48 protein-coding genes, 1 tRNA gene and 2 pseudogenes (1 of these 51 running past the window's edge) are annotated in these 57,671 nt (G+C 61.1%); 15 read left to right on the top strand and 36 right to left on the bottom strand.

The window, feature by feature from the left end; genetic code table 11:
• Window positions 1–68 carry the end of a dihydrodipicolinate synthase family protein gene (locus tag AB4Y85_RS00255; RefSeq protein WP_441982845.1) on the top strand. The gene continues 871 nt to the left of window position 1, outside the view, so the window shows 68 of its 939 coding nt (coding positions 872–939); the start codon falls outside the window, past its left edge; its stop codon occupies window positions 66–68.
• Between the two features lie 101 nt (window positions 69–169).
• On the opposite strand, the gene AB4Y85_RS00250 is transcribed toward AB4Y85_RS00255, so the two are convergent.
• From AB4Y85_RS00250 to AB4Y85_RS00240, 3 genes are read right to left on the bottom strand one after another with little or no spacing between them, the layout of a single operon-like run.
• The gene (locus AB4Y85_RS00250; RefSeq protein WP_441982844.1) at window positions 170–2,416 is read right to left on the bottom strand and encodes a xanthine dehydrogenase family protein molybdopterin-binding subunit; all 2,247 of its coding nucleotides are present in this window, start codon (window positions 2,414–2,416) and stop codon (window positions 170–172) included.
• Between the two features lie 9 nt (window positions 2,417–2,425).
• Window positions 2,426–3,451, bottom strand: a complete 1,026-nt coding sequence (locus AB4Y85_RS00245) for an FAD binding domain-containing protein (RefSeq protein ID WP_441982843.1) — start codon at window positions 3,449–3,451, stop codon at window positions 2,426–2,428.
• A complete protein-coding gene (locus AB4Y85_RS00240; RefSeq protein ID WP_441982842.1) occupies window positions 3,448–3,969 on the bottom strand; it encodes a (2Fe-2S)-binding protein in 522 nt (173 codons plus the stop codon). Before AB4Y85_RS00240 ends, AB4Y85_RS00245 begins: the two co-directional genes overlap by 4 nt.
• Before the next feature lie 256 nt (window positions 3,970–4,225).
• Between AB4Y85_RS00240 and AB4Y85_RS00235 the strand changes: the two genes are divergently transcribed.
• Entirely contained in the window at window positions 4,226–4,819 is a 594-nt protein-coding gene (locus tag AB4Y85_RS00235; protein WP_441982841.1) for a nucleotidyltransferase family protein, read from the top strand.
• Here the strand turns inward: AB4Y85_RS00235 and AB4Y85_RS00230 are convergent.
• Complete coding sequence (locus AB4Y85_RS00230; protein WP_441982840.1) at window positions 4,768–5,874, bottom strand: XdhC family protein; 1,107 nt, start codon at window positions 5,872–5,874, stop codon at window positions 4,768–4,770. The genes AB4Y85_RS00235 and AB4Y85_RS00230 overlap by 52 nt on opposite strands.
• A 181-nt stretch (window positions 5,875–6,055) precedes the next feature.
• On the opposite strand from AB4Y85_RS00230, the gene AB4Y85_RS00225 reads away from it, so the two are divergent.
• The 4 genes from AB4Y85_RS00225 to AB4Y85_RS00210 all read left to right on the top strand — a co-directional run bounded on the left by AB4Y85_RS00225 (window position 6,056) and on the right by AB4Y85_RS00210 (window position 10,035).
• Window positions 6,056–7,228, top strand: a complete 1,173-nt coding sequence (locus AB4Y85_RS00225; RefSeq protein ID WP_441982839.1) for an adenylate/guanylate cyclase domain-containing protein — start codon at window positions 6,056–6,058, stop codon at window positions 7,226–7,228.
• A 202-nt stretch (window positions 7,229–7,430) separates the two neighbouring features.
• Window positions 7,431–8,372: an ABC transporter substrate-binding protein gene (locus AB4Y85_RS00220; RefSeq protein ID WP_441982838.1), complete on the top strand. Its 942-nt coding sequence runs from the start codon at window positions 7,431–7,433 to the stop codon at window positions 8,370–8,372.
• A 98-nt stretch (window positions 8,373–8,470) separates the two neighbouring features.
• On the top strand, window positions 8,471–9,247 hold the full coding sequence (locus tag AB4Y85_RS00215) for an ABC transporter permease (RefSeq protein WP_441982837.1): 777 nt from the start codon (window positions 8,471–8,473) through the stop codon (window positions 9,245–9,247).
• Window positions 9,244–10,035 carry an ABC transporter ATP-binding protein gene (locus tag AB4Y85_RS00210; protein ID WP_441982836.1) on the top strand — a complete coding sequence of 264 codons (792 nt, stop codon included), beginning with the start codon at window positions 9,244–9,246 and terminating at the stop codon, window positions 10,033–10,035. The genes AB4Y85_RS00215 and AB4Y85_RS00210 overlap by 4 nt, the downstream gene beginning before the upstream one ends.
• A 3-nt stretch (window positions 10,036–10,038) precedes the next feature.
• On the opposite strand, the gene AB4Y85_RS00205 is transcribed toward AB4Y85_RS00210, so the two are convergent.
• From AB4Y85_RS00205 to AB4Y85_RS00155, 11 genes and pseudogenes are all read right to left on the bottom strand, one after another.
• Window positions 10,039–10,983: a pirin family protein gene (locus tag AB4Y85_RS00205; protein WP_441982835.1), complete on the bottom strand. Its 945-nt coding sequence runs from the start codon at window positions 10,981–10,983 to the stop codon at window positions 10,039–10,041.
• Window positions 10,984–11,100: 117 nt separating this feature from the next.
• On the bottom strand, window positions 11,101–11,721 hold the full coding sequence (locus AB4Y85_RS00200; RefSeq protein WP_441982834.1) for an alpha/beta hydrolase: 621 nt from the start codon (window positions 11,719–11,721) through the stop codon (window positions 11,101–11,103).
• 88 nt (window positions 11,722–11,809) lie between these two features.
• The gene (locus AB4Y85_RS00195) at window positions 11,810–12,742 is read right to left on the bottom strand and encodes a ring-cleaving dioxygenase (RefSeq protein WP_441982833.1); all 933 of its coding nucleotides are present in this window, start codon (window positions 12,740–12,742) and stop codon (window positions 11,810–11,812) included.
• Window positions 12,743–13,034: 292 nt separating this feature from the next.
• The gene (locus tag AB4Y85_RS00190; protein ID WP_441982832.1) at window positions 13,035–17,339 is read right to left on the bottom strand and encodes a translocation/assembly module TamB domain-containing protein; all 4,305 of its coding nucleotides are present in this window, start codon (window positions 17,337–17,339) and stop codon (window positions 13,035–13,037) included.
• Between the two features lie 2 nt (window positions 17,340–17,341).
• Window positions 17,342–19,255: an autotransporter assembly complex protein TamA gene (locus tag AB4Y85_RS00185; protein WP_441982831.1), complete on the bottom strand. Its 1,914-nt coding sequence runs from the start codon at window positions 19,253–19,255 to the stop codon at window positions 17,342–17,344.
• Window positions 19,256–19,667: 412 nt separating this feature from the next.
• Window positions 19,668–20,486 carry a formate dehydrogenase accessory sulfurtransferase FdhD gene (gene fdhD / locus AB4Y85_RS00180; protein ID WP_441982830.1) on the bottom strand — a complete coding sequence of 273 codons (819 nt, stop codon included), beginning with the start codon at window positions 20,484–20,486 and terminating at the stop codon, window positions 19,668–19,670.
• Entirely contained in the window at window positions 20,483–22,795 is a 2,313-nt protein-coding gene (locus tag AB4Y85_RS00175; RefSeq protein WP_441982829.1) for an FdhF/YdeP family oxidoreductase, read from the bottom strand. The genes fdhD and AB4Y85_RS00175 overlap by 4 nt, the downstream gene beginning before the upstream one ends.
• A 90-nt stretch (window positions 22,796–22,885) precedes the next feature.
• Window positions 22,886–23,761, bottom strand: a pseudogene (locus AB4Y85_RS00170) (MBL fold metallo-hydrolase); the annotation flags it as partial.
• A gap of 418 nt (window positions 23,762–24,179) precedes the next feature.
• Window positions 24,180–26,366, bottom strand: a complete 2,187-nt coding sequence (locus AB4Y85_RS00165; protein ID WP_441982828.1) for a CHASE2 domain-containing protein — start codon at window positions 26,364–26,366, stop codon at window positions 24,180–24,182.
• Window positions 26,367–26,372: 6 nt separating this feature from the next.
• Window positions 26,373–29,093, bottom strand: a complete 2,721-nt coding sequence (locus AB4Y85_RS00160) for an Ig-like domain-containing protein (protein ID WP_441982827.1) — start codon at window positions 29,091–29,093, stop codon at window positions 26,373–26,375.
• Between the two features lie 539 nt (window positions 29,094–29,632).
• Entirely contained in the window at window positions 29,633–29,851 is a 219-nt protein-coding gene (locus tag AB4Y85_RS00155; RefSeq protein WP_441982826.1) for a hypothetical protein, read from the bottom strand.
• Window positions 29,852–29,923: 72 nt separating this feature from the next.
• Between AB4Y85_RS00155 and AB4Y85_RS00150 the strand changes: the two genes are divergently transcribed.
• Window positions 29,924–30,196, top strand: coding sequence for a response regulator transcription factor (locus AB4Y85_RS00150; protein ID WP_441982825.1), 273 nt, complete (start codon window positions 29,924–29,926; stop codon window positions 30,194–30,196).
• A gap of 34 nt (window positions 30,197–30,230) precedes the next feature.
• Here the strand turns inward: AB4Y85_RS00150 and AB4Y85_RS00145 are convergent, their stop codons facing one another.
• The 6 genes from AB4Y85_RS00145 to AB4Y85_RS00120 all read right to left on the bottom strand — a co-directional run bounded on the left by AB4Y85_RS00145 (window position 30,231) and on the right by AB4Y85_RS00120 (window position 36,620).
• Entirely contained in the window at window positions 30,231–31,343 is a 1,113-nt protein-coding gene (locus AB4Y85_RS00145) for an ABC transporter permease (protein WP_441982824.1), read from the bottom strand.
• A gap of 1 nt (window position 31,344) precedes the next feature.
• Window positions 31,345–32,469 carry an ABC transporter permease gene (locus AB4Y85_RS00140; RefSeq protein WP_441982823.1) on the bottom strand — a complete coding sequence of 375 codons (1,125 nt, stop codon included), beginning with the start codon at window positions 32,467–32,469 and terminating at the stop codon, window positions 31,345–31,347.
• Window positions 32,466–34,232, bottom strand: a complete 1,767-nt coding sequence (locus AB4Y85_RS00135; RefSeq protein WP_441983218.1) for an ATP-binding cassette domain-containing protein — start codon at window positions 34,230–34,232, stop codon at window positions 32,466–32,468. Before AB4Y85_RS00135 ends, AB4Y85_RS00140 begins: the two co-directional genes overlap by 4 nt.
• Before the next feature lie 45 nt (window positions 34,233–34,277).
• Window positions 34,278–35,303, bottom strand: coding sequence for a secretion protein HlyD (gene hlyD, locus AB4Y85_RS00130; RefSeq protein ID WP_441982822.1), 1,026 nt, complete (start codon window positions 35,301–35,303; stop codon window positions 34,278–34,280).
• Window positions 35,300–35,989, bottom strand: coding sequence for a CerR family C-terminal domain-containing protein (locus AB4Y85_RS00125; protein ID WP_441982821.1), 690 nt, complete (start codon window positions 35,987–35,989; stop codon window positions 35,300–35,302). The genes hlyD and AB4Y85_RS00125 overlap by 4 nt, the downstream gene beginning before the upstream one ends.
• Window positions 35,990–36,281: 292 nt before the next feature.
• Window positions 36,282–36,620, bottom strand: coding sequence for a hypothetical protein (locus AB4Y85_RS00120; protein ID WP_441982820.1), 339 nt, complete (start codon window positions 36,618–36,620; stop codon window positions 36,282–36,284).
• Between the two features lie 374 nt (window positions 36,621–36,994).
• Between AB4Y85_RS00120 and aqpZ the strand changes: the two genes are divergently transcribed.
• The 3 genes from aqpZ to AB4Y85_RS00105 all read left to right on the top strand — a co-directional run bounded on the left by aqpZ (window position 36,995) and on the right by AB4Y85_RS00105 (window position 40,240).
• Complete coding sequence (aqpZ, locus tag AB4Y85_RS00115) at window positions 36,995–37,747, top strand: aquaporin Z (RefSeq protein ID WP_441982819.1); 753 nt, start codon at window positions 36,995–36,997, stop codon at window positions 37,745–37,747.
• 11 nt (window positions 37,748–37,758) lie between these two features.
• Complete coding sequence (locus AB4Y85_RS00110) at window positions 37,759–39,234, top strand: DUF1254 domain-containing protein (protein ID WP_441982818.1); 1,476 nt, start codon at window positions 37,759–37,761, stop codon at window positions 39,232–39,234.
• A 112-nt stretch (window positions 39,235–39,346) separates the two neighbouring features.
• A complete protein-coding gene (locus AB4Y85_RS00105; RefSeq protein ID WP_441982817.1) occupies window positions 39,347–40,240 on the top strand; it encodes a hypothetical protein in 894 nt (297 codons plus the stop codon).
• 37 nt (window positions 40,241–40,277) lie between these two features.
• On the opposite strand, the gene AB4Y85_RS00100 is transcribed toward AB4Y85_RS00105, so the two are convergent.
• From AB4Y85_RS00100 to coaD, 7 genes are all read right to left on the bottom strand, one after another.
• Window positions 40,278–40,352, bottom strand: a tRNA-Lys gene (locus tag AB4Y85_RS00100).
• Window positions 40,353–40,470: 118 nt separating this feature from the next.
• A complete protein-coding gene (gene tgt, locus AB4Y85_RS00095) occupies window positions 40,471–41,652 on the bottom strand; it encodes a tRNA guanosine(34) transglycosylase Tgt (protein WP_441982816.1) in 1,182 nt (393 codons plus the stop codon).
• A 121-nt stretch (window positions 41,653–41,773) separates the two neighbouring features.
• Window positions 41,774–42,850: a tRNA preQ1(34) S-adenosylmethionine ribosyltransferase-isomerase QueA gene (gene queA, locus AB4Y85_RS00090; protein WP_441982815.1), complete on the bottom strand. Its 1,077-nt coding sequence runs from the start codon at window positions 42,848–42,850 to the stop codon at window positions 41,774–41,776.
• Between the two features lie 64 nt (window positions 42,851–42,914).
• Window positions 42,915–43,382, bottom strand: coding sequence for a peptidylprolyl isomerase (locus AB4Y85_RS00085; RefSeq protein WP_441982814.1), 468 nt, complete (start codon window positions 43,380–43,382; stop codon window positions 42,915–42,917).
• Window positions 43,383–43,433: 51 nt separating this feature from the next.
• Window positions 43,434–43,940 (bottom strand): hypothetical protein, encoded by a 507-nt coding sequence (locus tag AB4Y85_RS00080; RefSeq protein ID WP_441982813.1) that lies wholly within the window; start codon window positions 43,938–43,940, stop codon window positions 43,434–43,436.
• Complete coding sequence (locus tag AB4Y85_RS00075; RefSeq protein ID WP_441982812.1) at window positions 43,940–44,488, bottom strand: peptidylprolyl isomerase; 549 nt, start codon at window positions 44,486–44,488, stop codon at window positions 43,940–43,942. The genes AB4Y85_RS00080 and AB4Y85_RS00075 overlap by 1 nt, the downstream gene beginning before the upstream one ends.
• Before the next feature lie 31 nt (window positions 44,489–44,519).
• Entirely contained in the window at window positions 44,520–45,020 is a 501-nt protein-coding gene (coaD, locus tag AB4Y85_RS00070; protein ID WP_441982811.1) for a pantetheine-phosphate adenylyltransferase, read from the bottom strand.
• 172 nt (window positions 45,021–45,192) lie between these two features.
• Here coaD and AB4Y85_RS00065 point away from each other — a divergent pair, with 172 nt between their 5' ends.
• From AB4Y85_RS00065 to AB4Y85_RS00055, 3 genes are all read left to right on the top strand, one after another.
• Window positions 45,193–45,798, top strand: a complete 606-nt coding sequence (locus tag AB4Y85_RS00065; RefSeq protein WP_441982810.1) for an AraC family transcriptional regulator — start codon at window positions 45,193–45,195, stop codon at window positions 45,796–45,798.
• A 2-nt stretch (window positions 45,799–45,800) separates the two neighbouring features.
• The gene (locus AB4Y85_RS00060) at window positions 45,801–46,571 is read left to right on the top strand and encodes an aldo/keto reductase (protein WP_441982809.1); all 771 of its coding nucleotides are present in this window, start codon (window positions 45,801–45,803) and stop codon (window positions 46,569–46,571) included.
• Between the two features lie 460 nt (window positions 46,572–47,031).
• On the top strand, window positions 47,032–47,490 hold the full coding sequence (locus AB4Y85_RS00055; RefSeq protein WP_441982808.1) for a hypothetical protein: 459 nt from the start codon (window positions 47,032–47,034) through the stop codon (window positions 47,488–47,490).
• A gap of 90 nt (window positions 47,491–47,580) precedes the next feature.
• Here AB4Y85_RS00055 and gyrA read toward each other — a convergent pair whose 3' ends face one another.
• The 3 genes from gyrA to AB4Y85_RS00040 form a co-directional block, all read right to left on the bottom strand.
• On the bottom strand, window positions 47,581–50,355 hold the full coding sequence (gene gyrA, locus AB4Y85_RS00050; RefSeq protein ID WP_441982807.1) for a DNA gyrase subunit A: 2,775 nt from the start codon (window positions 50,353–50,355) through the stop codon (window positions 47,581–47,583).
• An 828-nt stretch (window positions 50,356–51,183) separates the two neighbouring features.
• A complete protein-coding gene (locus tag AB4Y85_RS00045; protein WP_441982806.1) occupies window positions 51,184–51,948 on the bottom strand; it encodes an SIMPL domain-containing protein in 765 nt (254 codons plus the stop codon).
• Between the two features lie 114 nt (window positions 51,949–52,062).
• Window positions 52,063–52,917 (bottom strand): protein phosphatase 2C domain-containing protein, encoded by an 855-nt coding sequence (locus AB4Y85_RS00040; protein ID WP_441982805.1) that lies wholly within the window; start codon window positions 52,915–52,917, stop codon window positions 52,063–52,065.
• A gap of 69 nt (window positions 52,918–52,986) precedes the next feature.
• Here AB4Y85_RS00040 and AB4Y85_RS00035 point away from each other — a divergent pair, with 69 nt between their 5' ends.
• A complete protein-coding gene (locus AB4Y85_RS00035; protein ID WP_441982804.1) occupies window positions 52,987–53,610 on the top strand; it encodes a MarC family protein in 624 nt (207 codons plus the stop codon).
• 87 nt (window positions 53,611–53,697) lie between these two features.
• On the opposite strand, the gene AB4Y85_RS00030 is transcribed toward AB4Y85_RS00035, so the two are convergent.
• From AB4Y85_RS00030 to AB4Y85_RS00020, 3 genes are all read right to left on the bottom strand, one after another.
• Window positions 53,698–54,201 (bottom strand): RNA pyrophosphohydrolase, encoded by a 504-nt coding sequence (locus tag AB4Y85_RS00030; RefSeq protein WP_441982803.1) that lies wholly within the window; start codon window positions 54,199–54,201, stop codon window positions 53,698–53,700.
• A complete protein-coding gene (locus AB4Y85_RS00025) occupies window positions 54,194–54,562 on the bottom strand; it encodes a GNAT family N-acetyltransferase (protein ID WP_441982802.1) in 369 nt (122 codons plus the stop codon). The genes AB4Y85_RS00030 and AB4Y85_RS00025 overlap by 8 nt, the downstream gene beginning before the upstream one ends.
• 98 nt (window positions 54,563–54,660) lie before the next feature.
• Window positions 54,661–55,773, bottom strand: a complete 1,113-nt coding sequence (locus tag AB4Y85_RS00020) for a M20 family metallopeptidase (RefSeq protein WP_441982801.1) — start codon at window positions 55,771–55,773, stop codon at window positions 54,661–54,663.
• A 171-nt stretch (window positions 55,774–55,944) separates the two neighbouring features.
• Here AB4Y85_RS00020 and AB4Y85_RS00015 point away from each other — a divergent pair, with 171 nt between their 5' ends.
• The gene (locus AB4Y85_RS00015) at window positions 55,945–56,970 is read left to right on the top strand and encodes a calcium-binding protein (RefSeq protein ID WP_441982800.1); all 1,026 of its coding nucleotides are present in this window, start codon (window positions 55,945–55,947) and stop codon (window positions 56,968–56,970) included.
• Window positions 56,971–57,033: 63 nt separating this feature from the next.
• Here the strand turns inward: AB4Y85_RS00015 and AB4Y85_RS00010 are convergent, their stop codons facing one another.
• Together AB4Y85_RS00010 and AB4Y85_RS00005 are read right to left on the bottom strand one after the other, a co-directional pair.
• On the bottom strand, window positions 57,034–57,249 hold the full coding sequence (locus tag AB4Y85_RS00010) for a hypothetical protein (protein WP_441982799.1): 216 nt from the start codon (window positions 57,247–57,249) through the stop codon (window positions 57,034–57,036).
• Window positions 57,250–57,454: 205 nt separating this feature from the next.
• Window positions 57,455–57,671 (bottom strand): annotated as a pseudogene (locus tag AB4Y85_RS00005) (single-stranded DNA-binding protein); the annotation flags it as partial.

Genomic DNA, 57,671 nt, shown 5'->3' with positions numbered 1-57,671 from the left:
AGACGCGTAAGGGGCTGATCGAGATTGCCCGCCGTCTCGACCCGATAGTGCTGCGCTGGGGGAAGTGACGGTTTGACGACTTGATCGTCCGACTGCAACTACACTCCCCGTCATGGCCAGCCTTGTGCCGGCCATGACGTGAGAGAATGTTGTTCTCGGACCAATTCGATTAGCTGGCCTGATCCAAAACCTTGTCGATGGTGATAGGCAGGTCGCGGATCCGCTTGCCAGTGGCATGATAGACGGCGTTGGCGATGGCGGCCGCCGTGCCGACGATGCCGATTTCGCCAAGTCCCTTGACGCCGATGGGGCTTGCCTTGTCGTCATGTTCTTCCACGAAGATCACATCGATATCGTGGATATCCGCATTCACCGGCACATGATATTCGGCGAAGTTGTGGTTCATGAAGCGACCGAGATTGTGATCGGTGAAGGTCTCTTCATGAAGGGCCATGCCGATGCCCCAGACCACGCCGCCGACGACCTGGCTTCGCGCGGTCTTGGGATTGATGATCCGCCCAGCCGCCACCGCGCTCACGATGCGCGTCACCCTGATGACGCCGAGATCCTCGTCCACCCTCACCTCCGCGAAAACGGCGGCATGGGTATATGCCGAGTAGAGCTGCTGGTTGGTCTTGCTGGGAGCCGCAGTCTCCTCGGCCTGAATCCGGTCAACCCCACCCGAGCGCATGGCATCTTCGAATGTCACGAACCGGGACGGATCATTTGTCATCTGGATTCGGCGGTTGGCGAAAGTCACCTGTTCGATCGCCGCGTCCTTCAGTGGCGAGGAATCCATCTTCTGGGCATGCTTGAACAGTTCCTCGCGAACCAGCTTGCAGGCTGCATCGACAGCTGAACCTGCGGAGGCCGCTGTCCATGAGCCACCCTGGACAGGAGATTTCGGGAGCGTCGTATCGGCGATACGCGCCGTGACATCCTCCATAGGAAGCCCCAACGCATCCGCACCGATCTGGGTCAGGATGGTATAGGTACCGGTCCCGATATCGGCTGTCGCGCTTGCCACCTCGAGCTTGCCGTCAATCGTCAGAATGGCGCGGGCGCTGGTCTTGTTCATCTGCGCTTCCCAGACGCCGCTCGCCATGCCCCAGCCGATGAGCTCACGGCCCTCGTGCATGGAGCGCGGCATCGGATCGCGCTGCGCCCAACCGAAGCGTTCGGCCCCGAGCTGGTAACAGGCCCGCAGCTCCTTCGAGGTGTAAGCCTTGTTCTCGTTCTCGTCCTTCTCGGTATAGTTCTTCAAGCGCAGCTCGACGGGATCGATGTCCAAAGCATAGGACAACTCGTCCATCGCGCTTTCTATCGCGAAAGTCCCAAGCGGCGCGCCGGGTGCACGCATGTCGCCCGGAGTATAGGTATCGACCTGGGCGATCTTGTAAGTCAGCTCGACATTGTCAGCATGGTAAAGCAGGCTCGACCAGTTGACGACGACCTCCTGGTAATCTTCGAAGCGGGATGTGACAGCCACCGCATCATGCTTCATGGCAACCAGGGTGCCATCCGGATTGGCGCCGAGCCCGACCGTGTTGATCGTTTCCGGTCGGTGCACGAAGGTGAACATCTGGTCGCGAGTGAGTTCGACCCGCACCGAGCGTTCAAGGTCGAGCGAGGCCATGACGGCCAGGAAAAGCTGGTATTGTGGCCGAAGGCCAGACCCGAACGCGCCGCCGACAAAGGGCGACACCACATGGATATTTTCTTTCGAGAGGCCGAACACGCCGGCAATATACCCTTGCGTGTTCATCACGCCCTGGATCTTATCGTGAATGGTAATCTTGCCCTCGCCTTCCCACACGACCGTGGTTGCGTGAGGCTCCATCGGGTTGTGATGTTCGGTCGCTATGGAATACTCGCCCCAGATGCGGGCCGGCGCCTCGCTATACGCCTTCATGGCATCGCCGCGCGGCTTGGGCGGCTGCGTGATGCCTGAACGCTTCTTCGGAGGCACATAGGCCTTTGCGCGCACGAGACGCAGGTCCGTCTCGTGCGGCGCGACTTCATATTCCACATCGATCAGGAACGCGGCATAGCGCGCCACTTCAAAGTCATCCGCCACCACAAGCGCAATCGGCTGGCCGCTATAGATGACCTCATCGCTGTAGAGAGGTCGGAACGGCGTGCCGGGCGGTGCAACCTGATCTTTGTAGTTATGACTGAACCATGCCGTATTCGGGCGGTTCTCGTGAGTAAAAATCTTGACCACCCCAGGCACAGACTCTGCGGCCTGTGTATCGATAGAGACGATGCGACCACGAGCAGCCGCACTCGAGACCACATAACCATGAGCGAGATCGGGAGCGTCGAACTCAGCAGAATATGGGGCGCCGCCCGTCACCTTGGCCCGACCATCGACGCGGTTGCGGGGAGAGCCGATATTGGGATCGTTCTTCAACATGACAGCCCCTTAGCGAATGCGCTTGTCGACTTGAGATTGCGGATTTCCGGCAGCAGCCTGTGTCAGGGCACGAATGATCACCTTGCGGGCCAATTCGATTTTGAAGGCGTTGTGCTCATAGCCTTTGGCGCCTTCCAGCAACCGCTCGGCCACGGCAGCGAAAACATCCTGTCCGGCGGGTTTTCCGACAAGGAGATCCTCCGCATCTGGCCGGCGCCAAGGCTTGTGGGCGACACCACCCAATGTGATGCGCGCCTTGCGGACCACGCCGCCATCCATCTCGAGCCCAACAGCAACGGACACGAGCGCGAAGGCATAAGAGAGACGGTCTCGCAGCTTGAGATACGTGTAGTTCGTGGCGAATGCCGCGTTTTCTGCCGGCAGTTCCACAGCCGTAATGATTTCGTCATGGGCCAGGGTGGTGTCGATCTCGGGCCTGTCGCCTGGCAGGCGGTGGTAATCCGCCATCGGAATCGCGCGGGCCCCATTGGGGCCGGTCACATGAACCACGGCTTCGAGAGCAGCTAAAGCCACGCACATGTCGGAAGGATGCGTCGCAATGCAATGCTCGCTTTGGCCGAGAATGGCGTGAATGCGGTTGACGCCTTCGATGGCCGGGCAGCCTGTACCCGGCTTGCGCTTGTTGCAGGGCGTGCCCGGGTCATAAAAATAATAGCAGCGGGTGCGCTGATTGAGGTTTCCGCCTGTAGAGGCTGCATTGCGCAGTTGCGGTGTGGCTCCGGCCAAAATCGCGCTCGACAGAAGCGGATAGCGGCTCGTGACGCGCGGGTCGGAGGCGACATCCGTATTCGGAACAAGCGCCCCTATCCGCAGGTCACCCGCCTCGGTTTCCTCAATCGTCGCAAGATCGGCGATCCTCGTGACGTCGATGAGCTGCGTCGGCCGTTCGACATTGTACTTCATGAGGTCGATCAGGTTCGTCCCGCCGGCGATGATCTTGCCTGTGGGATCGGCCGTGAGCGCCTTCACGGCATCGTCGATCTTCTCAGGGCGAATGTATGAAAACCGGTTCATTCCGCAGCCTCCCGCGTTCTGGCTGGACCCTGCGCAAGCACGTCCTCGATGGCATCGACGATGTTGGGATAGGCACCGCAGCGGCAGATGTTACCGCTCATATATTCCCGGATCTCCTCGCGCGTACGCGCCGTGCCCTCATGAACGAGAGCGACGGCGGACATGATCTGGCCCGGAGTGCAATAGCCGCATTGAAACGCGTCGTGCTCCACGAAACTGGCCTGCATGGGGTGCAGTTGACCGTTCTGGCAAAGCCCTTCGATGGTTGTAATCTCGTGCCCGTCCTGCATCACGGCCAGCTGTAGACAGGAATTGATGCGCCTGCCGTCGATCAGCACGGTGCAGGCGCCGCATTGCCCATGGTCGCACCCCTTCTTCGTGCCGGTCAGGCCAAGGTCGTGGCGCAGCAGGTCGAGCAGGGTCGTCCAAGGTTGAATGTTGAGGTGGCGCGTCTCGCCATTCAGCGTCAGCGTGACGGTAACCTCATCAGGCGCGGTTGAGGTGACACTTGCACTCAAGGGAGTTCTCCAACGCGTGAGAACCCTCGGAGGAGCAGCAGGCGGCGGAGAGGCCCGAGGGCACATACCGGCCAGCGTTCAGCCTCGTTCGGGCACTTGTTTCGTGTAGCGACGACGCTTGACAACGCAGCCAAGCCAATCCCCGTTCCGAAGGCTTTCACCGCTTCCGGAGTTGACCTGAAAAGAGGTCGCGACCACGATAAGGGCATGCGCAACCACTTGTTCACAGCAGTTCCGCCGAGGAGTGCCCTCTTCCATGAATGATGTTGCCGCCATCATCCTCGCGGCAGGCTGCGGAATTCGCTTCGATGTAGGGCCGAAGCTGCTCACCTCATTGAAGGGTCAGCCATTGCTCCGCTACGTCGTCCAGGCCGCCACCGTCTCGATAGCCGATCCGGTCATCGTTGTGACGGGTCACCGATCTGGCGAAGTTGAAACCGCTCTTGCTGGTCTCGACGCTCGGTTTGTATTGAATCCATCCTATGAGAATGGCCTGTCGACATCACTGAAGGCCGGATTTCGCGCGCTGCCGAACCATACGAAGGCCGCGGTCGTCCTTCTCGGCGACATGCCTCTGATCCGCCCTGATCTGATCGACACTCTCGTGAACGCATGGCGAGAAAAGGGCGAGCCGGCGGCGCTGATCCCCACCATGGATGGGCGGCGCGGCAACCCGGTCATCCTTTCGCGCTCGCTCGAACCGGAGATCATGAGGCTGACGGGAGATACCGGCGCCGGGCCGATCCTTCGCGGTCGCTCGGACGTGGTGGAATACGCAGTCGTTGAGCGGGCTGTTTTTCAGGATGTCGATACGGTCGAGGATTTCAAAGACCTGTCCACGGAGGCCTGAACTTCATTGCGCACCTCGGACGGGATGGCCGTTTGCTGTCGGTAGCCCTCGACGACCTGCGCCAGCGCGGAAAGCCCGAGTGTGAAGGGGTCTCGCGCCGACGGGATAAGACCAAGCGGAGCGACAATGCGCGACAGGCTTGCCTCCGGCACACCGCGCTCACGCAGCTTCTCCATCCTCTGAGCATGTGTTCGCCGGCTTCCCATGGCACCGATGAAGAAGGCCGGCTGGGACAGCGCCTGAGCCATCAGGGCAGGCTCCCAGGCGTGATCATGGAACAGAAAGACAACAGCACTCCAGGGATCGGTGGCGAGTGGCTGCGTGGGGCGTGGCATATTAAGAAACTCGACCCGAGCCCCCATATCCGAGGCAAGCGCTCCCACCCGCCCGTCCGGCGTCAGCAAGTGCATGTCGGCGCCGAAAGTACTGCCAAGCTGCACAAGCGCCAAACTCTCGGCTCCTTGCCCAACGACGACGATCTTCAGGGATGGCGCATACCAGGACACGAAGGTATCCCCTTTCCATCCCTCTACGATCCTGGACGCATCGGGAATGACACGCAGACCTCCCGAGACCTCCTGGATCAGTGAGAGCGGACATCGCTGCTCCAGAAGCGAAGATGCCCGACGCAAACTCTCGGGATCGGGATTAGGCTGGAACAGCAGGTCCACTCCGCCGCCACAGGGCAGACGAATATCGAGGTAAGGAGAGCCTGCTCCATAACGCACTTGCCGTGGCTTGCCCGCGCGGATCGCTTCCTGCGCCTCCGCCACCACGGCAGCCTCGATGCAGCCGCCGGAGAAAGAACCGGCAAAGCTGCAATCCTCCGTCACGCCCATAAGTGTGCCGACCGGCCGCGACGACGAACCGCTGAGGCCGGTAATGGTCACGAGGGCATTGCGCTCACCGCGCTCGGCGGCATCTGCCAGGAAGCGAAGCACCTGTAGCGGCATCGCTGCGATTGCAGCCTCTGGCGCAGCAGCTGTGCATGCCGATGCAATCGGAGGAATTGCGAACAACACCCCATCCATCGCGGCACGATCCGATCTCAGCACCACAATGCTCCTTTCATCAAAACAACGATGCGGCAGAGGGTGACCGGGTTGGTGGGCAATGTCATGGCCTCTCCCTTCGGGCGCGATGCACGAACGGTAAAGCCTGCAAAGCCGCGAAGACCCTTGGAGTTCCATCGGGACCACGAATGAGGCACACTTGCGAAAAGTGAAGGCTGAATCAATGGATGCGCCCCAGAGGACTCCCGAAGACATTTCGCGATGGCTGGCCGATGAGGCGCCCCATGCCAGCGTCGAGGTCCTGTTCGCCGCCTTTTGCCGGGATATCGTCCGCCTCATAGCGCCTGTCTGGCGTGCATCGCTCAGCCTGGAAGTGCTGCATCCCGAGGTGAGCGGGTGGCAGCATGTGTGGATCGATGAAAGCCTGTCCATTCAAGTATCGGATAGGGCCAATGCGGCGACCTCGCCGTCATATTTGAATAGCCCCACCCGCGTGGTGGATGACACCGGCCATCCCTTCCGCCGCCGTCTCGATGCGCCCTGCCTGGACATGCCTCTTCTTGAGGAATTGCGGCAAAGTGGGGCGACCGACTACGTGATTTATCCCCTACCCTTCCTTGATCGGACCCGGACTGCAGCACTTTCTTTCGCCACGCAGCACCCTGATGGTTTCAATGAAGAAGCCCTGAAACGGTTGGAGTTGTCATCGAAGCTGCTCGCTCCTTATGCAGAACGACATGTCCTGCAACGCATCGCGGTCGACCTGCTCGATACCTATGTTGGCCCGCGAACGGGACAGCGCATCATCGAAGGCAGGGTTGATCGTGGAGAGTTCGAGCTGATCGAAGCAGCGATCCTGTTCACCGATCTGCGCGGCTTTACTCAAATGTCGGAGCGCTCGCCCATTCCGGACGTGCTTACGCATCTGAACACCTGGTTCGGCATCATCGGGGAGGTTGTCGAAACGCATGGAGGCGAAGTGCTCAAATTCATCGGCGATGCGGTGCTTGCCATCTTCCCGACATCGGATGGACGCGACCGCGCGGCGGCCTGCCGGAAAGCCCTCGCGGCCACGCAGGAATTCTGCCGCAGGACGGCAGAGGAAAACCTTCAGCGGCCGGCGACAGGCGCGCCATCCCTCAGCCATGGATTGGCTCTTCATGTGGGCGAGGTCGCCTACGGCAATGTGGGGGCCTCGCACCGTCTGGATTTCACCGTCATCGGCCCTGCCGTGAACCGGGCCAGCAGGCTTCTGGACCTCGCCAAGCAATTGGACCGCGAGGTTCTGGTGTCGCAAGCGCTCGCCCGGGAGGTTGACCAGCCCCTGATCGATCTTGGTCACCACACTCTGCGTGACGTTGATGAGCCATTGCAGGTCTTCACCCTGCCGGATTGATTCAGGCCTTCGGCTCCAGAGCGCATATCTTAGGCGCGCCGTGCCCAAAACTATAGCAATGTCAAATGTCTATACATTTGACATTGCCGTTGCGTCATGGTGCCATTCGCCCGCTCGAGAGAGACCGATCACCGGAAGTGAGCCTGAAGGCTCCGTGCTGGTCGGCGGAACTGGCCAGGGAACATAAGCAACGGAGGCTGTCATGAAGGCTGTATTGGGTGGTTTGGCCGTGTTGGCCCTGGCGGTCGGCTCCGCCTCGGCGCAGGAAACGAAGGTGGCCGTCGGCATCTCGGGATGGACGGGGTTTGCCCCCCTGACGCTCGCGAAGGAAGCCGGCATCTTCAAGAAGAACGGCCTCGACGTGACGATCAAGAAGGTTCCCCAGGCGAGCCGCCACCTTGCGATCCAATCCGGCGATATCCAATGCGCCGCCACCACGGTGGAAACCTGGATCGTGTGGAACGCCAATGGCGTTCCCATCAAGCAGATCTTCCAGCTCGACAAGAGCTACGGCGCCGACGGCATGGTCGTTCGTAACGACGTTGCGTCGATCAAGGACATCAAGGGCAAGACGGTCGCCGCCTCCGCACCCGGCACTTCGCCCTATTTCGTGCTCTCCTGGATGCTCAAGAAGAACGGCCTCTCGATAAAGGATGTCACCGTGGTCAACATGGAGCCGGGCCCCGCGGCCCAGGCCTTCATCGCCGGTCAGAATGACGTGGCCATGACGTATGAGCCCTATCTCTCTTCCGTGCGCGCGGCGCCCCAATCCGGCAAGATCATCGCCACCACCCTCGATTATCCTGCCGTGATGGACACCTTCGGCTGCACCCCGAAATTCCTGACCGACAATCCGAAAGCCGCAAAGGCGCTGGCCGACAGCTACTTCGAGGCGCTCGAGATGATCGCGAAGGATCCGGCGAAGTCTTATGAGATCATGGGCGCAGATGTGAAGCAGACCGGCGAAGCCTTCGGCAAGTCGGCCCAGTTCCTGCGCTGGCAGGACCGCGAGGCGAACAAGAAGTTCTTCGCAGGCGACTTCAAGACCTTCTCGGCTGAAGCCGCCGACCTGCTTCTGGAGACCAGCATCATCAAGCAGAAGCCAGACATGGAAGCTTTGGCGGACACGAGCTTCATCCAGTAACGCCTTCGACAAGCGGACCATGACCTATCCAGGCCGTGGTCCGTTTCCTTTTCCACGCACTCCAGAGCCATGGTTCCGGAGCGCCAAGCAGATCGCTCATGCCTCGCCCATTAGAACCCGTCAGCCAACGCAAGCGCGCCACGCTCGGCATTGCCTTCTTCGTCCTGTTTGTCGCCGCCTGGGCCTTCGCGACCCTCGGCGGTTTCGTCTCGCGCACCTTTCTTGCCGATCCGATCACCATGCTTCAGGATGGCTGGCTGCTGCTGACGCGCTTCGGCTTCATGGGCGATATCGGCGTCACGGTCTGGCGCGTTGTCGGCGGTTTTATTCTAGCCGCGGCCATTGCCGTTCCCATCGGCATCATGATGGGGGCCTACAAATCCTTCGAAGCTTTTCTTGAGCCCTTCGTATCCTTCGCGCGATACCTACCCGCTTCCGCTTTCGTGCCTCTTCTCATTCTCTGGGCGGGGATCGGCGAAATGCAGAAGCTGCTCGTCATCTTCATCGGCTCGGTCTTCCAGATCATTCTCATGGTGGCGGTCGCTGTCGGCAACACGCGGCGCGACTTGGTCGAGGCTGCTTATACTCTCGGCTCCAGTGATCATGGCGTGGTGAAGCGCGTGCTCATTCCGGCCAATGCGCCGGAAATCGCGGAGATCCTGCGCCTCGTGCTCGGCTGGGCCTGGACCTATGTGATCGTGGCGGAACTTATAGGCTCGTCTTCCGGCATCGGCCATATGATCATCGACAGCCAGGCGCTTCTTGCGACCGGCCAGATGATCTTCGGCATCATCGTGATCGGCGTCATCGGCCTCATCTCCGATTTCCTGTTCAAGGCGCTCAACCGCTCTCTCTTCTCCTGGAGGCTCGCATGAGCAGCACGGTCCTCCAGGTCGACCAGGTATCGCGCGTGTTCCCGGCCGTGCGCGGCGGCGAGCCCGTGCGTGCGCTCGAACCTACGAGCCTGCGGGTCGCGCCGAACGACTTCATCACCATTCTCGGCCCGTCCGGCTGCGGAAAATCCACGCTCCTGCGTATCGTGGCGGGCCTCGACCGCCCCAGCGGTGGACGCGTGCTGCTCAACGGACGCGAGATCAAGGGCCCGGGCGCAGACCGGGGCATGGTGTTCCAATCCTACACTCTCTTTCCGTGGCTCACGATTGCCGAAAACATCGCCTATGGCCTGCGCGAAAAGGGCATGCCGAAATCGCAGCGGCAGGACATTGTCGCGTCTTACACGGAAAAGGTCGGCCTTCGCGGCTTCGAGAACCATTATCCCAAGCAGCTTTCCGGTGGCATGCAGCAACGCACGGCCATTGCTCGCGCGCTCGCGAACGACCCGGATATTCTGCTGCTCGACGAACCCTTCGGCGCCCTCGACAACCAGACCCGCGGGCTGATGCAGGAATTGCTGCTTGGCATCTGGGAACGGGAGCGCAAGACCGTGCTCTTCGTCACCCACGATATCGAGGAAGCCATCTTTCTGGCCTCGCGTGTGATCGTGATGACCGCGCGTCCCGGCCGGATCAAGGCCGACATCCCCGTAGGCCTGCCGCATCCCCGGCACTACACGATGAAGACCACGCCTGAGTTTTCGGAACTGAAGGCCCATCTCACAGAAGAGATCCGCGTGGAAGCCATTCAGGCCGATGCACCTCATTAACGATCAAGGGTAGTTGACGGGAGGCGGAGGCGGCTCGGGCAACGGGATGAACTCCTCCTCGTCGCCCGGCACCGTGTCGAACCGCGCCGCCTTCCAGTCGGCCTTGGCCTGCTCGATGCGGTCCTTGCGCGAAGAGACGAAGTTCCACCAGATATAACGCGGGCCGTCCATCGGCTCGCCACCCAGCATCATGAACCGGGCGTTGCTGCGCGCCTTGATCGTGATGCGGTCGCCGGGACGGAACACGAGAAGTTGGGCTGGCCCGAACACATCTCCCGCGATCTCGACCTCGCCGGAGACCGTATAGATCGCCCGCTCGTCATAATCGGGATCGAGCGGCACCGAGGATCCGGCTTGCAGCACCACATCGGCATAAAACATCGGGCTTGAGGTCGTCACTGGAGAGCTTGCACCGAGGATGGAACCGGCGATCACGCGCACGGTCTTTCCATCGCCGTTGAGCACAGGCATGTTGCCCGCATCGTAATGGACGAAGCCGGGCGTCGTCTCCTCATCCTTGGCGGAGAGAGCGACCCAGCTCTGGATGCCGAAAAGCTTCGAGGCCGTGCTGCGCAGGTCCTGCGGCGTGCGCTCGGAATGCACGATGCCGCTCCCCGCCGTCATCCAGTTGAGTTCTCCGGGACGGATGGGCAGCTCCGTTCCGAGCGAGTCCCGATGCATGATCTCGCCGTCGAACAGGTAGGTCACGGTGGACAACCCGATATGCGGATGAGGCCGCACGTCGATGCCCGATCCGAGCAGAAATTCGGACGGGCCCATCTGATCGAAAAAGATGAACGGGCCAACCATCTGCTTCTGCGCGGAGGGCAAGGCGCGGCGCACCTCGAAGCCGCCGAGATCGCGCGCACGGGGCACGATTACGGTTTCAATCGCCTCGCACGCAAGCTTGTCGCCGGGCTTCGGATCATCGGCGGGATTCCAGCTCATGAGGTTGCCTCCTTGCCTGTTCGGCTCTGTGGATTGCTCATAATGGGCAATTGAGAAGACGGTATGTTCATAAAGAACGGCGAGAAGGGCAATCAAGCACCCTCCCCGCCCTGGTCATCAGAGCTTCTCGATCCACGCCTTCGCCAACGTCACGTCGGCCTGCGACAGCCCATGGCCCGTCGGCAGCATGTGGTGCTGGACGATCGCGCCATCGGCTTGCAATTGTGCAGCCAGCTGCTTGGCGTTCTCCGCCGGGATGATCGGGTCCGACGTGCCGGAGGTGATCAGCACCGGCTTGCTGGTGAGATCGGCGGAAGGCGCATCCTTCAGCGGCACCATGGCCCTGAAGAGCGCAGCACCTGCCAAAGCTTCCGGCCGCAATTGCAGCACGGCGGCCGCGATGTTCGCGCCGTTCGAGAAGCCGACCGCGATGGGCGCAGGCAGCTCGTACACCTCCCGCAGGTCGGCGATGAAATCTGCGAGCTCGTTCGCGCGCAGGCGCACATCTTCCTCATCGAACACGCCCTCAGCCAGACGGCGGAAGAAGCGAGGCATGCCGCCTTCCAGCACCTTGCCACGCGGCGATACCAGCGCCGAGCCGGGCGAGATCATGCGCCCGAGCGGCAGGAGATCGTCCTCGTTACCGCCGGTGCCGTGCAGCAGCAGGAGCGGCGGACGGCCCGGCTCGGAAGCGGGAACGAAACGGTGAAGGAACGAGAGTTCGTTCTTGGTGGTCATGGGAACCTCGGATCGGGGCTTACCCCTGCTAATTCGATAGAACCCTCGCCGCCCACAACATGCGGGCGGCGAGGTGAGAAGGATCGCGTCAGGCCACTTTGGGCAGAATGTCCTCGATGGCCCCGCGGCTTTCTTCCAGGAAGTGCGGAAGCTTCAGCTCCTGGCCGAGAGATGCCGCGGGCTCGTCGACCGCGAAACCGGGAGCGTCCGTCGCGATCTCGAACAGCAGGCCTCCAGGCTCACGGAAGTAGACGGCCCGGAAGTAATCGCGGTCCTTCTGTTCCGTGGTGTGGATGCCGTGGTTCTCGGCAAGCCGCTTGACCATCTCCGCCTGCACCGCATCGTTCTCCGCACGGAAAGCGATGTGGTGGACGCTGCCCGCGCCGGGACGGCCCCGCAGGAAGCCGCCGGCCTCACGCAGATCGATGATGCCGCCGAGCGCCGTATCGGCCGCCTTGTAGCGGGTGAGCGTCCCCTCGCGGGCAATTTCCGTGAAGCCGAACACGTCTGTCAGGATCGCACCGGTCGCAGCCGCCTTGTCCAGCAGCAGGCTGGCGCTGTGGAAGCCGCGGATCGCATGCTCGGCGGGAACGTCACTTGTTGTCCAGGCAGGCTCGTTCTCGATACCGGGCACTGCCACCAGCGCCAGACGCATGCCGTCCGGATCCTTGAAGGACAGAACGGTTTCGCCGAAGCGCTTCTGCGGCAGCTCATGCGGCGCGTGGTTTTCGATGAGGCGCTGCGTCCAGTACCCGACGGAGCCTTCCGGCACGCGGAAGACGGTCTCCTGCGTCTCGCCGACGCCGAGACGGCCCGGAGCCGCATGCTCCCACGGAAAGAAGGTCAGGATCGTGCCGGGCTGCCCGGCCTCATCGCCATAATAGAAGTGATAGGTGCCGGGATCGTCGAAATTGACGGTCTTCTTAACCAGGCGCAGCCCGAGCGTATTGGTGTAGAAGTCGAGGTTGCGGCGGGCAGGACCTGCGATGGCCGTGATGTGGTGAATGCCGTTCTGACGCATTGTCGTATCCTCTGAAAACGGGGCATCGCCGCCCCGTGTTGCATCAGAGATAAGCCGATCCGAGCAAAGCGCTATCCCACTTTCATTGCATAGACGCAATATAAATACTGCAATTTAGTAAAGTTCATTGCATTATTGAAATAACGCGCTTTTGGCCAAAGCCGAATTTCGGACTCGATGGATCCATCAATAATCTACAGACGCCCTGCTCACGAGTAGCCTCGACCATGCCGCCAGTCTCTTTCCTGAGCCTGAGCAGACATGGCGTCCCTCGCAGACGGTCTTTGGTCGCTCAATATTCCATCTCGAAGCCGAGACCGACTGACGTCGCTCCGTCTGCCTCGACTGCGCCTTGCGCCTTAAGACGGCGGGTCAGGTCCACATCCACCGTGACGCCGCTGTCCTCCGGCCGAGCCCCCGCGCGCACGCCGACACGGACATTGTCGCTGATGTAGCGGGAGACGCCGACCGTAGGATCACCGCTCGCACCGAGATTGATGTCGAGCCCATCGACACCGAGCGAGCGGCGCAACGCTTCGAAGGCATCAGAGCCGGTCCCGCCGGAAAGCTGAGCTACTGTCTGCGCGAGCTGGAGCGCTTGCCCGGCGGAGAGACCACCGGATGGACGCTGGAACAGAACCCGCGACAGGATTTCGTCCTGCGGCAAATCGGGGCTGGAACTGAAGATGAATTCGGGCCGCGATGCAGGTCCGGTAACACCGATACGCGCCGTCACATCACCGGCCTGCGTTTCAGCGAGGAAATCGAGGGAGGGCGTGAGGTCGCCGGTGAAATCGAGGCGACCGCGCACGAACTCGATGCGGTGACCGATGAGATCGAGGCGCCCGCGCCGAAGATCGAAGGCACCGATAGCGACCGGATCACGCGAGGTGCCTTGCAGGCGCAGATCTCCGCCAAGCTCCGCATTGATGCCGCGTCCCCGCACGAAGATGCGGTTCTGCGCTGTGACGGTGAGATCGAGATCGGCGCTGAATACAGGCCCTCTCGAAGTCGAGGCCTGCTGCCGGCGTGCCAGTGCGAGCCGCGCGGCGGCAGCTGGCGGCGGCTCGACATGCTTTGTACCCGGCAGCGGACGCAAGGTGGTCGGCAGGCGATCCGGCACGGAAACATTCATCGTGATGATATTGACCCGTCCCGCGACGCGCGGCCTGCTCAGGAGCGGGCCCGACAAGGCGAGATCGAGATCCGCCGTTGCGTCCACGGTTTCACTCGAGACGAGCTGAGCGCGGCTGCCGGTGATGCGGATATCGGCTGGCATTCCTGCCGCCGGGTCAATCGTCACCTGCCCTCGCGCAGCAATGGAACCTCCATTGCGCGTGGCGGCGCTCAGGCTCTCGATGGTGACGACGCGCCCGCGCGCGGCGAACCGGCCGTTGATGTTGTTCAACTGAACGCCCTGCAGGGAATCCACAAAGCTGCCGCCGGAGAGCACGACCGAACCCTGGACCTGCGGATCGGCGATTGCGCCATTAATCGAGAGATCGAGCGTTGCGGCGCCTGTCACGCGTTGGCCGCCCGTGGAAAGGAAGGCGTTCGCGACAGCCAGATCGGTGCGGCCCGAAACGCGCAGCGCCAATTCACCCGCAGCATCGAGCGGAGCGCTGCCAGCAACACCCAAAGTCCCAAAGCGTCCTGCCGCGACGTCCGCATCGACCGTCGCGCGCTGGTCGGCGATCTGTCCCTTCGCGGAGATCGTGAGAGGCGGGAGACCGGCTTGTCGGGTCTGGGGCGTTGCGAGACCCGCAACGCGCAGGTCATAGCGCCCAGTCAGATTGCTTGCCTCGCCTCTGATCGTGGCGTTGCCGTTCACGCTGCCTGCAAGACCGAGATTTGGCACGGCGATTTCGGCAGCCTGAAGCGGCAGGTTTCGCAAATCGACCGCAAGATCGAAACGGCTGCCGACAGTGCCGGAGACGCCAATCCGCCCCTGGTCCACCGCGATCACCAGGTTGCTGATGGTGGCGACACCGTTCCGGAGTGAAATGCTTGTGGGCTGAGCCAGGGCGAGGCGCCGGTTTCCGCGCCGCGCATTGAAGCTGGCGAGATCGATGCGGATGGCTTCGCCCGGGACCACTGTTCCCTCCGCGTCGAGATCGAACCCCTGCCCCATCGCGGAAGCGATGATGCGCGATGCATTGGGCGTGCCTTCAGCCGTGAGGCGCACTGTCCTGAAAGTCTGGCCGCCAACATTGAGCGCATCGGCCTGGACATTGCCGTCGATCACGGGCCGGGCATAGAGATCCAACACGGAAACGCGGGCCACGAAGTCCCGCACCGCGACATTGGCCGCAGCTACACGGGAGCCGTTGGCGACAACGGAAGCATTCTGGCGGCCACCCTCGGCGCTCAGCGAAATCTCCGCGTCGATTTCGCCATCGAGCTTGGTCAACACAAGCGGCGTGAGATCATCGAGATTGCGGGCCGACAGCGAAACCTGCCCCTGCGCCAGCTGGTCCGCACCGAGACGCAGATTGCCGTTCAGGGCGACTGAGCCAATAATGAGATCGAGCCGATTCAGAAGCCAACCGCCATCCGTGGGCCGAGCAAGATGAAGGCTGCCTGTTGCGGGTTTGTTGTCGACCTGACCTTCAAGCGTCACATCGGCATCGAGCACGCCGGTTACATCCTTGGCGTTCACATTGAGCATAAGGCGCGGAACCGGACGATTGAGTGCGCGCAGATCGGTGAGTGTCGCCGTTGCGTTCACATCGGGCCGCTCAAGCGAGCCCGTCAGGCGCGCCGCGATATTGGCCCGGCCTGCGGTGATACGCGGGTCAACATGCCGGAGCTCGTCGATGGTGATGTCGAGGCCCAGAGCGGCGGCGCTTTGCGTCGCGCGGCCATCGATGCGCGCATCGAGATGAGCGCCTTCAAGACGGAAGTTCTCGAAGGCAAAGCCTCCGGGGACACGGCGCATGATGCCGTTGGCCGTGACCGAGCGGCCCAGGAGGCCGTCGAGCGCCGGTGTTCCTGTCGAGAGTTCCCGCAATTGTGCATTCACGTTCGCCGCGATGTCGGAGCGTCGTGGGTTGCCGGTGAGCCCCGCCGTGACGGAGGCGGAACCACGCAACGTTCGGCCAGTGATGCCCGAGAATGGGGCAAGCGCTGGAATTTGAGCCTGGAGGTTGCCCTCTAGAACCATCGGCCCGACCCGGCCTGTAAAGCTGGCCTGAGCCGTCGATGTTTCGAGGCGGGCATTGTCGACGCTGGCAACACCATCGCGGTCGAGGGTGCCGTTGGCACTCAGCGCCAGTGTCGATCCCAGCGCGCGGGCGAGAGCCTTGTCGGCGGGCTGAATGCCGCTGGCGCGCGCATCCACCGCGAAGGAGAAGCGGTCGGGCAGAGCCGCATCGTTGACCGGATTCATGGTGACGCGTGCGGTCAAGGCATCGAGCGCGCCCTGCGGCAGCCGCACTCCGGCGGCATCGAGCGAACCGTTGATGCGAGGAGCCGTGAGCGTGCCCTGCACGGTCCCGTCAAAGGTCAGGCGACGGATCTCGGCAGAGCCCGCGCGGGTCGTCGTGCCATCGGTCGGCAGAGCACGGGCCTGCAAGGTCAGATCGAGAGCCTGCCCCGCACTGACCGTACCCTCCAGGTCGAAACTGGCGACATTCGACGTGATGCGAACCGGCTGGAAGCGCAGAGCGCCATCGTCGCCCACCGTCACATTGCCGACGAGCTGCGTGACGCCTGAGAACACGGGCGAGACGGGCGCCGGCAGAAGCCCCTCGATCCTCGCATCGAGGTTGGCGGCAACCTGATAAGCAGCGCCGTTACGCCTGACGGTCGTAGTGCCGGCTGCACCAATGGTCGGTCCCGCCCCAAAGTCGAGCCGCGCCGCGAAGTTGCTCATGGGGCCGTTACCGGCGAGCTTCAGGTCCACAGGCGGCAGCCCCGGCAGGTTGAGCAGGCGGGCGGCGATGCCGCCTTCCGGCTCCTGATGGCTCAGGTCGAGCGCCAGGCTGTTGGTCTGCGGCACGTAATTGAGATTGATCGCCAAGCGCCCGGCCGCATCCAGGCGCTGTGCCGTGAAGTTGAGCTTCAATCCCTCCGCGGGATCGCCGAGATTGGCCGAACCTTCCGCCGAGAGCCGTGCGGGCGTGCCGAGTATAGGCTCGCCCAACGCGAGTTCCTTCAAAAGGAATTGCTCGACGATCACCTTCACCGGCAGCTCGGGGAAAAGCGGCTCGTCGGAGACCGCAGCCTTCTCCTCTTCCGTCGAGACGGGTTTTCGCGACACCTGCAGACGGTCGATTTCGAGTTCATTGACCTCAAGACGCCCACGCAGCAACGCCGTTCGCGTCCAGACAAGGCGAGCACGGTCGAGTGTCAACCAGACGCCATCGCGGTCGGCGATGCGTACATCACGGATGATCGCGTTCGACGACAACGCTCCGTCGATACCGCCGATGGTGACCTGTGTGCTCGGGGTCGACAGCAGGCGCGAGATCAGGTTCGCCAGGGCGCTCTGGTCGCTTTGCGCACGGCTTGGAGAGCCGGATGCCATCCAGAGAACGCCAAGCGCCACAACCAGGGCGGCGGCAACGAGGATAAGGGAACGGCGCAATGTTTTCATGGTCAGAACGCCTGTCCAATGCCGATGTAAATGGCGAAGGATCGGTCATCCCCCGGCTCGCGGCGGATGGGCTTGGCCACATCGAGGCGGATCGGGCCGATGGCCGTGTAGTAGCGCAGACCCAAGCCCGCTGAAACGCGGATGGAGTCGTCGAAATCCGGATAGCTCGATTCGAACGCCGTTCCTGCATCGATGAAGGGCACGATGCCGATCGTGTCCGTGATCTTGATCCTTGCCTCGAGAGACCCCTCCAGAAGGCTTCTTCCGCCGATAGGCTCACCCTCGAATTTGGGGCTCAAGGAGCGATAGGCGAAGCCGCGCACGGAGCCGCCGCCGCCCGCGTAAAAGCGTCGGTTGGCCGGAATATCCTCCAGGTCGGAACCGACGATGGAGCCGAGGCCGATACGGCCGGCGAGCACATAGCGGGATTCCTCATCGAGCGAGAAATAGGTGGACGCCGTACCCCTCGCGATGGTGATGGGAACTGAGGAGCCCAGAAACTCGGGGTACGGCGCGACGGACGCGAGCAGCTTGATGCCGCGTGTCGGATCGAGCGGGTTGTCCGTGGAATCGTAAGTGACGGAGAGCGGCAGGCCCACGAGCGTGTAATCGATCTGACCGAGAATGTCCGAAGCCTGGCCCTTCTCGTACTCGACGCCACCCTGGATCGAGAAACGCTCGTTGAAGCGATGGCGGATGCCTGTCGTGACATTGACGCGACGGCTTGTATAGCTCTCCGTGCGGTCGCGCTCGGCCATGGCATCCGCGAGGAAATCGTTCCGCGTTCCCCAGAGCGCGGGTTTCAGGAAACTCGCGGTGAAGCGCCCTCCGAGATCGTTCCAGTCGAAGTCCTTATTCTTGTCGTTGTCCGGGATGCCGCCATTCTCGGTGAGGTAGAAGACGCTGCCCTCCAGCCTCAGTCGCTCGGCGCCGCCGAAGAGGTTGCGGTGCGCCCAATAGGCCCGGACCGCAGGACCGTCGGTAGTGGAGTACTGCACCGAGGCGCCGATCACGCGTGGCGGCCGCTCGGTGATATCGACGAAGAGCGGCAGGTTGCCATAGGCATCGAGCGTATCCGCCTCGCGGATGCGGACGGAAGAGAGCGCCTCGATATTCAGGATCGACTTGCGCATCGAGGCGAGGGTTGCAGGGGAATAGGGATCGCCCGGATCGGTATAGATGAACGAGCGCACCACCGCCGGATCGACGCCTTCCGCGCCCCGAACCGTGATGGCGCCAATGCCCGCAAGCGGACCCGCATCCACCGCCACGGTGATATCCATGACCTGAGACGGGTGAGTGACGACCGGATCCTGCCGCGTCACCTTCGCGAAAGGACGGGATTGGGCGCGGAAGTGATCGACGATACGCGCTTGGGCGGCGACGATGTCGGCACCACGCGCCGGATCTCCGGACTTTATACCGAGGGTGCGAGGCGGCAACTCTTCAGGCGGAAAGGGCTGGCCCGTCCTTGCATTCAACACCGTGATGTTCCGCAGGACGAATTGCGGGCCGGGATCGACGATCACCTGAACCGGCACGAGCGCCCGCGCGGAATAGGCTGACGCTGCCCGGATCGCCGAGGCCGAGCCCGGCTGTTGCAGGGATAGCGGCACTCCCGCGACCGAGATGGCGACGCGGGCATTGTAGTACCCTGCCCCCCACAAAGCATCGGTCAGGCGCGGAAGATCGGCCTCGGCGCGGCGCACCAGGGACTCGGCATCGGGTGGGGGATCGTCCGTCAGGCTGCGGAGAGTCGAGGCATCCTTGAGAGTTTGCTGCAAACTCCGCTCATTGCCCGTAACGGTGAAGTCCAGGGAGTAAGGAAGCGTCGTCGCATTCGGCGGCGGTGGCGCATCCTCGCCGCCACCGAAAAGACCGAAGAAATCAAACGCAATGGCCGGCTGAATCGACAAGCCACCGGACAAGAGTCCTGCAAGGACGACCAATGCGGAATATTTCCTGGTTCCCGACCATACCCTTTGAGCCACGTTTCCCCTAACTACTCGTTACAAATTTTGACCTAGAGCATCGTGCGCAAAAGTGGACCCGGTTTTGCGTGCGAACGATGCTCTCTTCAGAGAGTGAAAGCATCGGCTCAACCCAAAAAGCGCAAATCCACTTTTTGGTCCGATGCTGTAGGCAATGCCCAAGACTTCGCGTCCAAATAGGGCGAAATCGCGGTCGGGCACCTACTCTTCGCCACAATCCACATCCCGTAGGATCATTCAAGCGCAATGGCCGCAATGTCATATTGTAACTATCAATAGGCGGGGGGCTACCTAGCGCAGCCCTGTCCTCGTGCCATCCGACCGGGGTGATGTCGCGCTAACGTGATTGTCCCATCATGAGACGGTCTGGATGGGTGAAGACCTCAAATGAATTGCCACGCGCAATCGCCACCAATGTGATGCCGCAGCTCTCAGCAACCCGCACAGCCAATGCTGTCGGCGCCGATATGGCAACGAGGATCGGTGTTCCCATGCGGGCCGTTTTCTGCACCATCTCAACCGAGACACGGCTCGTCAGCAGGACGATCCCATTGGAGCATTCCTCTGAAGCTCCCGCCAAAGCTCCAGCGAGTTTGTCGAGGGCATTGTGCCGGCCGACATCTTCACGGATGGCGACGATGCCCTTCTGCGGTCTCCAGAACGCAGCGGCATGAATGGCGCGCGCCTCGCGGTTGAGACGCTGCGCGAGGGAAAGGTCCATCATCGCTGTCGATATGGCATCCGCAGACAATCTGAAATCGCTCACGACGTGCTGAACGGGCCGCGCTGCCTCGGCCAAGGATTCTACCCCGCACAGGCCGCAGCCGACAGGCCCTGCCAACGCGCGCCTTCGCACCTGATAAGCTTGCGCGCACCGATCGGAAAGCCGCATCCGGATCTCGCAGCCGCTCTCATGGTCCACAACCTCGATGGATACCAGATCGGCGGGATCGGAGATGACGCCCTCAGAGAGGCTGAATCCGTAAGCGAAATCCTCAAGGTCGGAAGGGCTGCCCATCATGACCGCATGGGTCGATCCATTATAGGTAAGCGCGATGGGCGTTTCCTCCGGCACCGTGCGCTCGCCTGCGGATGAGACAGCCCCGACCACGCTCACTCGCGGCAACCGAATGACGGGCGGTTGATGCATCGTCATTCGGCGGCCTCGGTAGGTTGTTCCTCGGCAAGTGAAATGCGGATCGGGATCGACTTCGCAGCCGGCACCTTGCTCTTGTCCGCATGATGCCACACGGGGATCAGCGGATTGCATTCCGGATAATAGGCGGCGCAGCAGCCTTCGGGGATGTTGTAGGGTACCACCCGCAATCCCGACACTCGGCGTATGACCCCATCATCGACCGCGGTCGTGAGCGTGACGATGTCGCCTTCCTCGAGATTGAGGCGGACGATGTCGTCGCGGTTCATGAAAATGATCATACGTGTGCCCTTGACCCCCCTGAAGCGATCATGGAGGCCATAGACGGTCGTGTTGAACTGGTCATTGGACCGCACGGTCATCAGTTTCAGGATGTTGCGGTCCGTCTCCGCAATCCCGAGATCCTCTTCGAGGCTCTTCGGCTTGATGAAATTGGCCTTTCCGGTCTTGGTCTTCCACTTGCGCTCGCGGGCCGCGACGGGACGGTGGAAGCCGCCGGGTTTCCACATGCGCTCATTGAAGCCACGAAAATCATCCGGGTAGGTTTCCTCGATGGCATCCCTGACGAGCGCGTAATCGGCCACCCATTCATCCCAGGGGACGCGCGGGTTCGGCGTCAACGTCGCCTTGGCAAGCTCCGCGACAATCCGAGGCTCGGACAGAAGTTCGGGGCTCGCAGGCTTCGCGATGCCCTTCGAGCCGTGAATGCAGGCTGTGGAATCCTCCACGGCGACCGCTTGCGGTCCGGTCGCCTGCTCGTCGATTTCGATGCGCCCAAGGCAAGGAAGGATGTAGGTGATCTCGCCGGGAATAAGGTGATTGCGATTGAGCTTCGTGGAGATTTGGACGGACAGGCGAATATTGGCCCAGTTATTTTCCAAAGCGGCCGTTTCCGGCGCCGCCCGCACAAAGTTTCCACCGAGCGCAACAAAGGCCTTCACCTCACCTTTGATGATGCCTTCGCAGACTTCCACCGTGGTCATGCCCTTCCAGCGCGGCGGCTCGAAGCCGTATTGCTCCTTGAGCTTGTCGAGAGGTACGAGTTCGGGCTTTTCCGAAATGCCGACCGTGCGCTGCCCCTGCACGTTCGAATGGCCGCGCACGGGACAGATACCGGCTCCAGGCCTGCCGATATTGCCGCGCAGGAGAAGCAGGTTCACGAGCATCTGCACATTCTCGACGCCCGCCTTGTGTTGGGTCAGGCCCATGCCGTAGATGCCCATGGCGGAATTCGCCCGGGCATAGGTCGTGGCCGCGGCCTCCAGAGCGGTGCGGGACAAGCCGGAGCGGCGTTCCAGTTCCGGCCATGAGGCCTCCCGGGCAGCCTTCGCGAATTCCTCGAAGCCGTGAGTGTGCTCGGTGATGAAGGCGTGGTCGAGCACCGGATCCTTGCCTTCCGCCCGCGCCCTGTCATCGGCCTCGATCAGGATCTTCGCCAGGCCCATCAGAGCTGCGATGTCGCCGCCGATCTTCACCTGGTAATATTGAGACGAGATACGCGTCTCCGCGCCGGTGAGCATTTCTGTCGGCGCCTGCGGGTTGGTAAACCGCTCAAGACCCCGCTCGCGCAGCGGATTGAATGCGATGATGGGGACGCCGCGCTTCGAGGCCTCCTGGAGAGGATGCAGCATGCGTGGGCTGTTCGTTCCCACGTTCTGCCCGAAGAAAAGAATGCAGTCGGTCTTCTCGAAGTCATCGAGGGTGACGGTGCCGATAGGCACGCCGATGCTCTCCGGCAGGGCCACCGAAGTGCTCTCGTGGCACATATTGGAGGAATCCGGCAGGTTGTTCGTGCCGTAGAGCCGCGCGAACAACGCCCACATATAGGAGGTCTCCAAGGATGCGCGCCCGGAGCAATAGAGTACTACCTCACGCGGGTCGAAAGCCTTCAGCTCATGCCCGATCTCGCGGAACGCGTCTTCCCAGCTCACGGGAACGTACTTGTCCGAGGCCGCGTCCCAACGCACGGGATGCGTGAGGCGCCCTGCTTCTTCCAGCTCGTGGTCGGTCCATGTGCGCAATTCGGAGAGCGTATGCTTCGCGAAGAACTCCGGCGTCACACGCTTGGTGGTGAGTTCCCATGCCGTCGCCTTGGCGCCGTTCTCGCAATATTCGAAGGGATGCGGCTCGGCTGGCTTGGCCCAGGCGCAGCTCACACAGGCAAAACCGTCGGGCTTGTTCTGCTTGAGGAGGATCGCGTTGCCGCTGACGAGCCGTTTCTCCTTCGCCAGGATGCTCTCGACGGATCGAACGGAACCCCAGCCGCCCGCCGGGCCGGTATAGGGCTTGATCTTCGGTTCGTCATTCATGCCGGTCGGGCTCCCCTCGCCGCATAAGCGGAGATCAACTTAAATGATGACAATGATCGGGAAGCCTGACCGTTCCAGCGAAGCCGGATACTAATCCCATACGGCGTCCGGCAAGGCGTCGAGAGGGATCTTGAGATAACGCTTCCCATTCTCCTCCGGCGCAGGCAGACGTCCGCCTGCCATGTTCACCTGAAGGGCATGCAGGATCAGCTTGGGCATCGGCAGCTTCGCATCCCGTTCCTGGCGCAGCGCCACGAACTCATCTTCGCTGCCGGCCTTCTGAAGATGGACGTTTTCTGCCTTCTGCCTGCCGACCGTACTCTCCCATGCGGGAGCGCGTCCGCCGGGCATGTAATCATGCCCGTGAAAGAGCCGCGTATCGTCCGGCAGGCTGAGAATACCTTGGATGGTACGCCACATGGCTCGCGGATCTCCACCCGGAAAATCGCAACGTGCCGTGCCGAAATCGGGCATAAAAAGCGTGTCATGGATGAAGGCGGCGTCTCCAATCACGTAGGTGATGGATGCGAGCGTATGTCCGGGGGAGAACAGGACACGCACATCCATCGAGCCGATCTGGAAAACCTCATCATCCGCGAAAAGGCGGTCCCATTGCGAGCCATCCGTGGCATAGGCATCCGGAAGATTGTAGATTTTCTTCCAGAGCTTCTGCACATCCACCACTCGCTCACCGATGGCGGCCTTCGCGCCGGTCTTGTCTTTCAGATATGCGGAGGCCGAAAAATGATCCGCATGAGGATGCGTGTCCAGAATCCACTCGACGGTAAGATTGTGATCGCGCACGAAGGCCAGCAGAGCGTCGACCGACCAGGTGGCAACCGATCCCGACTTCTCATCATAATCGAGAACCGGATCGATGATGGCGCAGCGCCGTGTTCCGGGATCGGTCACGACATATTGAACGCTGCATGTGCGCCGTTCGAAGAAGGCATCGACTTGAGGTAGGCTTTTGGGCCGCTCCTCGACCGGATGAGTTGAAGGCGCTGTGCTCATGACCCTCTGATCTTTTCACGAATCCGCGTCCGGCGCCTGGCGATTGCCGGATGTCCGACAAGTATCCTAATCGGGATCGTGGCTGAGGCACAATCCGATATTGGGCCTCTGGGCCCTCCAACCTTTTGGACATGGCGAGATGGCCTCATTATCCAAGATCGATCCAGCGGCGATCATGCCCTCCACCGGCTTCCCATGGACAGGGTTGCGCCGTCACCTGCATGAAACGATGACGCGGCCATGCGTCTGTCGTCTCCGCGTCGAAATCAGGCTCATGTGCCGGGGGACGAGGCTATTCTTGAATGAGAGCGCAGTGAAGGCGCGCAAAGGGATAGCCTAGCGTTAGATCTCACGGGCTAATACTATGCAGTCACGTGGCCGATAGAGGCGTATCGATCTGGCGACGGATTCGCTGAATGTAGAGATCGTAATAGTCATCGAGCCCGAAATTCTTGCCGGGCTCCCTGCACAGCAGAATGATCTCCAGACCCCGTTGCCATTCCTGGCTGCGATAGGCATCGAGCATTGCGGAATTGCGTTCGTTCAGCGTCTGAAAATCCGTTGTGAGGGCGACATCGGCATTGCCCACAACAGTGAAGATCCGCTCCAGCTCGTTCTTCCCCCTCACCCGCATATAATCGATTTCGAGCACGGCGAAACGGTGGCGGACGGCCTGCGCGGTCTTCTCGCCAATGATGATGGGGACTCCGTATTGTTTCGTCAGTCCCTCGAGGCGGGAGGCCAGGTTCACGGCGTCGCCAATGGCGGAATAGTTGAAATGCAGATCGGACCCGAAATTGCCGACGACGCATAGGCCGGTGTTCAGCCCGATGCCGATATTGAGCGGCGGCACCGGCTTTTCGTCTGCAACCTCGCTCTTATGCTGTTCATTGAGTTGCCGAAGGCTGTCCAGCATCGCAAGCGCCGCCTCGCAGGCATTTATCTCGTGGGATGGATCGTCGAGAGGCGCATTCCAGAAGGCCATGATGGCATCGCCCATATACTTGTCGATGGTTCCATGACGCTCCATGATATCGCGGGTCAGCGGGGTAAAGAGCTTGTTGATGAGGGCCGTCAGACCTTGCGGATCGTCCTTGTAATATTCGGCGATCGTCGTGAAGCCGCGAACATCGGAGAAGAGGACGGTCAATTCGCGCTGCTCCCCGCCGAGAGTGAGCTTCTCAGGCTTTTGCGCCAGCTGCTCGACAAGATCGGGCGAGAGATATTGGCTGAAGGCGGATCTGATCCTGTAACGGTCTGCCGAGACGGTGACGTAATTGGTGCAGACCAAAACCGCGTAAACGAGCAAGCTCGATATCAGGGGGAACGTGTAGTCGATCAGAAGGTGAAGATAATTAAAGCAATACCAGGAGAGCCCAAGGGTCACGGCGGCGGTCATGCCGCCCAGTACGAAAAGCGTTCCCGCATCCACCCTCGGCGCCGAAGCGATGAGGATGAGGCTCAGGATCGTTGCAAGCGCGAGCTCGACGACGGCCGTATAACTCGGCCTGCTGAGGGTTGCGCCCGTGAGCGCGCTCTCCAGTAGCTGCGCGTGCAGCTCGACGCCGGGAAGGGCCGGATGAACGGGGGTGACCTTCAGATCGAGAAGACCGGCGGCGGAGGTGCCGATCAGCACCATCTTGCCTGCGATGTGCTCGGCAGGCACCCGCCCCTCCAGAAGGTCGATGGCGGAGATGTACTTGCCAGGATCGTGAGGCGAGAAATGAATCCAGATCCGCCCCCTGCCGTCCGTGGGAATCTCCAGATCCTGGACGCCGATACTGCGAACGCCGCTGGCATCGGTCTTGATCAGGGTGGCGCTCGAACCTGCGGTGACGCGCAGCATCTCAAGAGCCAGCGACGGGACGACGACGCCATTCGCGAGAGCCACGAGCGGAACGCGGCGGACGGTGCCGTCGAGTTCAGGATTCATCGAATAGATGCCGTGCCCCCGCGCCGCTGCATCCAGAACCGGAAGGTTCTGCAGGAGGTGGGGGAAATCGGTCAGGAATGGACGTGGATCGGGGCCGATGGTCGCGATGCCCGATTGCAATGCAGGCTGCGCAACCGGTGTTGCCCCCGACACCCGATAACCCGAATGCCCAAGTACGACGTTCGACGCCCGAATGGTTTCGGCAAAAATGATGTCGTTACTGGGAAGTTGCCGAAGCTTTTCCCTCGTCTCCGGATCGAGCCCCTGAAAAGTCTCGGCCGCGACTTCCGGCGAACTGCGGTCCGGCTCAGGGAAGAGCACATCAAACCCGATCACGATGCTGCCGCGCTCGGCGATCTTCGAGAGCATGTCGGCCATGATCGTTCGCGGCCATGGCCACTGGCCCAGCGCTCGCAGGCTACGCTCGTCGATATCGACGATGGCGACAAGATCGTCATGCGCGTCGCGTGGATGCAGGATCTGATAGATATCGAAAGACTTGTGGCGCAGGGCCTCGATAGGGCTTGGATCCCAGACCCGCAGCGCCAGAAGCTCGACGAGAAGCAGAAGGCCGACGATCCGCCCCATCCCGATGCGCCGCATGCCCCTCAGAAGAGACGCCATGGCACCTCACAAGACCAGATCGGTGGAGCGAGGCAGCGCGCCTGCGATGGTCAGCTCGGTTCTCAACACTTCTCCGCTTGTGAAGGTGACAAGCGCGGAGACGTTGTTCTGGTCGCCCACGATGCGGTTCAGACCGCCGGTCGTAAGATCGAGCGACCAACCCTTGGCTGTAGCGACGAGGTTATCTCGGCCGATTCCGGCGATCTCATACCCGTTCACGAAGATATCGATATCGGCAACCTCTCCGCTTTTAACGGGAGTTCCCAGGACCCATGTCTCGATCTGTTCCGGAAAGGTCAGACGCGAGGCTCCGCCTGTATTGTCGATGGCATTCAGCTGCGACAGGTTGGACCCCGCTCCCATTCCGATTGCGACGATCTCCGCGCCAAAGTCATTGTTAAGCCGCGCCAGTTCGCCCTCGGTCGATCCTCGCCCGGCGCCATCGGAGAGGAAGTATAGAATGTTCCTCTCATTGCCCTGATCCAAACCGGCCAATCTGGCATTGGCGGCGCGCAACGCTTCGGCGAAGTTCGTCTCCCCGCCCGCATCGAGACCTTTGAGGTAATCGGCAATCGTACCGTCGCCCACACCTCCGAGATTGAAGGTGGCAGCCGTGACGGCCAGTTCGTGTGGGCTCCAATCGGAAGTCGGGTCGGCGCCGCCGTTGAAGGGAATGACCGTGACCGAGACGTCGTGTGGAGAGAATCCGAGTTCCCTGATGCGCTCGGTCAATGTGATGAGGCCCGCTATTTCCGCATCCAGTACCGTGTTCGAATGCTCATCCTTGTTCAAATCGCCAACCGGCGCACCATTGAAACGGCTGAATGTACTGCCGGACACATCGACGAGATACAGAATGTTCATCTGCGGCTGTACGACGGGGGCGAGATTGATGATGAGGTCGAGATCGGCAGTAGATGCGGTTGTTGCCGACTGCGTAGCAAGCTTGAGAGCAACGGCTTGGTCGTTGAACCCAAGCGTACCGCCCGCCGAGGATGTTGCCTGAGGCGCGGAGAATGTTCCCGAACCCTTCACTGTCAGGGTCGCATGCGCGGTGTCGCTTCCTCCTTTCGCGTCGGAAACCGTATAATCGAAGGAGATCGTTGCCGTTTGACCGGCGCTCAGAGCTTCAAAGTCCTTACCAGGATCGAAAACCAGGTTTCCTGATGCGTCGAGGTGAAGGGTGCCTTCGCGAGGAGCGGTCCAACCGGTGACGCGAAGGGCGTCACCATCCACGTCGCGATCATTTGCGCGAAGGGCAAGAGTGGTCCGTCCGGTCTCGCTGGCACCGGCAATGATGTCATCCCCTGCAATGGGAGCGTCGTTTCGGCCTGAAACGGTCCATGAGGCTGAAGTCGGAATACGTGCCCCGTCGATCAGGAGGGTGTAGTTGACGGCGATGGCCGCGGTCTCTCCCTGACCCAGATGCTGATAAGCTGGATGGGAAGGATCGAGGGTGAAGCTCCGCGAGCTTTCGATATATCTCACGCCCGCAGGCAAGAATGCCGGCAGGATCACGTACGGCCCGGCGGCACCATCGTCCGACGTGCCGAAGCCGCTCAGGGCGGCAAGCCGTGCAAGCGGTCCATCCTCGACCGCCCTGCCCCGGATAGGATTCGGCAGCAATGGTATGCTCGGCGCGATCTCAAGGCCAGTTTCGGGACGCCCTGGCACAACGAACTTGATGTTGAGAGGATTCTGATCGGGCGGATCGATGGACATCTGGAAGTTCGCCGGGACGATCAGCTCATCGTCAGAGTCACTGCTGCCTCTTCTCTGCGGCTGCGGCGTGAAAATCTGGAAGAGGCTTCTCACGAAATCATTGTCGCCACGAAGATCGTCTGCCGATTTGGTGATGTGTGTGACCAGTGGGTCTGCGGCGGCAACGGGGGTCAGCAGGGTTGCCGTTCGAGGGTCAGAGACCGAGGCGAGCACCCGCGACGGGTTACTGCGGTCGAAGAGCGTGATCGAGCCGACATGTCCATCCGGCTCGGTCAACACCGATATCTTGGTTACCCCACTCACTGCCGAAATCTCCGCATGAACGGCCGTCCCGCGGATCGCCATGGTCGCGACAGGCGTATCCACCTTCATGTCGCCGGTCTTGGCGATCTGTCCCGCAACGAAGCCGATGACGCCTTGCACGAGCGTGATCAGTGACGAGTTGGAGGTTGACCCCGCTGCGTAGACCATATCGTTGAGGACAATGCGGGCATCGGCAGACAGGAGAAACACTGTTCCGTCGTTGAACCGTATCGCGACGGATGCGTTCGAGCCCGTCTGAACGACATCTCCCTTTGCGACGGTGTCACCCATGCGCAGATCGACAGGAAATCCATTTCGCAGAACCGTCACGGACCCGGAGATTTTTTCCACACGACCGATCGGAGCCCGCGATGTCGGCAAGTCGGCTGCTTGAGCACTCTGGGCATATCGCTCCGACTGTTCGTCCTCTGTAAGGGATTCGATGGTTTCACCGGTCAGACCGGCGCCTTCGGGCGTCAACAAGCTTGGGCGTCGCTCTCTCGTGAAGTAATTCAGGATGATGGCCGTCGCTTCGTGCCCTGTAAGCACGAGGTCGGTTCCGGATTTTCTGTAATCACCGGTAAAGAGCAGGTCCTGATCGGGAAAAATAATGGACGGCTCGGCATCATCGGGACGGCCCGATGCTTCCGCGGCATCGATCTGGATGTCGTAGATGCTGATGCCAACCGCAGATTTGAGCACGGCCGAGTCCTCTGCCTGATGAATGATACCCCTTTCATCAAGACATTCCTACGAGAATGAAATCTCAGAGGCGCGATCAGCTGTCCGATTTCTTGATGATGATTTTATCACAGGTAGCCATGTTATCGAGCAGCGAACTTGATTTCTTTAGGATTACTCACAGCGCGACCTGAATCGAGCCAAGTTATTGGAGCTGAATTCGAACACCCGGAAGCGTAGTGCCCAACTATGCCCCACCGACACAGAAAATTTCTGCGGTGTCGGAATAAGGTTCGACGCCATCCGTTCTGCATCCAAGCAGGTAAAGCGGATCCGCGACGCGGATCTCGAATGCAGAGTTGGCCCCCAAGGATGGAACAATCCTCATGTTAATGGATCACGCCCCTCAGCATCAGGCGCTTCGCGCGAGCGTTCGGGAAGCCACTGTGACACGAGTTCATTTTCGTGGCCGCCCCCTGATCCGCAGGGGAGTGGAGCAACTCCTCGAAGGCACGGACTTTTTCCTGGCGGATTCCGATTTTCACGGCCCGGCTCACCCATCAGCCTGTGAACATTCCATTCCCGATCTCTTCATCATCGATGAAAAACATTGTCCGATGGACTTGGTCGACTTGATCAAGGACCTGAAAACATTGACCGTGGAATCTCGCCTGATCCTCCTCACCGATCATATCGACGCCGATGCGGTCCTTGCCGCTCACCATGCGGGGGCGGATGGAATTTGCCTTGCGAGCAGCAGCCCGGAAGTTCTGGTTCATTCCATGCAGCTCGTCATGCTAGGAGAAGTCGTCGTTTCATCGGAACTGATCCTCAAAGCCATAGCAGCGCCTGTGAACGAGCAGGAAACTCCGCCTGAAGCCGATCTCGACGCCGAGAAAATTTTTGGTCCTGCGCAGAAGAAGCTTCTGTCAAACCGGGAAACTCAGGTGTTGAGCTGGCTGACGGAAGGAGCTCCGAACAAGGTCATCGCGCGCAACCTCAATGTGGCCGAAGCGACGATCAAGGTTCACGTCAAGGCGATCCTCAAAAAAATCGGCGTCGGCAACCGCTCTCAAGCAGCCATTTGGGCTGCGCAGAACATGGAACTGCCGACGAGGCTATGAATCACGGCATTTTATGCCGGGCTCGATTTGCCGCCTATTCGAGCTTTGCCCGAAAGAGCCATGCGGCCATTCCCAAGGTCACGACTGCGATCAGCGCAAGGGGCACTGTGAGCGAGACAACCTCGCCAGTCGGGATGTCCTTCAGAAAAACGCCTCGCACGATCACGAGAAAATAACGTAGCGGATTGATGTAGGTGACGGGCTGCAGCCACTCGGGCATGTTCTCGATAGGCGTCGCGAAGCCCGAAAGCAGCATGGCGGGAACCAGAACGAGAAACGCACCTAGAATTGCCTGTTGCTGCGTCGTCGACAGCGCGGAGATGAACAGCCCGAGCCCGACGATGGACGCCATGAAGAAGATCGAGCTGCCATAGAGCAATCCGATGGAGCCGCGCAGCGGGATGCCGAACACCAGGAGAGCGGCCAGAATATAGATGGTGATATGCACGAGCCCGATCATCATGGGCGGGAGCAGCTTGCCGAGCAGGATCTCATGGGTTCTCAACGGCGAAACCATGAGCTGGTCGAAGGTGCCGAGTTCGCGCTCGCGGGCAATGGACAGGGCCGTGACGATGAGACCGATCAGAAGCGCGATGCTGCCGATCAGGTTGGGCACCATGAACCATTGATAGATCAGGTTTGGGTTGAACCAGTTGCGCGGCATGACGGTGACCGTCTTGGAGGCGTTTTTCTGCCCGGCAGGCGTATCTGTCGACAGGCCGGCCACGATCTGGTTGAGATAGCCGCCCACGATCTGCGATGCGTTGGAGCGGCGTCCGTCGAGAATGATCTGCACGTCGGTCGACTGCTTGGCCTCCACATCGCGCGAGAAGGTCGGAGATATCTGCACGGCGGCAATTACGGTTTGCCGGTCGATAGCCTCATGAAGAACGTCGGGCGAGTTCGTGAACGAAACCTTGCGGAAGGTCGGAGAACCCTCGATCCGCTGCACCAGCTCATAGCCCCAGCGGCCGGCATCCCGATTGAGCACCATGATGTCCACGTTGCGCACCTCGAGCGTCGCCGCATAGGAGAAGACAACCAATTGGATGATCGGCGGAGCGATCAGGACGATGCGTCCCTTGGGGTCGCGCAGGACCGCAAGCAGTTCCTTGACGATCAGGGCTCTGAGACGCGTCCACCACATGTCAGGCGATCCTCTTGCGGATATTACGCGCTGCGAGCGTGAACAGGATCATCCCCATCAGCAGCATGATGGCGATGGACCTCGCGAACATCGGCCAAATATCTCCCGCCAGGAAAACCGTTTGAAGGCTCGGGATCAGGTACCGAGCGGGCACGATCACCGTGATCCATTGGATCGCGACGGGCATGGAATCGATCTCGAAGAGAAAGCCCGACAGAAGGAAAGCCGGCAGGAAGGCGCTGATCAGGGCGAGCTGGGACGCCAGAAACTGGTTCTTGGTCACGGCTGAAATCAGCAGCCCTTGCCCCAGGGCGGGGATGAGGAAAGTCGCGCACAGGGCATAGAGCGCGATGAGGGATCCGCGAAACGGAACATCGAAGACGAAGACCGCAAGCAGCAGGCAAAGGGTCATCGCCGTCAGCCCGAGCAGGAAATACGGGATAATTTTCCCGATCAAGAGCTCCGTCGCGGTGACGGGCGTCGCCATCACGGCCTCCATCGTCCCGCGTTCCCATTCGCGGGCAATGACGAGGGATGTGAGCAATGTGCCGACGAGCGTCATGACGATGGCGATGGAACCCGGCACCAGAAAAAAGCGGCTCGTCAGCTCCGGGTTGAACCAGAAGCGCTGCTCGACCATGATCGGAGGCGCCTCACCGGCTCCTTCCGACCGGCGCATTGCTGCCCAAGTGGAAACAGTGCCTTGAGTGTAGTTCTGAACGAAATTCGCGTTATTAGGCTCTGAACCGTCGACGATGACCTGAAGCGCAGGCCTTCGTCCGGCCGCGAAATCGGCGGTGAATGTCGCGGGGATCACGACGATGCCGCGCACGCGCCCAAGAACGAGGGCTTCCTCGAATTGCCGCCGGTCCCTGCCATAGGTGATGGCGAAGTAAGGCGACGCCTGGAAGCTCGCGGCCAGATCCTCGCTCACTGGCGTGGCATCTTCGACCACGAGACCGATGCGGGTGCGGGCAGTATCGAGCGAAACCGCGTAGCCGAACAGGAAAAGCAGGATTGCGGGCAGAACGAGCGTGATGAGGATGCTGCTCGGATCGCGGACGATCTGGTAGGTCTCCTTGCGGATGAGCGTGGCAAGCCTGCGAAAGTGGTCGGAAGCACTCATGCGGCGCTCCTCTCGTTAGCATCGGTCCGCTCGGATGCTTCAATGAGAGCGATGAACGCGTCTTCCATCGTCGGGTCGGGATGGCTGGCATTGGCCACCTTAGCTTTCAGCTCATCCGGCGAGCCCAGCGCAATCGAGCGCCCGCGATAGATGAGCGAAATGCGGTCGCAATACTCCGCCTCGTCCATGAAATGCGTGGTCACGAGAACGGTAACGCCTTTCTCGACCAACCCGTTGATATGAGTCCAGAACTCGCGGCGTGTAATGGGATCGACGCCGGAGGTCGGCTCATCGAGGAAAAGAACCTGCGGTTCGTGCATGACCGCGCAGGCGAGCGCCAGGCGCTGCTTGAGGCCCAAGGGCAGATCCTTGGCGGACATGTCCTTGCGCGCCCTGAAATCGAATATCTCCGTCATCAGCGCGATACGCTCGCGCCGACGCTGTCCCGACAATCCGTAAACGCCGGCGAAGAAATCGAGATTCTGTCCGACACTGAGATCGCCATAGAGCGAGAATTTCTGCGCCATGTAGCCGAGGGTGTTGCGAGCCTGCGCTCCGTCGCGGCGCAGGTCGAAGCCTGCCACCCGCCCCTCGCCTTCAGTCGGCTTCAGCAGGCCACAGAGCATTTTGAAAGTCGTGGACTTGCCGGCGCCGTTAGGGCCGAGCAGACCGAAAATCTGGCCGCGTGGAATGTCGAACGTAATGTTGTCCGATGCCGTGAAATCGCCGAACCGCTTGGTCAGGCCACGGGCTTCGATGACAGGCTTGTCGCCCTGAGAAGGCAGGGTGCGGGCCTCTGCCGCCAGCTTGGAATATCCACCGGGTCCACCGCCCAGCATGTCCACGAATGCGTCCTCGAACCGTGGGACCGCCTTTTCGACCGCTGCATCGGGCCCTGCATCCTTAAGGAGCGCGGCCGATGGCGTCATGTTCGGCTTCATGACGAGCCGGATCGCCTCCCCCTGGATCACGCCATCGACAACGCCGTCCTCACCCAACGCCTTTGCAAGAACCTGACGCCTGCGGCCTGTGGCTCCCGTCAGACGGAAGACGCGGCCATCGACGCGCGAGGTCAGGTCAGCGGGCTTGCCGGTGAAAAGAAGCTTTCCCTGATTGAGCAGGAGAACCCGGTCGCACGCCTCCGCTTCGTCGAGATAAGCGGTCGACCACACGACGCCGATGCCGTCCTTGGTCAGATTTTCGACCATCTTCCAGAGTTCGCGACGCGAGATCGGATCGACGCCTACACTCGGCTCATCGAGCAAAAGCAGTTGCGGTTTCTTGAGAAGCGCGCAAGCCAAACCAAGCTTCTGTTTCATCCCGCCGGACAGTTTTCCGGCCAGCCGTGCAGTAAACTGCTTGAGATCGGTGAAGGTCAGAAGCTCGTCGAATACCTTTGGGCGCTCGGCCTGCGGCAGTCCGCGCAGATCGGCATAAAGATTGAGGTTTTCCTGGATCGTCAGGTCTTCGTAAAGACCGAAACGCTGGGGCATATAGCCGATGGCAGCCTGGATGTCGGCAGCTTGATCCGCTGTGTCGAAACCGAGCACGGAGAGCGATCCTGCTTCCGGCACCATAAGGCCGGTCATCAACCGGATCAGTGTCGTCTTGCCGGCGCCGTCGGGGCCGACGAGGCCGGTGATCTCACCGCCCCGGATCGCGCCGGACACACCATCGAGAGCCGGAGGCGCGGAGCCGAAACGTTTGGTGACGTCCTTGAGCTGGATGAACGCGGGCTTGTCTTCAATGGCGGATGTCGGAATTTCGGTCACGGCCCCAATCCCTTCACTTACGAGCGTCGGCGGCGGCTAGTCGGTCCGCGCGGTTGCAGTCACCTCAGGCAACCGGATCGTCACCGGCATGCCCTGACGCAGGCCCGGGTCGGGCTGATCGATGATCACGCGCAGGCGATAGACGAGATCGGTCCGCAGATCAGGCGTCTCGACGGATTTCGGCGTGAATTCCGCAACGGGCGAGATGAAACCGATGCGTCCCTTGTAGGCTTTGTCCGGGGCGGTATCGCTCGTGACATCAACGATCATTCCGGGATGGATGCGGCCCAGATCCGGCTCGCCGATATAGGCTCGCACCCAGACATCGTTCGTCAGGGAAATGGCGTAAACGATATCGCTCGGCGACACGATCGCCCCCGGCTCTCGCACCCGAGAGAGAACGACGCCATCGGACGGCGCGCGCAGTTCCGTATCCCCGAGCGAAGTTTTGCTGGAGGCCAGACTGGCCTCGGCGGCGAGCAGGTTGGCTCTCGCCACATCGATCTCTTCCCGGCGCGTGCCCTCCAGCAAAATCTTAAGAGCCTCCTGCGCCGACTGCACTCTGGCGCGCGCCATATCGCGCGATGCCGTCGCCTGATCGACGCTTGCCTGCGAGACGGCTCCGCTCGGACGCAGGCGTTCGGCTCTGTCGAATGCCAGTTCGGCATTCTGCAGATCGGCTTGGCTTTCCGCGAGCAATGCCCGCGATCCGGCGATCTCCGCCTCGCGTGGCCCGGCTTCGAGCTTCTGCAATGTCGAGCGCAGGGATTGAACTTGTGCCTCGGCGGCCGTGACCGCATCCCTGTAGGGTGTGGCATCCAGCAGGGCGATCAGGTCGCCTGCCTTGACGGTGTCGCCCTCATCCACCTTGACCTCGGCAAGGCGCCCCTGCACGCGAAAGCCGAGCTGGACCTGCCGGATGTCGACATTGCCGTACAGCGTCCTGCTGTCGTGACGCGACTCGACCAAGCCGAGCCGGGCTGGCACGTTGAACCACCACGCGGCGCCTCCGCCAAGCAGCAGGAGAGGCAGGGCAATCGCAGCGATCTTCTTTCTGTTCATGACACGGCACCTTCCTTGCCGATCGCGGCGACAAGCTCGCGGGCGTGTGCCTGGATGGCGAGGAGCTGGTCCGCACCGATGGTCTCCCATCCGAGTTTGGCCATCACGGCGGCGCGGGCCATGCGGAAGACCAGTATGCTGCCGAGAAGCGACAGCGTCCTCAGCCGAATATGCTCGGTCGCCGGATCGTCGCGGAGCAGGATGCCGACTAGGCGGCCTGCAACATCGAACATCGGGCTCATGATGGCATCGTAGATGCGCCGGAACGCTTCTGTCGGATACATCTGCTCGCGGATGATGAAGCGGGCCCAAGGCTCCGATTGCTCGCTGACGAACAGGGCAGCCACAGTCTCGACGATCTGGGAAAGCAAGGCGCGGGCCTCGGCCACCTCGACAGGGCGGCCTTCCTCATCCGCCTTCAGGAAGCGCCCTCTCACCTTGTCGCGCATGGGAGAGACGTGGACACTGATCTGTTCGGCGATGAACTCGGCCGTGGCGATATAGAGGCCTTCCTTGCTTCCGAAATAGTACGGAATTGCCTGCTGGTTCACGCCCGCCGCATCCGTCAGCATCCGGGTCGTCGCCCCATCGAAGCCATAGCGCCCGAACACATCGATGGACGTCGTCAGAAGCCGCTCACGGGTCAGATCGCCACGGATTGCCTTGGCCTGCTGTCTCGCCGTCATCGCTCACCTCACAGAGCAGCAGTCTATTCGGATGAGCAATTAAATCAATCATTTGATTTAATACTTCGGCGAAGCTTTGAATCGCATGTGGATTTTCCCACGCATTCACTCACTGCCACGAGATTGTAGTTCGAGGCCAAGCAATGCGACCGGGCGAGGAATTATAGTCATTTCCTGAAAGGGCGGCTCCTAACCCTCGCCCCTCCCCCGCTCGGGAGGGGGCGATGTTTAGTTACCGTCCTGACTTCACATGTATGTTTCCCGCATGCGCGACGAAGTGCGCAGCGTTAAATCAGGTCGCCTTGGCATCCGCTGGCGCAACAAGGTCAGGTGCTTTGGGCTTGCGAGTACGCTTTACGGCAGCCGGGGCGACTGCGCTCTCATCGATTTTCTGCTTCTGCACGGCTTTGGCTTTTTTCTTCGGCGCTTTGCTTTGGGTCTCGGTAGCGGCGGGCTCTTGCCGAAGCTGCTCCAAGCCCTTTTGCACGGCCTTCAGGAAAGTTTCGACATGAGACTGGGGCTCATTCAGCCGGGTGAGTTTGGTCAGCGTCCGTTCCAGCTTTTCACCACGACGGATTGCTTTCGCGATGAGGGAAAGCTCTTCACCGTCGGTCTTGGACTTCTTCGCCATAGAGTACTCTCTTTGCTGTGGAGATGGCTTCGGTAGCAGCCCAGCGGCAGCAAAAACAGTGAAGTTTCCATGACAGTTTGATGACAGTTTCTTGAGAGGCAACGGCAATTCGGTAGCGTAAGCCTCCCCACTTACGGTGGAGGCGACCCCAGCCGAAGGCTAAGATATACTCAGGGTTTATCCTCGCCGTTTTTAGGATTTTCCCTAATGGCTTTTATGCTCGATTGACCGCACACTTCGGATAACCGAGAGCGGACATTCCATGACTGGATGAACGCCGTCTCCGGCTGAGCGCACATGACGCTCAAAGCCGCAAAAAAGCGGCATGAGAACGAGGGGGAACATAAACTACCAGCGTAAGGCAGGAGCGACCCATGGATCTCCACAACAGCCAAAACCTCCACAAATGCGCAGCCGAAGCCATCGGCACCTTCTGGCTCACGTTTGCCGGCTGCGGCAGCGCGGTCATCGCCGCGGCTTTTCCCGATGTCGGCATCGGGCTGCTCGGCGTGTCGCTTGCCTTCGGCCTGACTGTGCTCACCATGGCCTATGCCATCGGCCATATTTCGGGCTGTCATCTCAATCCTGCGGTGACGGTCGGGCTTGCGGCGGGTGGGCGTTTCCCGAAAAGCGACATCGCACCATATATCGTATCGCAGGTGATCGGAGCCGTCATCGCGGCCTTCGTGCTTTATCTCATCGCATCCGGCGCGCCCGGTTTCGATGCCGCCAAGGGCTTCGCGGCCAATGGCTATGGCGCGCATTCACCCGGCGGATACAGCATGATCTCCGGCTTCGTCACTGAGGTCGTACTCACGATGATGTTCCTCTTCATCATCATGGGTGCAACTCACGGCAAGGCGCCGGTGGGCTTTGCCCCCATTGCCATCGGCCTTGGGCTTACCCTCATTCACCTCGTCGGCATCCCGATCACCAACACGTCGGTCAATCCGGCCCGCAGCACCGGCCCCGCGCTCTTCGCAGGCGGCTGGGCGCTGGCGCAGCTCTGGATGTTCTGGATCGCGCCGCTGATCGGCGGAGTGCTCGGCGGGATTCTCTATCGCTGGCTGAGCGAAGAACCATCGGCACAGGTTACCGGCATCGCGCCCGCCGCCTCGGCCGAATGAGGGAGGACATCATGAAGCACGCTCAAAGCGATGGACAACAATCCATCGATCGACGGAGACTGCGCGCCGCCCACACCCTGCTTGCGGTGGGATTGGCCTCAGCGACATTCGGCTTCGCGGCGACCGTGAGCGCGCAGCCGATCTCCGAGGCGGACGCGCGGACCATCGCCACCGAGGCCTATCTCTACTTCTACCCTCTCGTCACAATGGATGTGACCCGCAGGCAGCTCGTGAATACACCGCCCGGGAATGGCGGCATCGGCGGACCGATGAACACCTTCGTGAATATTCCGGCCTTTCCGACTGCTGAAATGAAGGCCGTCGTCCGCCCCAACTTCGACACGCTGTACTCAAGCGGCTGGGTCGACCTGACACGCGAGCCGATGGTCGTGTCCGCACCGGACACGGACGGGCGCTATTATCTGCTGCCCATGCTCGACATGTGGACCGATGTCTTCGCGTCACCCGGATGGCGCACCACGGGCACGCAAGCGGCCAACTTCCTGCTGGTCCCGCCCGGCTGGAGTGGCACCGATCCTGACGGATTCACGCGCATCGACGCCCCTACCCCCTATGTCTGGATCATCGGACGCACCAAGACCGATGGCCCACCGGATTACGAAGCCGTTCATAAGGTCCAGGCCGGCTACAAGCTCACTCCCCTGTCCGAATGGGGCAAACAACCGAAGCCGGTCGAGGCCAGGATCGACCCGAGTGTGGACTTGAAGACGCCGCCGAAGACGCAGGTGGATACGATGGCGGGCGACAAGTTCTTTGCTTACGCGGCCGAACTGCTGAAGATGCATCCGCCACATGTCACCGATCAGCCCATCATCGCCCGACTGAAGCGGATCGGGTTCGAGGCCGGCCGGGACTTCGACATCTCGAAGCTCGACCCCGCCGTCAAAAAGGCCATCGATGGCGCGCCCAAGACGGCGCTGAGACTGATGGAATGGAAGACGCCCACGATGGCCCGCGTCGCCAATTACTGGTCGATGAACACCGACACGATGGGTGTCTACGGCAATTACTATCTCAAGCGTGCCATCGTCGCTCAGGCTGGGCTGGGCGCGAACCTGCCCGAGGATGCGATTTATCCCCTCAGTCTCGGCGATGAGGCCGGAAAGCCCCTCGATGGGGCAAACCGTTACACGCTGCACTTCGAAGCGAACGCGCTGCCGCCGGTAGCGGCATTCTGGTCGGTGACGCTCTATGACATGGCAGGCTTCCAGGTGGGAAACCCGCTCAATCGCTTCGCCCTCAGCAGCTGGATGCCCTTCACGCATGATCCCGACGGTTCGCTGACGCTGTACGTGCAGAGCGAAAATCCCGGCAAGGACAAGGAGGCGAACTGGCTTCCCGCGCCGAAGGGCCAGTTCAACCTCACCATGCGGCTCTACGCGCCCAAGGCGGAGGCCCTCGTCGGCCGCTGGAATCCCCCCCCCGTCACCAAGACGACGGCCCTGCCCGAGTTTGCGGCGCAGTGAGACGCGGGAGCGAGCATCAAATGCATCGGTCCAGCCGGATAAATCCGGCTGGACCTTGGCCGCAAACCGGGTTCAAATGCTTCCACACCGGGTGTCGAGACGGAGAAGTCCGATGAGCCAACGTGTACCCTGGCTGTTCAGCTTTTTGCTGGCGGCATCCCTGCTGCCGATATCCGGCTTCGCGACGCGCGCTGCCGATCTGGCGCCTGAGCCGCCGCTTATCGAAGCGCCGAGCCCGGCACCGGCCTGGAGCTTCAGTTTCATTCCCTATGGCTGGCTTATCTCCATCGACGGCACGCAGACCGTGCGCGGGCGCTCGGTGAAGGTCGATGCGAGCTTCATCGATATCGTGGAGAAGAGCGACACGCTGATGGCTCTGATGGGCACTTTCGAGGCCCGCCATGGTCCGCTTGCCCTCTATACTGATCTGGTCTGGCTCAATGTCGGTGTCGAGAACAGCAACGTCCGAACCCGCAATCCCGCACCGGGCGTGACCGCAACGATCGGCACTTCCGTCAAGCTGGATATCGATATGGCCATCGCGGAGTTCGGCGCAGCCTATGAGGTGGCGCGGTCGGGGCCTGTGGCCTTCGATATCCTCGGCGCTGCCCGTTACTGGTATCAGGAGGCCGATCTCTCATTCGATCTCGCGGGCAGTATCAATGTCGGCGACCTGCAGATCGAGGGAGCACGGGCCTTCGCCCGCTCCGGCTCCGTCGATTGGCTCGACCCGGTGATCGGCGCACGGGTGCGTTATACGGTGGCGCCGGGGCATGAGCTTTTCCTGCGCGGCGATATCGGCGGATTCGGCGTCGGAAGCGAGTTTTCGTGGCAGGCCATCGGCGGCTACGGCTTCGAACTCGGCACCTATCAGGGCATCACCTTCTCAGGGGTCATCGGCTACCGCGCCCTGTCGGTCGATTACGCTCAAGGCCAGGGCCTGAGGCGCTACGAGTTCGACATGGTGCAGCATGGGCCGATCCTGGGCCTCAGTATGCGATTCTGAGGTCCGTCTCGCTGCACAGCGCTGTCACTGGAGAAGGTGGTGAGCGGGGTGGGGTTCGAACCCACGACCATTCGATTAAAAGTCGAATGCTCTACCACTGAGCTACCCGCCCCCAGAGGTGAGCCCGAAATAGGGGCTCTTGGCCGGTGGGTCAATCGAAAAGCCCCGTTTCGGGGTCGAAATCCTCAACTCTCGGCGGATAACGCCAAGCACCGGCAGTCCCAGGCCGGCTATCCCTCAGCCGGCATGGCGATGTTGTCCGCATGGTGGCCGATCTCAGGCTTGCTGTCGCGCTCCCCTTGAGCCCAGCCTTCCTTGACCTCGCCGATGTAATCCTCGAGCCGTCCATCGGCGATGGCCTTGCGCAGTCCTGCCATCAGCTCCTGGTAATAGGCCAGGTTGTTCCAGGTCAGCAGCATCATGCCCAGGATCTCGTTGGAGCGGACGAGATGGTGCAGGTAGGCCCTCGAATAGGTGTTCGAGGCCGTGCATTTGGATGCCTCGTCGAGGGGGCGGGTATCCTCGGCGAACCTGGCATTACGCAGGTTCATGCGCCCGAAGCGGGTGAAGACCTGCCCATGGCGTCCGGCGCGGGTGGGCATGACGCAGTCGAACATGTCCACGCCCCGTCGCACCGCCTCGACGATATCGTCCGGCGTGCCCACACCCATGAGATAGCGCGGCTTTTCCTTGGGCATGTGCGGCTCGACGGTCTCGATCATGCGCAGCATCACGTCCTGCGGCTCACCCACGGCCAAGCCGCCGATTGCGTAGCCCTTGAGGTCGAGGGCAGCGAGTTCGCGCGCGCTCTCGATGCGTAAGCGTTCCACGGCCCCGCCCTGGACGATGCCGAACATGGCCTTTCCCGGCTGCTCGCCGAAGGCGATGCGGCAGCGCTCGGCCCAGCGCAGGGACAGGCGCATGGCCCGCTCGGCCTCATCATCGGAGCACGGCAGGCGCACGCATTCGTCGAGCTGCATCTGAATGTCGGAGCCCAGAAGCCCCTGGATCTCGATGGAGCGTTCCGGCGACATGAAATGCTTCGAGCCGTCGATGTGGGACTGGAAGGTCACGCCCGTCTCATCGACCTTGCGCAGGGCCGAGAGCGACATGACCTGGAAGCCGCCGGAATCAGTGAGGATCGGATAGGGCCAGTTCATGAACTTGTGCAGACCGCCAAGCTTGGCGACCCGCTCGGCGCTGGGCCGAAGCATGAGGTGGTAGGTATTGCCGAGCACCACATCAGCGCCGAGAGCCTTGACCTGATCGGGATACATGGCCTTCACGGTCGCAGCCGTCCCCACCGGCATGAAGGCCGGCGTGCGAATGACCCCGCGCGGCATCCGGATCTCGCCGGTACGCGCCATGCCGTCGGTCTTGTTGACGGTAAAGGTAAAGGTCTCGTTGGTCATTCAAGATCTCTCTTTGTCATTCCCGGCCGGAGCGCAGCGGAGGGGAAGGGAATCCACGACCGCCGCATACTATTAATGGATCCCCTTCCCGGCCTTTCAGGCCGCCGGGGATGACACCTAGTCAACGCCGAAACAGCAAACTGGCATCGCCGTAGGAATAGAAGCGATAGCCTGTTTCAATGGCGTGAGCATAGGCCGCGCGCATGGAATCCAGTCCTGCGAAGGCGGAAACCAGCATGAACAGGGTCGAGCGCGGCAGGTGGAAATTGGTCATCAGCACGTCCACGGCCTTGAAGCGATAGCCGGGTGTGATGAAAATCGCCGTATCACCGGAGAACGGAGCAATCGTCCCGTCCTCGCGGGCGGCGCTCTCGAGCAGTCGCAGCGAGGTCGTGCCGACGGCGACGATCCGCCCTCCTCGCGCCCGCGCCTCGTTGAGCGCCAGCGCGGTCTCCTCCGTGACGGTGCCCCACTCCGCGTGCATCCTATGCTCGGTGGTATCGTCCGCCTTCACCGGCAGGAAGGTGCCCGCACCTACATGAAGCGTCACGAAATGGCGGGAGATACCGCGCTCGTCCAAGCGGCGGAACAGATCGTCGGTGAAGTGCAGGCCGGCGGTCGGGGCAGCTACAGCGCCTTCGTCCCGAGCATAGACGGTCTGATAATCGGTACGGTCCTTGTCGTCCGTCGCCCGCTTGCCCGCGATATACGGCGGCAGAGGCAATTCGCCGAGACGGGCGATGGCCTCATCGAGGAACGGGCCGGAGAAGGAAAACCGCAGGGCCACATCGCCGCCCTCGCCCTTCTCCTCCACTTCCGCATCGAGACGAACGAGTTCGCAGGCCGTGCTCTCGGAATTGTCTCCGAAGCGGATGCGGTCGCCTACATTGAGCTTCTTCGCTGGGCGCGCAAAGGCTCGCCAGCGGTCGACTCCCTCGCGCTTGTGCAGCATGATCTCGACGCGCGCCGCCGTCTCTTCGCGCACGCGCAGACCATAGAGCCGCGAAGGAATGACCTTCGTGTTGTTTAAGACCAGCACGTCGCCGGGCTGCAAGAGATCCGGCAGCTCGCGGACTGTACGGTCCTCGAAAGCGGCGTCTGGCCTGACCAAGAGCATGCGCGCGGCATCACGCGGCTCCACGGGGCGGAGCGCGATGTTTTGCTCAGGGAGTTCGAAGTCGAAGAGGTCGACGCGCATGGATTTCTTAAGCTGTCATCCCGGACGCCAGAGGCTGGCCGGGATGACAGATGTATGACCGGCTTTAAGCCGCGTCCGCCGCGATCTTCAGGGAAACGATGCGGTCCGGATCCTTCACGGGCTCGCCGCGCTTGATCTTGTCCACGTTGTCCATGCCTTCGGTCACCTTGCCCCACACGGTGTACTGCTTGTCGAGGAAGCGGGCATCGTCGAAGCAGATGAAGAACTGCGAGTTGGCCGAGTGCGGGAAGTTCGTGCGCGCCATCGAGCAGGTGCCGCGCACATGAGGCTCGGCATTGAACTCGGCCTTCAGGTCCGGCAGGTCCGAACCACCGGTGCCGGTGCCCTGGGGGCAGCCGGTCTGGGCCATGAAGCCCTCGATCACCCGGTGGAAGGCGACCCCGTCATAGAAACCCTTGCGGGCGAGGGTCTTGATGCGCTCCACATGGCCCGGAGCAAGGTCAGGGCGCAGTTCGATGACCACGCGGCCCTTGGTGGTTTCCATGATGAGGGTATTTTCCGGATCTGCCATCAGATTCTCCTATACTGGCGTCATACTTGTCCAAATCGGCGTCCTGCTCATTCACATAGGCTGAGCATCGATGAAACGGAAGGTGAAGATGCGGCCGGCGATGGCGCGTCCCAAACTTTCCGAGACAGGCAAGGGCGTGCAGCGCACGAAAGCCTCGCGGACGGAACGCGTGAACGGCTCACGCTGATCCTGCACGGTCCCTGGGTTGTAATAAGTGATCTTGGGCTGACCCAGGACCTCACCATTGCGCTTGAAACTCATGCGCAGCGTAATTTCCTGCCCTGAATATCCGCTCCCTGACGGCGGGCGCCAGCAGGATTGGATGGCCACGAAGACATCCGCGATGCGGTTGACCCGAGGAACGGAGGGCGCCTGCGGATTGGGCCGGATCGTCGCGCCGAGGCCCTCGGGCAGGCTCAACGGCGGCTCCAGCTGCTCCTGCCTCTCATCCGGATCGTCAAAGGGCGCAACCCCTTGCGCGGCCAGGGGTGAGGCCCCGGCCAGCAAAAGCAGAAGCGCGGCGATGGCTCGCCGCGCTGGATAAAGGCTGACGTTCATTACTTCGCGTCGGCGGCGAGCTGCATCTTCACGATCTTGTCGGGGCTCGAGACCATGCCGTTGGCGGCTGCATTGCCCTTCTTGATCTTGTCGGCCACGTCCATGCCGGCCACGACCTCGCCGAAGAGGGTGTACTGGCCGGTCAGCGGACCGCAGCCATCATAGCAGATGAAGAACTGGCTGTTGGCGGAGTTCGGGCTCTGCGAACGGGCCATGCCGACGGAACCGCGCTTGTACTGAGTCTGAGAAAACTCGGCCGGGATGTTCGGCAGGTCCGACTTGCCCGTGCCGGTACCGGTCGGATCGCCCGTCTGGGCCATGAAACCGTCGATCACCCGGTGGAACACCACACCGTTGTAGAAGCCCTGCTTCGTGAGCGTCTTGATCTGCTCCACGTGCTTCGGCGCCAGGTCCGGACGCAGGCGGATGGTGATGCGGCCATCCTTGGTGTCAAGAAAGACGGTGTTCTGCGGATCGTTGGCCGGCTGGGCGAAGGCCGGGGCAAGGCCGGCGAGCACAAGCGCGGAGGCTGCGATCAAACGCTTCATGGGTCGGATTCTCCTGTTGATTTCAGAAACTTTATTGCCGCGTGAATTTGGCTTTCAAACGCTCGGCGACAAGGCCGGGCACGAAGGCCGAAACGTCGCCCCCCATCCCCGCGATCTGGCGCACAAGCGTGGCGGTGATGGGGCGGACCAGGGGCGAAGCGGGGAAGAAAACCGTCTGGACCTCGGGCGCCATGGTGGCGTTCATGGAGGCCATCTGCATTTCATAGTCGAGATCCGTGCCGTCCCGCAGGCCGCGGACGATCAGGCTCGCCCCATGACGCCGGGCAGCCGTCACCGCCAAATCGTTGAAGGTCGCGACCGCGAGCTCCACCCCTTCGGCCTTCAGGACGGGTCCGCAGACCGCGTGCAGCATCTCGGCCCGCTCCTCGGGACTGAAGATGGGCGCCTTCGAGGAATGGACGCCAATGGCGACCACGATCCGATCCGCCACGCGGCAGGCCTGGCGCAGGACGTCCAGGTGGCCGTTCGTGACGGGATCGAAGCTGCCGGTATAAAGGGCGATACGTGTCATGGTTTCAAGGCGTAGCTTGAGACAGGCCGGAGGGCAAGATGCCCTGGAAAGGGCCTCACTCTTCCCCTTAACATGAATCACGCTCTATCATTGCAATATTGTGGCGATGGCGCCACCATCCATCGGAAAGTCCAGTCTTGTCCAAGCTTGAAGGATTTCGGAAGCTCCTGCCATGATGACCATCATAGACGACATCCGCCGGCGTGACGGCTTCCTGACGATTGAGGAGACGCTGTCGCTGTGCGACCGCAACACCATCTACGACCCCTTCTCCACCCTGCTCTCACGCCATGCCAATATCGGCTCGGGAAATATATTCTACCCCTGCACGACGATACGATGCGCGGCGGACTCACGCTGTGAGATCGGAGATCGGAACATCTTCCACGCAATGTCGATGATCGATGCCTGCGGCGGCACGATATCCATCGGCAACGGCAATACATTCGGCGATGGCGGCTTTACCGCGAAAGCCGACCGTCCGGGCGCGAAGGTCACAATCGGCGATCGTGGGCGCTACGCGTCAGGCGCAAGTGTCTATGGCGTGAGCCATCTGGGAACGGGGAGCCAGATTCTCGGGCAGATTTCCGTCATCGATTGCATTCTCGCCGATGGAGAGGATTTCACGCATCACGACCCAGACGAAAGGGCTGCAGTACTGAAAGGGCATGGACCGGCGCGAAAGCTTCGCATCGGCGTCGGCGAAGTCATCTTCGGCAAAAGCTCCTTTGATCAGGCGAGCATTCAACGGCAGACCGATTTCCACCCGAAGAGCTGATCATGCCCATCACGCACAAGAAAATTACATTAGGGCTTGGGTTGGTTTCGCTCGGCCGCGAGTGGGGCGTCCACAAAGGGCAGCCTCCATCGGCAGACGAAGCCGTTGCGCTGATCGGCAAAGCGGTCGATCTCGGCATCAGCTTCTTCGATACCGCGCCTGCTTATGGCGAGAGCGAGCGCTTGTTGGGCCGCTATCTCTCAACCTCCGGCGCGGAACGCCGCGATCTCACCATCGCAACGAAGGCGGGAGAACACTGGATCGCAGAATCCGCAACAACCTATGTCGATCACTCCTATGACGCGCTCTGCCGGAGCATCGATCAAAGCATGGCCTTGTTGGGAACCATCGACATTCTTCAGATACACAAGGCAACAACCGAAGCGATGAAGTCGAACGATGTGGTCCGCGCGATCAGCTATGCAAAATCTCTCGGCATCGAGCAGTTCGGAGCCAGCATCAGCAGCAGCGACGATCTCAGCTTCGCATGCGGGACCGGCTATTTTTCCCACATCCAGGTTCCCTTCAACTTGCAGAACACGAGCTTCGAGAATTCCTTCGAGGAACTATCCAGGTCCGGCGTCGTCCCGATCATCAACCGTCCACTGGCTATGGGCGCGGTCGCAACCGGAACCACTGGCCAGAAAATAAATGCGCTGCGTGAGGCATTGCAGTTCATTGCGGATCGTGTGGACAACGGTATCATCATTACCGGGACGCGCTCATACATCCATCTGGCAGAGACCATCAGCGCCTTCAGGGATCTATCATAGGCGAGGTTTGATCGGGATTCGGGTCGAAGGAGCCTACGGACTGAAGCAATAGTGCCGCTTTTCCCGCTCAGCCCAGCGGCGCTTTACAGAATATGGAGTCGTGCGCTGGCGCACGGCCATGATTGGAGAAGTCTCTATAACCATCCTTACGAAAGGTTAAGGAGATCTCCCATGATGATTCGTCTCATTCTCGTCGTCGCCACCGCCGTTGCCATCTTGATTCCGGCCGCCGTTTCGAGCGCCTATGTGGCTCTAATTTGAACTTATCTCAAGCGTCATCGACGCCTGGACAGAACCCCCGCCGTGGATATGATACTTTATTCCACCATGGCAGGAGAGTTTCATAGGTCGCCTTTCGGACGCTACTCGTTCCCTGAGTGTCTATCTAGCCTTTGCGCTCATCTGCGCTTTCGGCTCTCCAGTCGCTGCGCAGCCGACAAAGAGCGCCGTTCCCGCTGCAATGACGCAGATCGACGGGTATCCGTTTCCCCGGCAGCTTGCCGGCCTGCCACGGCTCGAAAAAACCGACTATCACAACGCTCCATTAGGGTTCAGCGTGAGGTACGGCAACGCCCAAACCTGGGCCGACATCTATGTCTATAACCACGATAAGAAGCTGACATCCGCAACCGCCCGCGCGGATGCTATCAGTGAGCGTGACTCGGCCCTAGAGGATATCTCCGCTAATGTCGCGAGCGGCAGCTATGACGACGCCAAGCTCATCAACAAATCCACAGCAGGTGGTTTCACGACGGCTCATCTGGCTATCACACAGCGTCAACAGACGCGGGATTCGTACGTGTTCGTCACGGTCAGAAATGCGAATTTCGTCAAAATCCGCCTCACGACCAACCAGAGGAACGCGGACAAATTCGCGGATGAATTTCTCAAGGAATATGCCAAACTTCTAGGCATCTGATATCGACAATACATAATGAGGAAGGGCGCCGAGTGGCGCCCTTTTTATTTGTCTGCATTGTCAGCAAGGCATGGGAAAGATGGACGAATCTTACTCCTCGCCGCCTTCGGCAACATCACCCTCACCGATATCAGCGATGTCATTCCCCTCTTCGGCATCTTCGCCCTCGATGTGCTCCACCGAGACCACCTTCTCCTTGCCCTTGGTGGAGAAGACAGTGACGCCCTGCGAGTTGCGGCCGACGGTGCGGATACCGTCCACAGGTACCCGGATCAGCTGGCCGCCATCGGTGACGAGCATGATCTGGTCCGAGTTCTCGACCGGGAACGAGGCCACCAGCTTGCCGTTGCGGCTGTTCACAGCCATGGCCGTGATGCCTTTGCCGCCGCGTCCGGTGATGCGGTACTCGTAGGAGAGCGTGCGCTTGCCGTAGCCCTTCTCGGAGATTGTGAGGATGCACTGCTCCAGAGCGCTCATCTCGGCATAGCGTTCCTGAGACAGCGAGACGTTCGCATTCTCGGCCGTCTCCTCCGCATCGTCCGCAGCTTCGGTCTCAGCGTTCGTCTGCTCGCCCATCACGGCACGGCGCATCTTGAGATAGGCCGAGCGCTCCTCGCCCGAAGCATCGACGTGGCGCAGGATCGCCATCGAGATGATGTCGTCGCCCTTGGCAAGGTTGATGCCGCGCACACCCATGGAGTCGCGCCCCTTGAACACGCGCACATCCGTCACGGGGAAGCGGATGCACTGGCCGTCGGCCGTGGTGAGCAGCACGTCGTCATGCTCGGAGCAGATCTGCACGTCGACGATGTGATCGCCCTCGTCCAGTTTCATGGCGATCTTGCCGCCGCGGTTCACCTGCACGAAGTCGGACAGCTTGTTGCGGCGAACCGTGCCGCGCGAAGTCGCGAACATGACGTCGAGCGTGTCCCAGGAGGCCTCCTCCTCGGGAAGCGGCATGATGGTGGTGATGCGCTCGCCCTGCTTGATCGGCAGCATGTTCACCAGGGCCTTGCCCTTGGCGTTCGGATTAGCCAGTGGCAGGCGCCACACCTTCTCCTTATAGGCCTGTCCCTCGGACGAGAAGAAGATCAGCGGCGTATGCGTGTTGGCCACGAACAGGCGGGTGACGAAATCCTCGTCGCGGGTCGTCATGCCGGCGCGGCCCTTGCCGCCGCGGCGCTGCGACCGGTAGGCGGAGAGCGGCACGCGCTTGATGTAGCCGGCGTGGGACACGGTGACGACCATGTCCTCGCGGGCGATCAGATCCTCGTCGTCGACATCGGAATCCCAATCGACGATCTGCGTCTTGCGCGGCGTGGCGAAAGTATCGCGGACTTCGATGAGCTCGGTCTTGATGATGTCCATGATGCGCGCGCGCGAACGCAGGATCTCGAGATATTCCGAGATCTCGGCCGCGAGCTTGGACAGCTCGTCGCCGATCTCGTCGCGGCCGAGAGCCGTGAGGCGCTGCAGGCGCAGTTCGAGGATGGCGCGGGCCTGCGTCTCGGAGAGACGATAGGTGCCGTCGTCGTTGATCCTGTGGCGCGGGTCATCGACGAGCGCGATCAGCGGCGCGATGTCTTGCGCCGGCCAGTCGCGGCCCATGAGGGCTTCGCGGGCCGAGTTCGGATCCGGCGCGGTGCGGATGAGGCGGATCACCTCGTCGATATTGGCAACAGCAATGGCAAGGCCGCACAAGATGTGGGCGCGCTCGCGGGCCTTGTTGAGCAGGAACTTCGTGCGGCGGGAAACCACCTCCTCGCGGAAATCCACGAAGGCCTTGATCAGATCCTTCAGCGTCATCAGCTCGGGACGACCGCCGTTCAGCGCCACCATGTTCGCGCCGAAGCTCGTCTGCAGCGGCGTGTAGCGGTAGAGCTGGTTGAGCACCACGTCCGCCATCGCGTCGCGCTTGATCTCGACCACGATACGCATGCCGTCGCGGTCGGATTCGTCGCGAAGGTCGGAGATACCCTCGATCTTCTTCTCGCGCACCAGCTCCGCGATCTTCTCGATCAGCGACGCCTTGTTCACCTGATACGGGATCTCGGAGAAGATCAGGGCCTCGCGATCCTTGCGCACTTCCTCCACTTCGGACTTGGCGCGCATGATGATGGAGCCGCGGCCTGTCGTGTAGGCCGACTTCACGCCCGCGCGACCAAGGATCAGCGCGCCGGTCGGGAAATCCGGACCGGGAATGATCTCGATCAGCTCTTCGGCCGAGATGTCGACGTTGTCGATATAGGCCAGGCAGCCGCCAATGACTTCGCCCAGATTGTGAGGAGGCATGTTGGTGGCCATGCCGACCGCGATGCCGCCCGCGCCGTTGGCGAGCAGGTTCGGGAAGCGCGCCGGCAGAACCGAAGGCTCGTATTTCGACTCGTCGTAGTTCGGATTGAAATCGACCGTGTCCTTGTCGATGTCCTCGAGCAACGGCATGGCCGCCTTGGCGAGGCGGGACTCGGTGTAGCGCATCGCCGCCGGAGGATCGCCGTCGACGGAGCCGAAATTGCCCTGCCCGTCCACGAGCATAAGCCGCAGCGAGAAATCCTGCGCCATGCGCACCAAGGCGTCATAGATCGCGCTGTCGCCGTGCGGGTGATATTGACCCATCACGTCACCGACAATGCGGGACGATTTCACGTGCTTCTTGTCGGGCGTATAGCCGCCCTCGTTCATGGCATAGAGAATACGCCGATGCACGGGCTTGAGGCCGTCACGCGCGTCGGGCAGAGCGCGGCTCACGATCACGCTCATGGCGTAATCGAGATAGGAGCGCTTCATCTCATCGACGATGGAAATCGGCTTGATGTCGCTCGCCGGCTGGTCCCCGCCAGGGCGGATATCGTTCGGATCGGTCAAGGTTGGTCTTTCTTAAAACGGTCTGCCCTTTCGCGAGAGGCGGCTTGTAAATGCCGCTTCGTCAAGCCAATCGGCAGCCCCGCGAATCCAATTGAAATTCAGATCCTTAGATGGGGGAAAACGCAGCGCTTTTCAAGCTTTTTAGCGGGTTTTCCAGAGGGAAGACCAGGCACAAAAATTGTATATATTTCAGAAGCTTATTTGCGCTTGACCATAGCTCTACACTGCTTCCGATCCGCGGCACTTTCTCATCCATTGCTGCAATGTCGAGAAAGCAACTCCAGAAAGGCCGCTAAACCATTGGCATTACAGGATTTATGAGTTTAAGAAATATCATGCGGAGGCAATCGAGGCATGGAGATCCACTCGCCGATCGAACAAGCGGGAGTATCCTCGCGGCATGTTTCGCCCGAGGGTGTTTCAGTCGAGGGGGCGCGAAGGGCGGTCCGGCTCGCTGTGGTGAAGTGAGTGAAGAACCAGACGGCCCCTCGCGCACGGCTTTTTTAGGCGGACACCGCACGATCCCGACAGGCGGGACTGCGATGGGCCTCCTGCCGGAGGGCTGGCGTTGTCGCCACATCCGCAGGACCGCGCCTTGATCCCACAATCACGACGCCTCGCGAGCGCGCCCCTCGGTGGATCAGGCTGCAAATGTTATAGCTACGGCTAGGATCATTGTCAAGAACAAAAGATGAACGCATATTCGCAACGCAATCATCTCCTGCTTGGGAGATTAGCCAGCAGGGCCAATGAGATCGGCAATTACACCTTAAGTTGAACTCATGTAGCGAAGAGCATCCTTACTGCTCTTCTGCAGAGCCCAAGCTCTCACTTGACCACACGAGGAGCGATCCGCCAGGTCACATTCACCGAAGCCGTGAACTTTACAACGGCCGGGGGGACGATCTGAACAGTGGAAGGCCCACCATAGCCCGCACTCCTGGATGGTAGATCCGCCTCTCCCTGTGGAGGCTGCGCTTCGCCATCTGTAATCGCAAGGATCTGGCCGAGTTCCAGATCGACTGGCTCGGCATATGCCTGCGCCTGCTCACGTGCATCCAGCATCGCCGCCCGCCGAGCCTGATTCAAAGCCCCGCGCTCCTGAAGAACACTGAATTGAATCGTCTGGAAGCCGAAAAGCCCTGAAGCGGCCAGTTTCGTCACCGCCTGATTGAGATTTTCAAGAGAAGGCGACCTCAAAAAGAAGTCCGTCGCAGCTGTATAGCCTTCGATCACACTCGAAGGGCGTAACCCCCGTGCTAGTTCTTCTGTAGTGACGGACTTCACAACCCGTCTCTCGTTGGTTCTGAAGCTGCTCTTCTCAACTTCCAAACCAAGCAATTTCAACTCCTGCAAGACTGCCGCAGCGCGCGTTGCCCGTTCGCCATGCTGTCTCATCGTTGCCTCTAGCGTTTTCTCCTCGGTCGAGAGCGTGGCGCGAAAACGGGCAATATCCGGCCTTACTTCGTAGCTGCCTTGTCCAAGCACTGTGAGAACGGGCTCCCGCCGACTATCAGAAGAAGCCATTTCAGCAGCGGCATGGAAGGTAATACTACTGAGAACCAGAGCTGTGAGGACAGAGCGCAAAATCATGAGCAATCCAAAGTGCATTAGAGACAGAACACCTCGCTAGAGCGGATAATAAAGCATCTCTACATAATAACAATTCGATCTCACCGAATTCGATACACCCTTCAAAAGTTCTTTCTAAGCCCTCAGCAGAATCGCCGTCGTATCGTCGCTCAGCTTGAAGCGCGGGAAGCGCCTGCCGTCAGGATCCTGCTCGGTTTCGACCTCCCGTGCCTTCCGGGCCAGAGGCTCCAGGCCGGAAGCGATGGCGGCCTCCATCAGGCCTTTGGCATCGAGCACCCCGTAAAGGTCCACCAGGGCCGAGAAGCCGTCGCTGGTAAGGAGGATCGTCGTGCCGTCCTCGCAGGGAGCCCGCTCGTGCCGCAGGCGGTCGGCGGCGTCCGGATTGACGCTGAGCAGGGCAGCCGGCGTGCCGCTCCTGCGTTGCCGCTCACGGCGCTCTCCGAGCCAAGCCAGGAAGACAGGCTCATCGAGGATGGCGCTGGGGCGGGAGTTTGAAGCCTGCATCAGCTCGGCGGCCTTGGCGGATTCGAAATCGCGCAGCCCGGGCGCTTCGCCCAGGGTCAGAACCTCGCCATCGGGCTGACGTACGAAGGCCGTGGTGTCGCCGAAGGTCCAGACATCCAGCATATTTCCGTCACGCCGCACGAGAGTCATGGCGCCGAGCGGCCAAGTGACGAAATCCTCATGCCGCGCCTCAGGAGCCTTGGCCCGATAGGCCGTGCGGGCCTCCTCCATCACGTGCCGGATCAGGGTGACGCCGTCCCCGGCATGGGGCGCGAGGTTCGACAGGCGCTCGTCCGCGAAGGCTGCAAGCCACGCGGCGTCGCTCTTGGAATGCATGACCGGCTCGGTGCCGGGAAAGATGGACGTGTCGATGATCCAGGCCCAATCCCCGGACGCCCCGCAGATATCCTCGTTGGCCTTATCGGGCGAACCCGGCCAGCTGAGCCGATCCAAAACCGTGAACATCGTTGCTCTCCCCCTCGCCAAGCCGCAGGAAGACAGTCATAAAGCAAGGCTCAAGGTAAGGTCCAGCCGATGCTCCTCGACTTCATCTCCGCCGCTCTCGTCACCCTGCTCGTGACGCTCGATCCGGTCGCCCTCGCGCCGATCTTCGTGTCGCTGACCAGGGGCATGACCAGGGATGAGCGCCGGCGCGTCTCGACCAGGGCCTGCCTGATCGCCTTCTGCATCCTGGCCTTCTTCGGCCTCGGCGGAGAGGTGCTGCTGCGGCTGCTGGGCGTCGGCATTCCGGCTTTCCGCATCTCAGGCGGCCTGCTCCTGTTCTGGATCGCCTTCGAGATGGTTTTCGAGCGCCGCAACGAGCGCAAGCAGCATACGGCCGATGTGGCCATCACCGAGGATCATATCCGCAACGTTGCCGCCTTCCCGCTCGCCATTCCGCTGATGGCGGGCCCCGGCGCCATCACGGCGGTGATCCTGCTCGCCGGACGCGCGGATGGGAACCTAGTTTACCTGAGCTCTCTGCTCATGCTGATTGCGCTGGGCGTCGTCAGCTGCTTCGTCGTCTTCTCCGCCGCCGAGCGCGTGGCACGCTGGCTCGGCGTGACGGGCAATGTGGTGCTCACCCGACTGCTCGGCGTGATCCTTGCGGGGCTTGCGGTGCAGTTCATCATCGACGGCGTGAAAGCGCTGTCCTAGAGCTGTTTCCACATACGTGGAATCAGCTCTCTTCTTTGTGGGCCGCATTTTTGACGGCGAACCGAGTCCACTTCGCCGAAAAATGCTCTAAACCGGCGCGGCGAAGGGGCGGAATTCCCGCGCGACCTGCTCGTAAACAGGACGCCTGAAGCCGATCACCAGACTCGATACGCGATCAAGCGCTTCCCAGCGCCATTCGTTGAATTCTGGCTTCATGCCATTGCGAGTACCTGAGACGTCGATCTCGCTCTCCTCGCCGACGAAGCGGAAAGCCACCCACTTCTGCCTTTGCCCCCGAAACACCGTCAGCCGGTGCGGAGGCCCGTTATAGGGCGGGAAATCGTACGACAGCCATGCCGGCGTCTGCCCGAGATATTCGACGCTCGTGACACCCGTCTCTTCCCATAACTCGCGGCGAGCGCAGGCAATCAGATCCTCACCTTCATCGATTCCGCCCTGCGGCATCTGCCATTCAAGGCCTGACGTGATGATCTCGGGACCGGAATTCGCGAAGCGCTTGGCGATTAGCACATGGCCCTGCCGGTTGAAGAGCGCGATGCCGACATTCGGGCGATATGGGAGGTCAGTCATCACGATCCCTGTTCAGGATGAAGAGGCCAAGTTCAGGCGCATTTGCTTCGAGTACCTTCCAGCCCAGCCCTTCATAGAATGAAAGCCGCCGCTCACGGGTCAGGAGATAAACGCGCTCCGCGCCGATGGTGAAAGCGAGCTGGCTCGCCCTGTCCACCAAGGCCGCTCCGATCCCGCGCTGGCGATGTTCGGGCTCGACCCAGAGCGCCGCTATCCATGGAGTGTATTGCGGCCTCGTTTCCTCGTCGCATTCGATGAGCGCGGCGGTGCCGAGGAAGTGCTCGCCGTCATGCGCAACGAGCGCCGTGGGAATGGGGCCGGCCCCGAAATTTTCGCCGACCAATCCGGTCAGCAGTTCCAACGGATGCCCGTCATCCTTCCAGAAAGCGCGCCAGACGCGGTCCGCGACAGCTTCCGCGAAATGCGGCTTCTCGCGCAGATCAGAGATGGAGAACGCGGTCAGCGCAGCGTCTCCATCAGGCGCTTCATCAGCTCCCGGCGCGGCGCGATGGTGGAGATCACGCCGTATTCCTGCAGCGTATGCGCGCCATGGCCATCTATGCCGAGGCCGTCGAGGGTCGGCACGCCGAGAGCCGCCGTGAAATTGCCGTCGGAACCGCCACCGACGCGCGGTGCTGAAATGAGCTCGAAACCGATCTCGGCCGCGACCGACTTGGCATGATCGAACAGCTTCGACGTGCCTTCCGTCCGCTCATAGGGCGGGCGGTTCATGCCGCCGGTAACGGTGAGCTTGAAATCGGGGTTGTGCGGTTTCAATCCAAGGATCGCCTTCGTCAGCGCCTCGCCATCAGCAACCGTTTCAACGCGCAGGTCCACGGGGAAGCTGCAATGCTGCGGGATCGTGTTCACCGCGGTACCGCCGGACACCATGCCGACCGTCGTGGTAATGCCGCGCGAATAATCGGTCATGGCCTCGACGGCGAGGATCTGGCGCGCTGCTTCATAGACGGCGTTGCGTCCTTCCGCGTGACGCGAACCCGCATGGGCCGGACGGCCCTCCACATGCACGTCGAAGCGACCGACGCCCTTGCGCGCGGTGACGATCTGGCCGCCGTCGCGGCTCGGCTCCGTTACGAGAGCATAGGCCGAGCGACGGGCGAGATCCTCGATGATCGGCCGTGTCATCGGTGAGCCAATTTCCTCGTCGGGGGTGACGAGATAGATGAGCGGGCGCGCCGCCGTCCCCGCCCGGGCAACATCCTTGAAAGCCTCGAGGCTGAACCAGGCGCTCGCCTTCATGTCGTAGACGCCGGGACCGTAGATGCGGTCACCCTCGATCCGCAGCGGCAGATCTTTGAGGATCGTGCCGACGGGGTGCACCGTGTCGAGATGCGACATGATGAGAATGGCGGGCTCGTCCGTCTGCGGACCGACGCGCAGGATCAGCGCGTCTCCTAAGCCCTGCTCGCCTGGAATTCGCTCGATGGCGACCGGCGCATCCTGCATCTGCGAGACGACGAGGTCCATCATCAGGTTCACACCCGCCACATCATGAGTGGGGCTTTCCGTGCGGATCCAGGCGCAGAGCGTTTCGAGAGATTCAGGGGTCATGGCGTCGCTTCTTTTGAATTTGCAGGCTGGGTAAGGGCTCTTTGAGCAAACATCAAGGCAATCGAGATACCTTAACAGTGCGGAGTATGCGCACATGACGCAGCGACACCATAAACTTAACGATATATTAGACGGTATTCTTGAGGATAAGAAGGAAAGGATTTTGAGAGAATGGTATCGAAAATCGGCTCTTTGAAACGAGACATCCTTCAAGGTACAGCTTCTTCCGACCGCATCTATGGTGATGCGCAGCAGATTGCGTCACCGCGAACTGCTGGCGGCGATAACATTTATGGACATGGCGGAAGCGATACTCTCTACGGCGACGCAAAGAACTTGGGAGGCCATGCCCGTGGCGGATCCGATGTCATCTGGGGCGGTTCCGGCAACGACAGCATCTATGGCGACGCCTTCACCTTGAAGACCTATGCGCGCGGCGCGTCGGATAGGATCTGGGGCGATCAGGGCAACGACAACCTCTTCGGCGATGCTCGCCAAATGAGCGCCTTCACTTTTGGCGGTCATGATCGCATTTATGGCGGTTCCAACAGTGATACCATTCATGGCGATGCAGAAATTATGACGGATTTTGCATTCGGCGGTATCGACAAGCTCTACGGCGATAGCGGCAACGATACGATCTATGGCGATGCGTTCGCCATGTATGTGTCGGCTATTGGTGGGAATGACCATATCAATGGCGGCAGCGATAACGACACCCTCTATGGCGATGCGGTTGTCATGAGCGACGCGAGTCAGGCTGGCCACGATTTTATCGATGGCGGCTCTGGAAACGACACAATCTATGGAGATTCCCAGTACGCCAGCGCAGGTGTCACCTATGGGAACGACATCCTTTACGGAGGAGACGGTAACGACCGGCTGTTCGGCGACTCGGCCAATAGTGGCAACGGCAATGATTACCTCCACGGAGGCAGGGGAAATGATACGATAGCTGGCGGAGGAGGCCGGGATGTGTTTGCCTTTGACATTGCATCGGGCAAGGATACCATCTTGGACTTCCAGCCCGGACAGGATGTGATCGACCTGCGCGCGTGGCACATCCCTAGCTTCGGCGCCATCGAGTTCAGCCAGCGCACCGGCTTCACGTTCCTCTTCCTGGCAGGTTCCTCCCACTATATCAGGCTGGAGGGCGTTGAGAAGGCGAGCCTCACAGCCGCCGACTTTATCCTCTAACGGACAAGGCCCGGGAAACTCCCGGGCCTTTTTCTCTATGAGCCTTCTCTTTTCGCTAAGCCCTCAGCTGGCGGCCCGCCTCTCCCAGTGAAGCGGAAACTCCTGCATAGGCGCTGGGTGACCATTCTCGATCTTCCGGATTTTCTCCTCGACCAGATCGGCAAGAACGCTTCTTGGGCTGGAAGCGCGCAACTCGTTCACCGCGTTCTTGATCTGCTCCAGATCAAGAAGAGAAACCAGGGATCGCTCGTGTCCTGCGCTTTCGAAATCGGAAGTCATGCAGGTCCTCGCTTGGTCTAACAAAAAATGATTCAGGAAACAGAGAGCATCCTAGGCTTGGCCGGATGCCGGGTTCATTGCACGCAAATTACGGTTCCGTAATGCAACCGCAGATGTCCAGCTCAGCGGACGCCAGTAAAGATTACGACGCGGGTCGCCTGACCCGCGCCGTCAAAGGCTTTGCGAAATCCGCAAAAATTCAGGACTAGAACGGGATGTCGTCGTCCATATCGTTGTAGCGCGATCCGCCGCCGCCCGAAGACGGAGCAGGCTTGCGCTCCATGGGGGATGAGCGTCCGAAATCGCCACCGCGGCTGATCTGGCCGCCGCCTTCCTCCTCGCCGTATTCCGACGAGCCGCCGCCGCCGCCCGAGCGGGCGTCCAGGATCGTCAGGTCGCCGCGGAAGCGCTGCAGAACGATT

Origin of the sequence: Microvirga sp. 2YAF29 (assembly GCF_052114605.1) — a bacterium.
Classification (GTDB): Bacteria; Pseudomonadota; Alphaproteobacteria; order Rhizobiales; family Beijerinckiaceae; genus Microvirga.
The sequence above is the reverse complement of the archived record's forward strand: the minus strand, read 5'-3'. Positions and strand labels throughout refer to the sequence as shown.

Bases quoted from the DNA above. Each gene is read 5' to 3' on its own strand.
- AB4Y85_RS00250 (WP_441982844.1), bottom strand. From the start codon at position 2,416: ATGTTGAAGAACGATCCCAATATCGGCTCTCCCCGCAACCGCGTCGAT.
- AB4Y85_RS00010 (WP_441982799.1), bottom strand. From the start codon at position 57,249: ATGACTTCCGATTTCGAAAGCGCAGGACACGAGCGATCCCTGGTTTCT.
- AB4Y85_RS00195 (WP_441982833.1), bottom strand. From the start codon at position 12,742: ATGCGTCAGAACGGCATTCACCACATCACGGCCATCGCAGGTCCTGCC.
- aqpZ (WP_441982819.1), top strand. From the start codon at position 36,995: ATGGATCTCCACAACAGCCAAAACCTCCACAAATGCGCAGCCGAAGCC.
- AB4Y85_RS00040 (WP_441982805.1), bottom strand. From the start codon at position 52,917: ATGTTCACGGTTTTGGATCGGCTCAGCTGGCCGGGTTCGCCCGATAAG.
- AB4Y85_RS00120 (WP_441982820.1), bottom strand. From the start codon at position 36,620: ATGGCGAAGAAGTCCAAGACCGACGGTGAAGAGCTTTCCCTCATCGCG.
- AB4Y85_RS00145 (WP_441982824.1), bottom strand. From the start codon at position 31,343: ATGTGGTGGACGCGTCTCAGAGCCCTGATCGTCAAGGAACTGCTTGCG.
- AB4Y85_RS00175 (WP_441982829.1), bottom strand. From the start codon at position 22,795: ATGAATGACGAACCGAAGATCAAGCCCTATACCGGCCCGGCGGGCGGC.
- AB4Y85_RS00065 (WP_441982810.1), top strand. From the start codon at position 45,193: ATGATGACCATCATAGACGACATCCGCCGGCGTGACGGCTTCCTGACG.
- hlyD (WP_441982822.1), bottom strand. From the start codon at position 35,303: ATGAACAGAAAGAAGATCGCTGCGATTGCCCTGCCTCTCCTGCTGCTT.
- AB4Y85_RS00205 (WP_441982835.1), bottom strand. From the start codon at position 10,983: ATGAGCTGGAATCCCGCCGATGATCCGAAGCCCGGCGACAAGCTTGCG.
- AB4Y85_RS00125 (WP_441982821.1), bottom strand. From the start codon at position 35,989: ATGACGGCGAGACAGCAGGCCAAGGCAATCCGTGGCGATCTGACCCGT.
- AB4Y85_RS00140 (WP_441982823.1), bottom strand. From the start codon at position 32,469: ATGAGTGCTTCCGACCACTTTCGCAGGCTTGCCACGCTCATCCGCAAG.
- AB4Y85_RS00045 (WP_441982806.1), bottom strand. From the start codon at position 51,948: ATGATTTTGCGCTCTGTCCTCACAGCTCTGGTTCTCAGTAGTATTACC.
- AB4Y85_RS00035 (WP_441982804.1), top strand. From the start codon at position 52,987: ATGCTCCTCGACTTCATCTCCGCCGCTCTCGTCACCCTGCTCGTGACG.
- AB4Y85_RS00210 (WP_441982836.1), top strand. From the start codon at position 9,244: ATGAGCAGCACGGTCCTCCAGGTCGACCAGGTATCGCGCGTGTTCCCG.
- AB4Y85_RS00165 (WP_441982828.1), bottom strand. From the start codon at position 26,366: ATGGCGTCTCTTCTGAGGGGCATGCGGCGCATCGGGATGGGGCGGATC.
- AB4Y85_RS00015 (WP_441982800.1), top strand. From the start codon at position 55,945: ATGGTATCGAAAATCGGCTCTTTGAAACGAGACATCCTTCAAGGTACA.
- AB4Y85_RS00080 (WP_441982813.1), bottom strand. From the start codon at position 43,940: ATGAACGTCAGCCTTTATCCAGCGCGGCGAGCCATCGCCGCGCTTCTG.
- queA (WP_441982815.1), bottom strand. From the start codon at position 42,850: ATGCGCGTCGACCTCTTCGACTTCGAACTCCCTGAGCAAAACATCGCG.
- AB4Y85_RS00085 (WP_441982814.1), bottom strand. From the start codon at position 43,382: ATGGCAGATCCGGAAAATACCCTCATCATGGAAACCACCAAGGGCCGC.
- AB4Y85_RS00235 (WP_441982841.1), top strand. From the start codon at position 4,226: ATGAATGATGTTGCCGCCATCATCCTCGCGGCAGGCTGCGGAATTCGC.
- coaD (WP_441982811.1), bottom strand. From the start codon at position 45,020: ATGACACGTATCGCCCTTTATACCGGCAGCTTCGATCCCGTCACGAAC.
- AB4Y85_RS00030 (WP_441982803.1), bottom strand. From the start codon at position 54,201: ATGACTGACCTCCCATATCGCCCGAATGTCGGCATCGCGCTCTTCAAC.
- AB4Y85_RS00075 (WP_441982812.1), bottom strand. From the start codon at position 44,488: ATGAAGCGTTTGATCGCAGCCTCCGCGCTTGTGCTCGCCGGCCTTGCC.
- AB4Y85_RS00200 (WP_441982834.1), bottom strand. From the start codon at position 11,721: ATGACCACCAAGAACGAACTCTCGTTCCTTCACCGTTTCGTTCCCGCT.
- AB4Y85_RS00060 (WP_441982809.1), top strand. From the start codon at position 45,801: ATGCCCATCACGCACAAGAAAATTACATTAGGGCTTGGGTTGGTTTCG.
- AB4Y85_RS00110 (WP_441982818.1), top strand. From the start codon at position 37,759: ATGAAGCACGCTCAAAGCGATGGACAACAATCCATCGATCGACGGAGA.
- AB4Y85_RS00055 (WP_441982808.1), top strand. From the start codon at position 47,032: ATGACGCAGATCGACGGGTATCCGTTTCCCCGGCAGCTTGCCGGCCTG.
- AB4Y85_RS00190 (WP_441982832.1), bottom strand. From the start codon at position 17,339: ATGAAAACATTGCGCCGTTCCCTTATCCTCGTTGCCGCCGCCCTGGTT.
- AB4Y85_RS00105 (WP_441982817.1), top strand. From the start codon at position 39,347: ATGAGCCAACGTGTACCCTGGCTGTTCAGCTTTTTGCTGGCGGCATCC.
- AB4Y85_RS00245 (WP_441982843.1), bottom strand. From the start codon at position 3,451: ATGAACCGGTTTTCATACATTCGCCCTGAGAAGATCGACGATGCCGTG.
- AB4Y85_RS00225 (WP_441982839.1), top strand. From the start codon at position 6,056: ATGGATGCGCCCCAGAGGACTCCCGAAGACATTTCGCGATGGCTGGCC.
- tgt (WP_441982816.1), bottom strand. From the start codon at position 41,652: ATGACCAACGAGACCTTTACCTTTACCGTCAACAAGACCGACGGCATG.
- AB4Y85_RS00020 (WP_441982801.1), bottom strand. From the start codon at position 55,773: ATGACCCCTGAATCTCTCGAAACGCTCTGCGCCTGGATCCGCACGGAA.
- AB4Y85_RS00155 (WP_441982826.1), bottom strand. From the start codon at position 29,851: ATGAACCAGAACTTCCGGGCTGCTGCTCGCAAGGCAAATTCCATCCGC.
- AB4Y85_RS00220 (WP_441982838.1), top strand. From the start codon at position 7,431: ATGAAGGCTGTATTGGGTGGTTTGGCCGTGTTGGCCCTGGCGGTCGGC.
- AB4Y85_RS00215 (WP_441982837.1), top strand. From the start codon at position 8,471: ATGCCTCGCCCATTAGAACCCGTCAGCCAACGCAAGCGCGCCACGCTC.
- fdhD (WP_441982830.1), bottom strand. From the start codon at position 20,486: ATGACGATGCATCAACCGCCCGTCATTCGGTTGCCGCGAGTGAGCGTG.